This is a genomic window from Streptomyces venezuelae (assembly GCF_008642275.1).
In the GTDB taxonomy this organism is placed as follows: domain Bacteria; phylum Actinomycetota; class Actinomycetes; order Streptomycetales; family Streptomycetaceae; genus Streptomyces; species Streptomyces venezuelae_E.
Window position 1 is genome coordinate 7275937 of sequence record NZ_CP029189.1, and the last position, 57671, is coordinate 7333607.

At 72.8% G+C, this 57671-nt stretch carries 45 protein-coding genes, 1 pseudogene and 1 riboswitch (2 of these 47 only partly in view); of the genes and pseudogenes, 19 read left to right on the plus strand and 27 right to left on the minus strand.

Annotation, left to right across the window (positions count from 1 at the left end):
* From DEJ51_RS32230 to DEJ51_RS32245, 4 genes are all read left to right on the plus strand, one after another.
* On the plus strand, positions 1 to 270 hold the final stretch of the coding sequence (locus DEJ51_RS32230) for a GNAT family N-acetyltransferase (RefSeq protein WP_150261147.1). It extends 384 nt beyond the left edge of the window; 270 of the gene's 654 nt are visible here — the last part of the coding sequence; its start codon lies beyond the left edge, outside the window; the stop codon is at positions 268 to 270.
* A gap of 252 nt (positions 271 to 522) precedes the next feature.
* On the plus strand, positions 523 to 1935 hold the full coding sequence (locus tag DEJ51_RS32235) for a family 2B encapsulin nanocompartment shell protein (RefSeq protein ID WP_150261148.1): 1413 nt from the start codon (positions 523 to 525) through the stop codon (positions 1933 to 1935).
* A 318-nt stretch (positions 1936 to 2253) separates the two neighbouring features.
* A complete protein-coding gene (locus DEJ51_RS32240; RefSeq protein ID WP_150261149.1) occupies positions 2254 to 3615 on the plus strand; it encodes a family 2 encapsulin nanocompartment cargo protein terpene cyclase in 1362 nt (453 codons plus the stop codon).
* Between the two features lie 15 nt (positions 3616 to 3630).
* Positions 3631 to 4521: a geranyl diphosphate 2-C-methyltransferase gene (locus tag DEJ51_RS32245; protein ID WP_150261150.1), complete on the plus strand. Its 891-nt coding sequence runs from the start codon at positions 3631 to 3633 to the stop codon at positions 4519 to 4521.
* 111 nt (positions 4522 to 4632) lie between these two features.
* On the opposite strand, the gene DEJ51_RS32250 is transcribed toward DEJ51_RS32245, so the two are convergent.
* Positions 4633 to 6255 carry an FAD-binding oxidoreductase gene (locus tag DEJ51_RS32250; RefSeq protein WP_150261151.1) on the minus strand — a complete coding sequence of 541 codons (1623 nt, stop codon included), beginning with the start codon at positions 6253 to 6255 and terminating at the stop codon, positions 4633 to 4635.
* Between the two features lie 64 nt (positions 6256 to 6319).
* Here DEJ51_RS32250 and DEJ51_RS32255 point away from each other — a divergent pair, with 64 nt between their 5' ends.
* A complete protein-coding gene (locus DEJ51_RS32255) occupies positions 6320 to 6964 on the plus strand; it encodes a TetR/AcrR family transcriptional regulator (RefSeq protein ID WP_150261152.1) in 645 nt (214 codons plus the stop codon).
* An 18-nt stretch (positions 6965 to 6982) separates the two neighbouring features.
* Here DEJ51_RS32255 and DEJ51_RS32260 read toward each other — a convergent pair whose 3' ends face one another.
* Complete coding sequence (locus DEJ51_RS32260) at positions 6983 to 7468, minus strand: MarR family winged helix-turn-helix transcriptional regulator (RefSeq protein WP_150261153.1); 486 nt, start codon at positions 7466 to 7468, stop codon at positions 6983 to 6985.
* Between the two features lie 87 nt (positions 7469 to 7555).
* Here DEJ51_RS32260 and DEJ51_RS32265 point away from each other — a divergent pair, with 87 nt between their 5' ends.
* Both DEJ51_RS32265 and DEJ51_RS32275 read left to right on the plus strand, forming a co-directional pair.
* Positions 7556 to 8413: an SDR family NAD(P)-dependent oxidoreductase gene (locus DEJ51_RS32265; protein WP_150261154.1), complete on the plus strand. Its 858-nt coding sequence runs from the start codon at positions 7556 to 7558 to the stop codon at positions 8411 to 8413.
* A 736-nt stretch (positions 8414 to 9149) separates the two neighbouring features.
* Positions 9150 to 9887 (plus strand): NPP1 family protein, encoded by a 738-nt coding sequence (locus DEJ51_RS32275; protein ID WP_150262282.1) that lies wholly within the window; start codon positions 9150 to 9152, stop codon positions 9885 to 9887.
* Between the two features lie 73 nt (positions 9888 to 9960).
* Here the strand turns inward: DEJ51_RS32275 and DEJ51_RS32280 are convergent, their stop codons facing one another.
* The 5 genes from DEJ51_RS32280 to DEJ51_RS32300 form a co-directional block, all read right to left on the minus strand.
* Positions 9961 to 11118, minus strand: coding sequence for a substrate-binding domain-containing protein (locus DEJ51_RS32280; protein ID WP_150261155.1), 1158 nt, complete (start codon positions 11116 to 11118; stop codon positions 9961 to 9963).
* Positions 11119 to 11151: 33 nt separating this feature from the next.
* On the minus strand, positions 11152 to 12192 hold the full coding sequence (locus tag DEJ51_RS32285) for an ABC transporter permease (RefSeq protein WP_150261156.1): 1041 nt from the start codon (positions 12190 to 12192) through the stop codon (positions 11152 to 11154).
* Positions 12189 to 13742, minus strand: a complete 1554-nt coding sequence (locus DEJ51_RS32290; RefSeq protein ID WP_150261157.1) for a sugar ABC transporter ATP-binding protein — start codon at positions 13740 to 13742, stop codon at positions 12189 to 12191. Before DEJ51_RS32290 ends, DEJ51_RS32285 begins: the two co-directional genes overlap by 4 nt.
* Before the next feature lie 132 nt (positions 13743 to 13874).
* A complete protein-coding gene (locus DEJ51_RS32295; RefSeq protein WP_150261158.1) occupies positions 13875 to 16694 on the minus strand; it encodes a SpoIIE family protein phosphatase in 2820 nt (939 codons plus the stop codon).
* Positions 16695 to 16798: 104 nt separating this feature from the next.
* Positions 16799 to 17803: a cyclase family protein gene (locus DEJ51_RS32300; RefSeq protein WP_150261159.1), complete on the minus strand. Its 1005-nt coding sequence runs from the start codon at positions 17801 to 17803 to the stop codon at positions 16799 to 16801.
* Positions 17804 to 17894: 91 nt separating this feature from the next.
* Here DEJ51_RS32300 and DEJ51_RS32305 point away from each other — a divergent pair, with 91 nt between their 5' ends.
* Together DEJ51_RS32305 and DEJ51_RS32310 are read left to right on the plus strand one after the other, a co-directional pair.
* A complete protein-coding gene (locus DEJ51_RS32305) occupies positions 17895 to 18845 on the plus strand; it encodes an NAD-dependent epimerase/dehydratase family protein (protein WP_150261160.1) in 951 nt (316 codons plus the stop codon).
* A 1-nt stretch (position 18846) separates the two neighbouring features.
* Positions 18847 to 22323, plus strand: coding sequence for an aminotransferase class I/II-fold pyridoxal phosphate-dependent enzyme (locus DEJ51_RS32310; protein ID WP_150261161.1), 3477 nt, complete (start codon positions 18847 to 18849; stop codon positions 22321 to 22323).
* A 10-nt stretch (positions 22324 to 22333) separates the two neighbouring features.
* On the opposite strand, the gene DEJ51_RS32315 is transcribed toward DEJ51_RS32310, so the two are convergent.
* The 8 genes from DEJ51_RS32315 to DEJ51_RS32350 form a co-directional block, all read right to left on the minus strand.
* Positions 22334 to 22912: a toxin gene (locus DEJ51_RS32315; protein WP_150261162.1), complete on the minus strand. Its 579-nt coding sequence runs from the start codon at positions 22910 to 22912 to the stop codon at positions 22334 to 22336.
* Positions 22909 to 23373, minus strand: a complete 465-nt coding sequence (locus DEJ51_RS32320) for a helix-turn-helix domain-containing protein (protein WP_150261163.1) — start codon at positions 23371 to 23373, stop codon at positions 22909 to 22911. The genes DEJ51_RS32315 and DEJ51_RS32320 overlap by 4 nt, the downstream gene beginning before the upstream one ends.
* Positions 23374 to 23671: 298 nt before the next feature.
* Entirely contained in the window at positions 23672 to 24823 is a 1152-nt protein-coding gene (locus tag DEJ51_RS32325; RefSeq protein ID WP_150261164.1) for an MAB_1171c family putative transporter, read from the minus strand.
* A 40-nt stretch (positions 24824 to 24863) separates the two neighbouring features.
* Entirely contained in the window at positions 24864 to 25595 is a 732-nt protein-coding gene (locus DEJ51_RS32330; protein ID WP_150261165.1) for a TetR-like C-terminal domain-containing protein, read from the minus strand.
* A gap of 142 nt (positions 25596 to 25737) precedes the next feature.
* Positions 25738 to 26457 (minus strand): LmeA family phospholipid-binding protein, encoded by a 720-nt coding sequence (locus DEJ51_RS32335; RefSeq protein WP_150261166.1) that lies wholly within the window; start codon positions 26455 to 26457, stop codon positions 25738 to 25740.
* Complete coding sequence (locus tag DEJ51_RS32340; RefSeq protein ID WP_150261167.1) at positions 26454 to 28715, minus strand: MMPL family transporter; 2262 nt, start codon at positions 28713 to 28715, stop codon at positions 26454 to 26456. The genes DEJ51_RS32335 and DEJ51_RS32340 overlap by 4 nt, the downstream gene beginning before the upstream one ends.
* Positions 28716 to 28793: 78 nt before the next feature.
* Positions 28794 to 30182, minus strand: a complete 1389-nt coding sequence (locus DEJ51_RS32345; protein WP_150261168.1) for a sensor histidine kinase — start codon at positions 30180 to 30182, stop codon at positions 28794 to 28796.
* The gene (locus DEJ51_RS32350; protein ID WP_150261169.1) at positions 30179 to 30865 is read right to left on the minus strand and encodes a response regulator transcription factor; all 687 of its coding nucleotides are present in this window, start codon (positions 30863 to 30865) and stop codon (positions 30179 to 30181) included. Before DEJ51_RS32350 ends, DEJ51_RS32345 begins: the two co-directional genes overlap by 4 nt.
* Before the next feature lie 113 nt (positions 30866 to 30978).
* Between DEJ51_RS32350 and DEJ51_RS32355 the strand changes: the two are divergent.
* Positions 30979 to 31278, plus strand: a pseudogene (locus DEJ51_RS32355) (iron chelate uptake ABC transporter family permease subunit); the annotation flags it as partial.
* A 74-nt stretch (positions 31279 to 31352) separates the two neighbouring features.
* Here the strand turns inward: DEJ51_RS32355 and DEJ51_RS32360 are convergent.
* The 6 genes from DEJ51_RS32360 to DEJ51_RS32385 all read right to left on the minus strand — a co-directional run bounded on the left by DEJ51_RS32360 (position 31353) and on the right by DEJ51_RS32385 (position 38633).
* A complete protein-coding gene (locus tag DEJ51_RS32360; RefSeq protein ID WP_150261170.1) occupies positions 31353 to 32126 on the minus strand; it encodes an enoyl-CoA hydratase in 774 nt (257 codons plus the stop codon).
* Positions 32123 to 33025 carry a 3-hydroxyisobutyrate dehydrogenase gene (mmsB, locus tag DEJ51_RS32365; protein WP_150261171.1) on the minus strand — a complete coding sequence of 301 codons (903 nt, stop codon included), beginning with the start codon at positions 33023 to 33025 and terminating at the stop codon, positions 32123 to 32125. Before mmsB ends, DEJ51_RS32360 begins: the two co-directional genes overlap by 4 nt.
* The gene (locus tag DEJ51_RS32370; RefSeq protein ID WP_150261172.1) at positions 33022 to 34113 is read right to left on the minus strand and encodes an enoyl-CoA hydratase/isomerase family protein; all 1092 of its coding nucleotides are present in this window, start codon (positions 34111 to 34113) and stop codon (positions 33022 to 33024) included. The genes mmsB and DEJ51_RS32370 overlap by 4 nt, the downstream gene beginning before the upstream one ends.
* Positions 34110 to 35264 (minus strand): acyl-CoA dehydrogenase family protein, encoded by a 1155-nt coding sequence (locus DEJ51_RS32375; RefSeq protein WP_150261173.1) that lies wholly within the window; start codon positions 35262 to 35264, stop codon positions 34110 to 34112. Before DEJ51_RS32375 ends, DEJ51_RS32370 begins: the two co-directional genes overlap by 4 nt.
* The gene (locus DEJ51_RS32380; protein ID WP_150261174.1) at positions 35261 to 36760 is read right to left on the minus strand and encodes a CoA-acylating methylmalonate-semialdehyde dehydrogenase; all 1500 of its coding nucleotides are present in this window, start codon (positions 36758 to 36760) and stop codon (positions 35261 to 35263) included. Before DEJ51_RS32380 ends, DEJ51_RS32375 begins: the two co-directional genes overlap by 4 nt.
* 204 nt (positions 36761 to 36964) lie before the next feature.
* Positions 36965 to 37150: riboswitch (cobalamin riboswitch) on the minus strand.
* Between the two features lie 64 nt (positions 37151 to 37214).
* Positions 37215 to 38633, minus strand: coding sequence for a short-chain fatty acyl-CoA regulator family protein (locus tag DEJ51_RS32385; protein ID WP_150261175.1), 1419 nt, complete (start codon positions 38631 to 38633; stop codon positions 37215 to 37217).
* A 388-nt stretch (positions 38634 to 39021) separates the two neighbouring features.
* Here DEJ51_RS32385 and aceA point away from each other — a divergent pair, with 388 nt between their 5' ends.
* From aceA to DEJ51_RS32400, 3 genes are all read left to right on the plus strand, one after another.
* On the plus strand, positions 39022 to 40308 hold the full coding sequence (gene aceA / locus DEJ51_RS32390; RefSeq protein WP_150261176.1) for an isocitrate lyase: 1287 nt from the start codon (positions 39022 to 39024) through the stop codon (positions 40306 to 40308).
* 117 nt (positions 40309 to 40425) lie between these two features.
* The gene (gene aceB / locus DEJ51_RS32395) at positions 40426 to 42018 is read left to right on the plus strand and encodes a malate synthase A (RefSeq protein WP_150261177.1); all 1593 of its coding nucleotides are present in this window, start codon (positions 40426 to 40428) and stop codon (positions 42016 to 42018) included.
* Positions 42015 to 42893 (plus strand): 3-hydroxybutyryl-CoA dehydrogenase, encoded by an 879-nt coding sequence (locus DEJ51_RS32400; protein ID WP_150261178.1) that lies wholly within the window; start codon positions 42015 to 42017, stop codon positions 42891 to 42893. The genes aceB and DEJ51_RS32400 overlap by 4 nt, the downstream gene beginning before the upstream one ends.
* Before the next feature lie 137 nt (positions 42894 to 43030).
* Here DEJ51_RS32400 and DEJ51_RS32405 read toward each other — a convergent pair whose 3' ends face one another.
* Both DEJ51_RS32405 and DEJ51_RS32410 read right to left on the minus strand, forming a co-directional pair.
* Entirely contained in the window at positions 43031 to 43963 is a 933-nt protein-coding gene (locus DEJ51_RS32405; RefSeq protein ID WP_150261179.1) for an aminoglycoside phosphotransferase family protein, read from the minus strand.
* 141 nt (positions 43964 to 44104) lie between these two features.
* A complete protein-coding gene (locus DEJ51_RS32410) occupies positions 44105 to 44824 on the minus strand; it encodes a ZIP family metal transporter (RefSeq protein ID WP_150261180.1) in 720 nt (239 codons plus the stop codon).
* A 181-nt stretch (positions 44825 to 45005) separates the two neighbouring features.
* On the opposite strand from DEJ51_RS32410, the gene DEJ51_RS32415 reads away from it, so the two are divergent.
* From DEJ51_RS32415 to DEJ51_RS32425, 3 genes are all read left to right on the plus strand, one after another.
* Positions 45006 to 47777: a LuxR C-terminal-related transcriptional regulator gene (locus DEJ51_RS32415; RefSeq protein WP_150262283.1), complete on the plus strand. Its 2772-nt coding sequence runs from the start codon at positions 45006 to 45008 to the stop codon at positions 47775 to 47777.
* Between the two features lie 157 nt (positions 47778 to 47934).
* Positions 47935 to 48132, plus strand: a complete 198-nt coding sequence (locus tag DEJ51_RS32420; RefSeq protein WP_150261181.1) for a hypothetical protein — start codon at positions 47935 to 47937, stop codon at positions 48130 to 48132.
* A 284-nt stretch (positions 48133 to 48416) separates the two neighbouring features.
* Positions 48417 to 48779, plus strand: a complete 363-nt coding sequence (locus tag DEJ51_RS32425; RefSeq protein WP_317852437.1) for a hypothetical protein — start codon at positions 48417 to 48419, stop codon at positions 48777 to 48779.
* Positions 48780 to 48917: 138 nt separating this feature from the next.
* On the opposite strand, the gene DEJ51_RS32430 is transcribed toward DEJ51_RS32425, so the two are convergent.
* The 3 genes from DEJ51_RS32430 to DEJ51_RS32440 all read right to left on the minus strand — a co-directional run bounded on the left by DEJ51_RS32430 (position 48918) and on the right by DEJ51_RS32440 (position 51792).
* Positions 48918 to 49628, minus strand: a complete 711-nt coding sequence (locus DEJ51_RS32430; protein ID WP_150261182.1) for a class F sortase — start codon at positions 49626 to 49628, stop codon at positions 48918 to 48920.
* A complete protein-coding gene (locus tag DEJ51_RS32435) occupies positions 49625 to 50449 on the minus strand; it encodes a hypothetical protein (RefSeq protein WP_150261183.1) in 825 nt (274 codons plus the stop codon). The genes DEJ51_RS32430 and DEJ51_RS32435 overlap by 4 nt, the downstream gene beginning before the upstream one ends.
* A 740-nt stretch (positions 50450 to 51189) precedes the next feature.
* Complete coding sequence (locus DEJ51_RS32440; RefSeq protein ID WP_150261184.1) at positions 51190 to 51792, minus strand: HD domain-containing protein; 603 nt, start codon at positions 51790 to 51792, stop codon at positions 51190 to 51192.
* A 219-nt stretch (positions 51793 to 52011) separates the two neighbouring features.
* Here DEJ51_RS32440 and DEJ51_RS32445 point away from each other — a divergent pair, with 219 nt between their 5' ends.
* Together DEJ51_RS32445 and DEJ51_RS32450 are read left to right on the plus strand one after the other, a co-directional pair.
* Positions 52012 to 52251: a chaplin gene (locus DEJ51_RS32445; protein WP_150261185.1), complete on the plus strand. Its 240-nt coding sequence runs from the start codon at positions 52012 to 52014 to the stop codon at positions 52249 to 52251.
* A gap of 183 nt (positions 52252 to 52434) precedes the next feature.
* The gene (locus tag DEJ51_RS32450; RefSeq protein WP_150261186.1) at positions 52435 to 53085 is read left to right on the plus strand and encodes a hypothetical protein; all 651 of its coding nucleotides are present in this window, start codon (positions 52435 to 52437) and stop codon (positions 53083 to 53085) included.
* A gap of 74 nt (positions 53086 to 53159) precedes the next feature.
* Here DEJ51_RS32450 and DEJ51_RS32455 read toward each other — a convergent pair whose 3' ends face one another.
* The gene (locus tag DEJ51_RS32455; RefSeq protein WP_150261187.1) at positions 53160 to 54662 is read right to left on the minus strand and encodes a cellulose binding domain-containing protein; all 1503 of its coding nucleotides are present in this window, start codon (positions 54660 to 54662) and stop codon (positions 53160 to 53162) included.
* Positions 54663 to 55760: 1098 nt separating this feature from the next.
* On the opposite strand from DEJ51_RS32455, the gene lanL reads away from it, so the two are divergent.
* On the plus strand, positions 55761 to 57671 hold the 5' portion of the coding sequence (gene lanL, locus DEJ51_RS32460) for a class IV lanthionine synthetase LanL (RefSeq protein ID WP_150261188.1). Its footprint extends 795 nt past the window's final position; 1911 of the gene's 2706 nt are visible here — the first part of the coding sequence; its start codon is at positions 55761 to 55763; its stop codon lies off the right edge, out of view.

Genomic DNA, 57671 nt, shown 5'->3' on the forward strand with positions numbered 1-57671 from the left:
GCCTGGACCCTGGAGTTCATCGGCGTGGAGCCCGGCGCGGCGGGGCGCGGTACCGGAGGGCGGCTCCTCGGCCACCTGCTCGCCACGACCCCCGCGCCCGGCGGCATCTTCCTCACCACCGCCGACGGGGCGAACGTCCGGCTCTACCGCCGCTTCGGCTTCACCACCGTGCGGCGCCTGACGGTGGGCCCGCTGGAGGTGACGGCGATGTGGCGGCCCGATGCCCCGCCCGGACACGCGCCGGCAGACGGGAGGCGCCGCGGGAGCTGACCGCCCTGCCGCTTTTCGGCCGTGTTCGTGAACAAGGCCGAATATCGTCCACAACCCCGGCAAACCACCTGCGGTGCGAGATCACTGCATCGAGGTAACGCCAACGGTTTTCAGGCTCAAGACGGGTGCACCGGCCGTTACTGTTCCCCCGGATCTGGACGGATTCCCGGATATTTCACCCCTCTTTTTTCCTCGTTCCCTGGTGACGCGCGCATTCGCCGGTCACCGCCCTTGCGAAGGAGAGCTCGCCCGATGACCGTTGACACCAGCCCGGAAGCCCAGCTGGAGCCGCCGCGGCAGTCCAGCCTGAGCACGGCGGCTGCCCGCAACCTCGCCAGCACGACCAAGTCCGCCCCGCAGATGCAGGAGATCACCTCCCGCTGGCTGCTGCGGATGCTCCCCTGGGTGGAGACCAAGGGCGGCACCTACCGGGTCAACCGCCGGCTGACGTACACCGTGGGCGACGGCACCATCGAGTTCGTCCAGGACGGCGCGAACGTCCGGGTGATCCCGCGCGAGCTCGGCGAACTGGCCCTGCTGCGCGGCTTCGAGGACGACGAGGTGCTGACCGCGATCGCCGGCCGGTGCGTGCAGCGCGACTTCCGCGCCGGTGAGGTGATCGTCGAACGCGGTACTCCCGCGGACCAGATCCACCTGATCGCCCACGGCCGCATCAGCCAGACCTCCGTCGGCAAGTACGGCGACGACGTCGCCGTCGCCGTACTCGCCGACGGCGACCGGTTCGGCGAGAACGCCCTGCTGGACGCGGACGCCACCTGGGACTACACGGCCACCGCCGAGACCCCCGGCATCCTGCTCACCCTCTCCCGCGGCGACTTCGCCTCCGTGCTCTCCGCGGCGCCGCAACTCCAGGACCACATCAACCGGTTCAGCTCGCTCCCGCACCAGCGCCAGAACAAGCACGGCGAGGCCGAGATCGCGATGTCCGCCGGCCACACCGGTGAGGCGGACCTGCCCGGCGCCTTCGTCGACTACGAGCTCAAGCCCCGCGAGTACGAACTCTCCATCGCGCAGACCGTGCTGCGGATCCACACCCGGGTCGCCGACCTCTACAACGGGCCGCACAACCAGACCGAGGAACAGCTCAGGCTCACCATCGAGGCGCTGCGCGAGCGCCAGGAGCACGAGCTGATCAACAACCGGGACTTCGGCCTGCTCCACAACGCCGCCTTCAAGCAGCGGATCCAGACCCACTCGGGCCCGCCGACCCCGGACGACCTCGACGAGCTGCTGTGCCGCCGCCGCGGCTCGAAGTTCTTCCTCGCCCACCCCCGGACGATCGCCGCGATCGGGCGCGAGTTCAACGCCCGCGGGCTCTACCCGGACCACGTCGACGTCGGCGGGCAGTCGGTTCCGGCCTGGCGCGGGGTCCCGATCCTGCCCTGCAACAAGATCCCGATCAGCAAGGAGAACACCAGCTCGGTGCTCGTCATGCGAACGGGCGAGGACAACCAGGGTGTCATCGGTCTGCGCCAGACCGGCCTGCCGGAGGAGTACGAGCCCGGCCTCTCGGTCCGCTTCATGGGGATCAGCGAGCAGGCCATCATCTCCTACCTGGTCACCACCTACTTCTCCGCCGCCATCCTGGTGCCCGACGCGCTCGGAGTGCTGGAGAACGTGCAGATCGCCCGCAGGCGGGACTAGTCCGTCCCTTCCGGACCCCGCCGGGCCCGCCCGGCACCGCACCCGGCCGCGTTGTCGGGGCCGCCCGGGTGCGTCCAGTACGCGGGCGCCCCTCCGCCTTGCCGGGCACGGCACCGGACGCCGCGGGCCCGGCCGGCAAGGTCCGGAAGAGGCGGCCTCGGCCCTCTCTTCCGGATCTCGCCGGCCGAGCAGGATCCGGAAGAAACGGCGCAGGAGGACCTGCCCGACGGCCGTGACAGCCAGGACCCCTGCCTGTCCTGGCCCGCCGCGCACGCCCGGGATCCGGGACAACCCACTCATCTCCCCGAGGAGTTACGGATGCCCGATCCTGGGCCTTCCCCTCTGCAGTCGAGCCTGCCCGCCGCCGTGGCGTCCTTCGGGGCCCACGTTCTCGCCAACGCCCTTGCCGCCGGCGTCGAACCCGCCGCCGGCGCCGGGCCCGTCGAGCCTTCTCCACCGCCCTCGCAGGCCCTGCCGGCCCTGCCCGCCCTCCCGACGGGGCCCCCGGCCCTGACACCCGTATCCGTTTCCGTATCCGCGCCCGTACCCGACGCGGGTGCGGCCGAGGCCGCCGCGCCGCAGCCGAGTGCCGCCCTCGAACGGATCCTGCGCGGGCCCAGCGGCCTGGGCACGGCGAGCCTGCACTGGGCCCGGAGCGACACGCCCCCGCCCGGGGCGCCGGACGCGCCCGTCCCGGCGGTGGGCCGTCCGATCCCGGGCCTCTACTACCACCCGGTGCCGGAGCCCGATCCGGTGCGGGTGGAGGAGCTCAGCCGCCGGATCAAGGCCTGGGCGCTGGACGAGGTGTCGCTCTACCCGGAGGACTGGGAGGACCAGTTCGACGGCTTCTCCGTCGGGCGCTACATGGTCGCCTGCCATCCGGACGCCCCGAGCATCGAACACCTGATGCTCGCCACCCGGCTGATGGTCGCCGAGAACGCGGTCGACGACTGCTACTGCGAGGACCACGGCGGCTCGCCCGTGGGCCTCGGCGGACGCCTGCTGCTCGCGCACACCGCTCTCGACCCCCTGCACACGACGAAGGAGTACGCACCGGACTGGGAGGCGTCGCTCCTCTCGGACGCGCCCCGGCGCGCCTACCGCTCCGCCATGGAGTACTTCCTCCAGGCGAGCACCGCCTCGCAGGCCGACCGGTTCCGGCACGACATGGCCCGGCTGCACATGGGCTATCTCGCCGAGGGTGCCTGGGCGCAGACGGAGTACGTCCCCGAGGTGTGGGAGTACCTGGCGATGCGCCAGTTCAACAACTTCCGCCCCTGCCCCACCATCACCGACTCCGTCGGCGGCTACGAACTGCCGGCGGACCTCCACGCGCAGCCCGCCATGCAACGGGTGATCGCGCTTGCCGGGAACGCCACCACGATCGTCAACGACCTGTACTCCTACACCAAGGAACTGGCCAGCCCCGGACGGCACCTGAACCTGCCGGTGGTGATCGCCGAACGCGAGAGCTGCTCCGACCAGGAGGCCTACCTGAAGGCCGTCGAGGTCCACAACGACCTGATGCGCGACTTCGAGGCCGCGGCCGCGGACCTGGCCGCCGCCTGCCCGGTCCCGACCGTTCAGCGCTTCCTGCGCGGGGTGGCCGTATGGGTCGACGGCAACCACTACTGGCACCAGACCAACACCTATCGCTACAGCCTGCCCGATTTCTGGTAAAGATGGGAACTGTTCATGACTAGCACCGATATCACCACCGTCGCCGCGGGTACCTCCTCGGTGTTCATCCCCGGTCCGGCGACCCCCTACCAGGGGGACATCGCGCGGTACTGGGACCACGAGGCCCGGCCCGTGAACCTGCGTCTCGGCGATGTCGACGGCCTTTACCACCACCACTACGGCATCGGCGACATCGACCACGCCGCCCTCGGCGCCACCGAGGACAGCGCATACGAGAAGAAGCTGATCGCCGAGCTCCACCGCCTGGAGTCGGCCCAGGCCGAACTCCTCCTCGAACACCTCGGCCCCATCGGCCGCGACGACACCCTCGTCGACGCGGGCTGCGGCCGCGGCGGTTCGATGGTCATGGCCCACCAGCGCTTCGGATGCAAGGTCGAGGGCGTCACCCTGTCGGCCAAGCAGGCCGACTTCGCCAACCAGCGAGCCCGGGAACTCGGCATCGAGGACCACGTCCGGGCCCGTGTCTGCAACATGCTCAGCACGCCGTTCGAGACCGGGCAGGCCGCGGGCTCCTGGAACAACGAGTCGAGCATGTACGTCGACCTGCACGACCTCTTCGCGGAGCACTCGCGCGTCCTCGAGGTCGGCGGCCGGTACGTGACCATCACCGGCTGCTGGAACCCGCGTTACGGCCAGCCCTCGAAGTGGGTCTCGCAGATCAACGCGCACTTCGAGTGCAACATCCACTCCCGCCGCGAGTACCTGCGCGCGATGGCCGACAACCGCCTCGTGCCCCAGGCCGTCGTCGACCTGACCCCCGACACCCTGCCCTACTGGGAGCTGCGGGCCACGTCCTCCCTGGTCACCGGCATCGAAGAGGCGTTCATCGAGTCCTACAAGGACGGCTCCTTCCAGTACGTCCTGATCGCGGCCGACCGCGTCTGACCGGACGCGGGCCGAAGGGGCCGGGGCCGTCAGCCGACGGGCCGGGCCCCCTCGCCGCGTTCCGGGACGGCACACCCGGCGGGCCGCCGGGACCCGCGGGCCCCGCCCCGGTCAGTCCACGAGCACTCCGGGGTTGAGGATGCCGCGCGGATCGAGCGCCCCCTTCGCGGCCCGCAGGGCGAGGGCGAAGGGCTCCGGGCGCTGGCGGTCGTAGCCGGGCCGGTGGTCCCGGCCGACGGCGTGGTGGTGGGTGATGGTGGCCCGGTGGCGGTGCAGGACCTCGCTCGCGACGGCCTTGAGGTCGTCCCAGACGGCGACCTCGTCACCGGGCCGGCCGGCGGCGAGCACGGTGAAGTAGGGCGCCGCGCCGTCCGGATACACGTGCGTCAGACGGCAGTTGACGGTCGCGGGGAATCCGGTGGCCTTCACCGCAGCCTCGCCGACCTCCCGGCGCACCTCGTCGACCAGGCCCGGGATCCGGTCCCAGGTGGCCGCCGTCTCGAAGGTCTCCGCGACCGCGCCCATCCGGGCCAGCCCGTCGCGGAGGTAGGGCATCCGCAGGAACGCCGAGCGCCAGGCGCTCACGGCCGCGTCGCCCTCCGGTCCCTCCTGCGGGCCGCCGGCCCCGCCCGTCCCCCCGTACCGTCCGCCGTGCGAGCGGGCCAGCGCGACGGCCCGTTCGAGCCGGGCGCCGACCGGTTCGTCCGCGGACTCGAACCCCAGGACCAGTACGGAGCTGCCGTCGTGGGCCGCGCCCGACAGCGCGGCCTCACCGGAGTCCAGCAGACGGCAGTTGGCGGGGGAGAGGTCGGACTGCGCGAGGGCGCGCACCGCTCCGAGGGCGCTGTGGAAGTCGGAGAACGCGACCGCGGCGGACGCCTTGTGGCGGGGGCGTTCCTGCAGGCGCACCCACGCCTCGGTGATGACGCCGAGGGCACCTTCGGAGCCCAGGAACAGCCGGTCGGGGGAGGGGCCCGCGCCGGACGCGGGCAGCCGCCACGAGTCGGCGGTGCCGGCCGGGGTCACCACGCGCAGCGACTGCACGAAGTCGTCGATGTGGGTACGGCCGGTGGCGTAGTGGCCGCCGGCCCGGGTGGCGAGCCAGCCGCCCAGCGTGGAGAACTCGAAGCTCTGCGGGAAGTGCCGCAGGGTGAGGCCGTGGGGCCGCAGCTGGTCCTCCAGGCTCGGACCGAGCGTGCCGGCCTGGATGCGCGCCGCCCGGCCCTCGGGGTCCACCTCCAGTACGCGGCCCATGGCGGTCAGGTCCAGGGACATCACGGCCCGGTGGGCGTCGCCGCGGTACTCGACGCCGCCGGAGACCGAGGAGCCCCCGCCGTAGGGGACGACGGCGATCCGCCGCTCACCGGCCCAGTCCAGCAGATCGGCCACCCCCTGGTCGTCCGTGGGGCGGGCGACGAGATCGGGGATGCGGCCGGGGCGGCCGCGCAGGGCGCGCACCACGTCGCGGTACGCCTTGCCCATGGCGTGCGCGGCGCGGTCCGACGGGTCGGCGCCGACCAGGTGGGCGAGGCTCGGCGGGGGTTCGACGGCGGGGGCCGCGATGGCCAGGTCACGGACGCGGGGGACCGGGAGCGGGCGGCCGAGGGTGCCCGGGAGCAGGGCGCCGATCGCGGTGCATTCCGCGTCGTCGGGATGTGCGTCCGTCCAGCCCCAGCCCCACCAGGAGCGGGTGCGGGACGAGGGCTGCGGGGGGTGCGGGGTGGTGCCGGCCATGGCGGCGCTCCAGGGGTCGAGGTAATTTACCTAGCGGTAAATTACCTACTGATAATATCGGCTCATGGCAACCCCCTCCTCGCATGCGTCGAAAGCCGGAACCAAGGGAGTCCCGCGGGAGCACCGCCGTCGGCAGATGCTGGAAGCCGCCACGGAGGAGTTCGGGGCGCACGGATTCGCGGCCGCGTCGCTTCCCGCGATCGCCGCCCGCGTGGGTGTCACCAAGACGCTGCTGCACCAGTACTTCGGCACCAAGGAGGACCTGTACGTGGCCTGTCTGGTCCCGGTCGGGGACCAGCTGCTGAACACCATCCGCGCCGCGATGGGGGAGGGCGGCGGGGCCGCCCCGCACACGCCGCTGCGCGTGCTCCACGGCATCTTCGCCGCCCTGGAAGGGCGGCGGGGGGCATGGTTCGTGCTCTATGACACCACCCTGCCGCCCGGCGGGGAGGCCGCGCGCCGGGCCTCGGAGTACTGGGCGGCCATCGACGGGCTCGCCGTCGGCGGCACCGCGGAACTGCTGCGCGCGGCCGGGTCCGCCGACCCGCTGGACGCCGACGCGCTCAAGTACGTCTGGCGGGACCTGGTCGCCACCCTCGTCCGCTGGTGGGTCAAGCACCCGGAGCAGACCCCGGAGGCCATGACGCGGCGCTGCGCCCGGCTCTTCGCGGCGGCCGCCACCCTCACCCCCGACGGGTACCCCGGCTGACCGGAGCCCCGCCCGGGACTACCGGGCGCGCTCCCCCTGCTCGGCCTGTGCGGCTTTCGCGGCCTTGAGCTTGCGCCACACCGTGCCCAGCGCCGCCAGGTCCCGCTCGTCGAGGAGCTCGGTGAAGACCGGGGCCAGGGCTTCGCGCCGGGTGGCGTCCGCCTCGGCGAACACCGTACGGCCCGCCTCGGTGAGGGAGACCTCCACGGACCGGGCGTCGCGTGCCGAGGGCGTACGGGTCACCAGGCCCCGGGTCTGCAGGGCGTCGACGACGCGGGAGACCTGGCTGCGGCTGAGCAGGGTGCTGTTGCCGAGTACGGAGGCGGGCACCGGCTCGGGGCTGGAGGCCAGCCACAGCATGACCTCGAACCAGGACACGGGGAGGTCGTGGGCCTTGACCAGGGCCCGGTCCACGCGGTCGGTCATGACCGTTCCGGCCCACACCAGCCCGTAGAAGGCGTAGTCGGCCGCCGGCATCTCGGCTTCGGTGAGCTTCTTCGGCATGTCGGCAGTCTAGAGCTTGCGTGTGCGCACACATAATTTTATAGTGTGTGTGCACGCACATAAATCCCCCCTCGAAAGGCCCCCGTCATGTCGACGTCCCCCGCCACCCCCGCCCGCACCGTCCTGATCACCGGCACCTCCTCCGGCATCGGCCTGGCCGCCGCGATCGCCGCCGCCCGGGCCGGCTGGCGGGTCGTCGCCACCCTGCGTGACACCGGCCGCGCCGACGCCCTGCGCAAGGCCGCGGTCGAGGCCGGCGTCGAGCTCGACATCCGGCAGCTCGACGTCGTCGACGAGGCCTCCGTCATCGCCGCCGTGGAGGGCGTCATCGCCGACCACGGCCGGCTGGACGCCGTCGTCAACAACGCCGGCGCCGGTCACGTGGGCACCCTCGAACTCGAATCCGTCGCCGACGTCCGCGAGGTCATGGAGGTCAACTTCTTCGGCGTGCTGAACGTCTCCAAGGCCGCGATGCCGCACCTGCGGGCCACCGGCGGGCGCCTGATCACCGTCACCAGCGTCGGCGGTGTCGTCGGACAGCCCTTCAACGAGGCCTACTGCGCAGCCAAGTTCGCCGTGGAGGGCTACATGGAGAGCCTGGCTCCCGTCGCGGGCGCCGTCGGCGTGAGCGTGTCCGTCGTCGAGCCGGGCGCCGTGGCGACGGAGTTCGTGAACAACATCGGCCTCGACCTGGAGGCGAGGATCGCCGCGGCCGGCCCGTACTCCGGCGCGCTGCGCCACTACGTCGAGCGCACGGTCGGCCAGTTCCTGAACGGCGCGCAGACCCCGGCCGGCGCGGCCGAGTCCGTCATGGAGGCGCTCACCGCCGACCGGCCCGCGTTCCGCATCCAGACCTCGCAGTGGGCCCGTGACTTCACGGGGACCAAGCTGGCCGACCAGGACGGCTCGGCGGTGGTCGGCATGACCGGCGCCTGGGTCGCCTGACCTGCCGCGAGCGGCCCGCCCGGAATCGGGTCATGATGGCCGGAGGCGGACGAGTCCCCCGCGCGGCCCCCGGGCCGCGCGGCGCCCGCCCCGGCCGGGAGGTGACCCGTGGGCATGGACGAATCGCGCAGGGCCTGGTTCATGATCGGCGGCGTCGTCGCCGTCATCCTGCTGGACCTTCTGGCCATCATCCTGATGAACACCCTCGGATGACCCCCGCCTGAAGACCGGCGGGGCGCGGCCGACGGGCTGCGGCAGGTTCGGGTCGTGGTCTCGGTGCGCCCCGGGCGGGCGCACGATGAAGACGTCGATCGGATCGTGTGCTTCCGCCACGCATCCGTGGCGCTCGTGGAGTCGACGGGCCGCACCCTGGCGGTGCGGCCCGAGGTGTGCTCCAGTCACTGCCCGCCGCCGGAGGGCCGGACCCTGACGCGCCCCGCCCGTGGCCCCGGCTCCGCGATCGCCCCGATGGCCGCAGCCGCAGGGCCCGCACCGGTCGAGGACGACGCCCTGCTCATCACTGACAATCCGTCAATTTTTATTGTCTATAAGGCCTTTGGGGTTCTTCCGTACGCAAGGAACGGAGTCCGCCCGGCCTCTTGCCGTGTCGCCCCGGGTCGCGAATGATGCTCGCGGCGTGTCGGTCGGCGGTGTTCCGCCGTGACACGTCCGCCACCCTCGCACCCGGTCGGCCAGGAGGCCTGTTTTGCGGACGAACCGTCACATCCGGCGATCGATGGTGGTCGTCGGCGCCGCCCTCGCGGTGGTCGTCGCCGTTCCCCAGGTGGCCTTCGCGGCGCCACCCCCGGCGCTCCCCGGCAAGGCCGAAGCGATCGAGTCGACCTACCAGCCCGCCTACGACTACGACACCGACGGCTGCTACCCGACGCCCGCCATCAGTTCGAGCGGGGTCCTGAACGGCGGACTCAAACCCACCGGCGCCCTCAACGGCAGCTGCCGGGACGCCTCGGACCTCGCCAACACCAACGGCTACTCCCGCTGGAAGTGCAACAACGGCTGGTGCGCCGTCATCTACGCGCTCTACTTCGAGAAGGACCAGGCCCTGCCCGGCATCGAGCTCGGAGGACACCGGCACGACTGGGAACACGTGGTCGTGTGGATCCAGGGCGGCGAGGCCAAGTACGTCGCGACCTCCGCCCACGGCGACTTCAACATCCACGCGCGCGACCAGATCCGCTGGGACGGCAGTCACCCCAAGATCGTCTATCACAAGGACGGCATCGGCACGCACTGCTTCCGCGCGGCGAACACCAATGACGAGCCGCCCGAGAACCACCGGGGCACCTGGCAGTTCCCGACGCTCGTGGGATGGTCGGGCTACCCGGCGAACGTGCGCGACAAACTCACCCAGGCCGATTTCGGCAGCGCGCACTTCGGCCTGAAGGACGGCTCGTTCGCCTCCCACCTGGCGGAGGCCAAGCCGGCCGGCATCCCCTTCGACCCGTACCAGTAACCCCCGGCACCCGGCACCCTGGACGCCACGGGCACCGGTCCCGCATCGGGACCGCTGCCCTTGGCGCCGTGTCTCAGCCCGCCCAGATCCTGCGGTACCCCTCGCGGTAGCCGGACGGGTCCCAGGACGTGGCCCCGTCGCTGTTGCCGGCCGTGGCGATGTGCACGGGGGCCACATATCCGCTGGCCGGCCGGCCGGCGAAGGCGCGGTTGAACTCGTCGACGATCTGCCAGCCCTGCTGGTTCAGCGGCTCGGGCACGGTGGCGGCCTGGAACTGCCCGCTGTTGATCCGCTGGAAGGCGGAGGGGTCTCCGTCGCCCGCGCCGATGTTGAAGGGCGGCCCGGAGCCCGGCCTGCCCGCCGCGCGCAGGGCCGGGGCCGCGTCCGCGAAGTAGAGGTCGTTGATGGCGGCCGAGTACGTCCAGTCGTCCTGGAAACGGGAGAGCAGCGAGGAGACCGCCTGCGCGGTGCGGCTCGCGGCGTCGGGGATGGGGATGTTCTCGTAGCTCAGCAGCCGTACGCCGGAGCAGGTGGCGAGCTCCTTGCGGATCAGCTCGGCCTTGTTCCTGGCGAACGGGATCGAGTCGTCGGTGAACAGGACGACGCCGGCATTCCCCGCGGACCGCGCGACGATCCAGTCCGCGCTGATCTTCGCCACGTCCTCCACCTTGGTGGTGACGTTGGTGAACAGCCTGGGTCTTGCGCTCGGACCGGGGGAGCCCACCGCGTGCCAGCCGACCACCGGGATGCGGGCCGCTTCGGCCCGCGCCATCTGCTGCGAGGTCAGCTGGGGATCGAAGCCGCCGATGACGATGCCCGAGGGCCGCAGCGTGATGGCCTGGCTGAGCGCCGCCTGGATGCCGGCCGGGGTACCGTCCCCGTCGATCACCCGGACCTGCCAGCCGATGGCCTTCGCGGCCTCCTCGACGCCCTGCGCCACGCCCGCGACACCGGGGTTGGTCATGGTCTGGGCGACGTAGACGATCGACTTGCCGGGGACCGCCGCAGGGCCGGTGGTGGGGCCGTGCCAGGCGGTGTCGGACTTCTCGGCCCGCGCGACGGCCGCAGTGGCGCTCGCGAGGGCGCCGGGGCAACCGGCCTCGGGCGGCGCGGCGCCGGTGGAAGGGCCGCTCCCGCAGCCGGCGAGGAGGATCGCGGCCGCCGACAGCAGGGCCGCGGCCGTGCGGGTGGTCGTGCGGCGCGAGTACGAGTGCGGGTCCTTCGGGTGCACGGTGCTCCTGACGAGGTGCGCGTACGAGATCTTCTAGGAGGTGCGCAGCCGGCGCCGGGCGGAGTAGCCGGCCAGGCCGACGGCGATGAGCAGGGTGGCCCCGTTGAACAGCGGCGTGGCCCAGAAGTCGGCGCCGAGCTGCCCGATCCCGGCGAGGCCGATGGCGAGCACCGCGACCGCCACGACGGTTCCGAGGGAGTTGACGCGGCCGGGTTTGATCGTCGTGGACCCGAGCAGGGCACCGACGAAGGCGGGCAGCAGGTAGTCCAGCCCGACGCTCGGGTTGCCGGTCTGCTGCTGGGCGGCGAGGAGCACTCCGGCGAGCCCGGTGACCAGGCCCGATCCGGCGAACGCGTAAATGGAGTAGCGGTGGCTGGGGATGCCGATGATGTCGGCGGTTCGCCGGCTGGAGCCGATGACGTACATGTACCGGCCGAGCGGCAGCCGTTCCAGGACCACCCAGAGCGCGGCCGCGAGGGCCAGGACGTAGTAGGCGGGCAGCGGCAGGCCGAGGAACCGGGAGTCGTAGAGGCCGGTGAAGGCGGTCGGCAGGCCGTCCGGGCCGGGGACGATCCGGGAGCCGTCGGTGATCCATCCGGTCACGGCGTACATCATGCTGCCGGTGCCGAGCGTGGCGATGAAGGAGTCGATCCGCACGTACTCGACGATGACGCCGTTGAGGACGCCGACCAGCGCCCCGCCGAGGACCACGGTGAGGCAGGCGAGCGGCCAGGGCCAGCCCGTGCCGACGATGAGCTGCAGCACCATCACATGGGCCAGGCCGAGGCCGTAGCCCATGGACAGGTCGAACTTGCCGGTGGCGATGGGGATGGTCGCGCCGAGGGCCAGGATGGCCGGGATCGACTGGTTGGACAGGATCGAGGAGACGTTGTCGCGGGTGGGGAAGGTGTCCGGCAGGACGAGGGAGAAGACCAGGAAGAGCAGGACCGCGAGGACCAGCAGGCCGTAGGTGCCGATGTGGTGACCCCGCAGGTGGTCCAGCGGGGACCGCGGCGAAGGCGGTGGTGAAGGCGGGGACGAGGGTGCGGGGGGCGGGGAAGGGGGCATGGTCATCGGTCCGCCGTGGGTCCGGTGATCGCGGGCATGGCCGAGGCGGTCCGGGTGAGTTCGGCGACCGTGAGGGCCGTACCGCTCAGCTCGGTGCTCACCCTGCCGCGGACGAACACCAGAGCGCGGTGACACACGTCCGCGACCTCCTCGAAATCGGTGGAGATGAGCAGGACCGCCAGGCCCGAGGCGAGTGCGTCGTCGAGCAGCCGGTGGATGGTCGCCTTGGCCCCGACGTCCACACCGGCGGTCGGCTCCTCCAGGACGAGCAGACGCAGGTGTCCGCGGAGCCACCGGCCGACCATGACCTTCTGCTGGTTGCCGCCGGACAGGCTGGCGATCGGCACCTCGCTGTCACGGGGGTGCACCGAGAACCGGTCGGCGAGGGCGGTCGCCTCGGCGCGCTCGCGGCGGGGGCTGATCCAGTGCACCGCCGGGGCGCCGGCCGCGCGCGGGTTCGCCAGGAAGTTCTCCCGTACGGTCAGGTCGGCGGCGCAGCCCTCCTCCTGACGGTTGGCGGCGACGAAGCCGACGCCGGAGGCGAGTGCGGAGTGGACCGAACGCGGGTGGTACGGCGCGCCGTCGAGCAGCAGGCGCCCCCCGAGGAGCGGCCGGGTGCCGGCGAGGGCGCGGCCCAGCTCCATGTGGCCGGCGCCGGTCAGGCCCACCATGCCGAGGATCTCTCCGGCGCGCAGCTCCAGGCTGACCTCTCCGGTGGACACGGTGCGCACCCGGGCGAGGCTCAGCCGGGGCGCGCCGGCGGCGGGGGGAGTGCCCGGAGCCCGGCGACCGGCCGGTGCGTGGCCCACGATCGCGCGCACCAGCCGGTCCGGGCTGTGACCGGCGAGCGGGCCCCGGTCGACGAGGCGGCCGTCGCGCAGGACGGCGAAGGTGTCCGCGACCCGGTACACCTCGTCGAGCCGGTGGCTGACGTAGAGGATGCCGTGGCCCCGGTCGCGCAGGGTGTGGAGCACGTCGAAGAGGCGCGCGCAGTCGGCGGCGGGGAGGGTGGCGGTCGGCTCGTCGAGCACGAGGAGCTCGGCGCGCGTGGCCAGGGCGCGGGCGATGGCGACCAGCGAGCGCTCGGCGGGGCCCAGGCGGGCGATCCGGGCGTCGGCGTCCAGATGCCCGGCGACGATGCGCAGGGCCTCGTCGCAGCGTTCCCGGGCCCGCCGCCAGGAGATCAGTCCGCGGCGGCGGGGGTAACCGGAGCCCAGGGCGATGTTCTCGGCCACCGTCATCCACGGGACGAGGCCGAGGTCCTGGTGGATGAACGACATGTTCCGGGTGGCGGCGTGGCTGCCGAGGGGATGGCCGGCCACCGTGACCTCGCCCGTGTCGGCCCGGTTCACCCCCGCGAGCACCTTGATGAGAGTGGACTTTCCCGCCCCGTTGGGGCCGAGCAGGGCGAGGACGCTGCCGCGCCGGATGTCGAGGTCGACCGAGTCCAGCGCGAGCGTACCGCCGAACCGCTTGCTCAGGCCGCGTACGCGGACGAGTGGTGCGGCACCGGACGGCGAGGGTGGGCTCGCCCCGGTGTCGGGAGCGTCATGCACGGACTTCTCCGGGGGTCGGCCTCCGAGTTCTTCCCGACGGTACGGGGCACTCTACGGGGACATCAGGGCTCATTCCCGGAATGTCGCCGCACGGGCTGACTCCAATGGCCGAACGCCCGCCGGGTCCGGGGGTCATGCGGCGGCCAGGGTGCACTCGGCCCAGATGACCTTGCCGCCGGTGGTGTAGCGGGTGCCCCAGGACTGGGCGAGCTGCGCGACGAGGAACAGGCCGCGGCCGCCCTCGTCGGTGGTGGCCGACAGACGCATGCGCGGGGCGCTGCTGCTGGCGTCGTGCACCTCGCAGATCAGGTTGCGGTCGTGGATGAGGCGCACCCGGATGGGCGCGGTCCCGTAGCGGACGGCGTTCGTGACGAGCTCGCTGAGCAGGAGTTCGGTGGCGAACGCGGACTCCTCCAGCCCCCACCGGTTCAGCTGGCTCACGGAAGCGGCGCGGACCTCGGAGACGAGGGCGGGATCGGCGGCCAGCTCCCAGGTGGCGATCCGGTCCGCGGGCACGGCGTTGGTGCGGGCGACGAGGAGCGCGATGTCGTCGTCGGGGTGCTCGGGTGCCACGGCGTCGAGCACGGCCTGGCAGGTTTCCTCCGGGGCCCGGTCCGGGTGGGACAGCGCCCGGTTCAGTGCGTCGAGGGCGACGTCCACGTCGCGGTGGCGGTCCTCGATGAGGCCGTCGGTGTAGAGGACGAGCTGGCTGTGCTCGGGGAGCCGGATCTCGGCCGACTCGAAGGGCAGGCCGCCCAGGCCGAGCGGGGGGCCGGCGGGCAGGTCGAGCAGCGACACGGTGCCGTCGGGCCGGACCAGCGCGGGCGGAGGATGGCCGGCGCGGGCCATCGTGCACTGCTGGGAGGTGGGGTCGTAGATGGCGTAGAGGCAGGTGGCGCCCACGATGCCGGTGCTGCCGGAGCCGGGACCGTCCCCGCCCTCCTCCCGGTCGAGGCGCACCATCAGGTTGTCCAGGTGGGTGAGGAGCTCGTCGGGGGCAAGCTCCAGCTCGGCGAAGTTGCGGGCGGCGGTGCGCAGCCGGCCCATGGTGGCGGCGGCGTGCAGCCCGTGGCCGACGACATCGCCGACCAGGAGGGCGACCCGGGCGCCGGACAGCGGGATGACGTCGAACCAGTCGCCGCCCACGCCCGACTCGGCGGGCAGATAGCGGTGGGCGACCTCGACGGCGCTCTGCTCGGGGAGGTCGCGCGGGAGCAGGCTGCGCTGCAGGGACAGGGCGAGGGTGTGTTCGCGGGTGTAGCGGCGGGCGTTGTCGATGCAGAGGGAGGCGCGGGCGACGAGCTCCTGGGCCAGTGAACGGTCGTCGTCCCCGTAGGGGGCCGGGTCCTGGGAGCGGTAGAAGCTCGCCACACCGAGGACGGCGCCCCGGGCGAGCAGGGGGACCGTGATGAGGGAGTGGATGTTGTGGGCGAGGAGCCGCTCGGCGTGCCCGGGGTCCTGGGCGATCCAGCCGAAGGCGGCCCTCAGGTCCTGTTCGAGCACCGGCTGCCGGGTGGCGATGCAGCGCATGTGGGGTGTGGTGGGGCGCAGGCTGATCTGCGCTCCGACCGGGTAGAAGGGGCAGTCCTCGCGGATCCCGTGGACCACGGTGCGCTGCATCTCGGTGGTGGGATGGGGGGACTCCTCCCCGAGCAGCACGCCCCCGGGCAGGTCGATGGTGACAAAATCGGCCAACCTCGGGACGGCCGTCTCGGCGAGCTCCCAGGCGGTGCGGCTCACGTCCAGGGTGGTGCCGATGCGGTTGCTGGCCTCGGCCAGCAGCTCCAGGCGACGGCGTGCCGCGACGGCGTACTTGCCCACCTCGGGCTCGCCCACCAGCACCAGCCCTCTGACCCGGCTTTGCGCGAGGCCCGCGGTGGGCGCCGAGACGGCCTTCCCGGCCGGGCCTGCGGTGCCGGGTGCGCCGGCTGCGCGGACCGTCGCCGGTCCCGGACCGGGGGTGACGAGGGGGTGGGGCGCGGGCGGAGCCGAGGCGGGGGCGTGGGGCTGCTGGTGGGTGGGGGCGGGGGCGTGCCGCTCCGAGTCCTCGGGGAGCAGTGCCTCGACGACGACCCCCTCCACCCCGGCGGCGCTCGTCACGGGGCGGCTGACCAGTGTGACCCACCGGCCGCGGGACAGGGGCACCTCGGCGGCGGCCCGACGGTCGCCGGACATCAGCTCCGTGGCCTTTTCCTTGAGGGTCGCCTGGTCGCTCTGCTCCAGTTCGCTCTGGAGGAAGTCGGCCATCGCGACCGCGTGCCCGTCGAGTCCGTGCTCGCCGCTCAGGGCCAGGACCGCGGTGTCGAGATAGGCCTCCAGCAGACCGTGCTCGCGCGCCGAACTCTGGTCCATCAGCCGTCGTTCGATCGCTTCGGCCGCCTTGCGCACCACGGGGACCAGCGCGGGGTCGGCGTCGGTGTAGGGATAGCCGAGGCACAGGACGCCCTGGATGTGCCCGCTGAGCTGGTCGCGCAGGGGGATCGCGGTGCAGGCGCTCGCCTGGGACCGCTCGGCGAAGTGCTCGGCGCCGTAGACCTGGCACAGTCGCCGCTCGGCGAGGCTGAGCCCGATGCCGTTCGTACCGGCCACCTGCTCGGCGAACACGAACCCGGGCAGGATCTGGATCGGCGCGAGCTGCCGCAGCATCGATTTTTCGCCGAAGCGGCGCGCGAGCACCATGCCGTGGCCGTCGGCGAGGCAGATGTTCGTACGGCTGCCCGCGAAGATGCTCTGGAGCCGGTCGAGTACGGGTTCGGCGGCGCGCAGCAGCGGACCGTCCGGGTCGAAGCCCTCCGCGAACGGGAGCTCGGACTGCTCCGGCGACAGCCCCAGCAGCCGGCTGCGCTGCCACGAGCTCAGGATCGGACTTCTCACGCTCCCCTCGACCGACTCGCCCTGCAGGAATCGGTCACGGAATCGCACGGGGCCGATGCGGTCTCCGACGACCCCCATGTGCATCACTTCCCCTCACCGGAGCACCCACGATCGCCAGATTTGAGTATATTCCTCACATTTCGGCAATGAGGTGCGGGAGTGAGGTGATCAGGGGGCCGACGTCACAGGACCGCGACCGGATTGACGGGCGAGCCGGTGCCGCCGGGGACGTTCAGCGGTGCCACGACGAGCAGGAACGCGTAGCGGCCCGCCGCGGCGCACGCCGCCGAGAGCGGTTCGAGGTCGAGGTTGTCCAGCAGCGGCACCCCCATCGCCGTGACGGCGAGCGCATGGACGGGGGAGTGCAGGCCCTCGACCGGCGAAGGCCGTACGTCGCTGTCCCCGTCGGCGCCCAGCAGCGCGACGGCGCGCTCGGCCAGCAGCGGTACGGCGTCCACGTGCCACCCCGCGCTCGCCGCGTCGGGGTTCCAGGGGCCCAGCTCCCGGCGCCGGCGCAGGGCTCCGGAACGCAGCAGCACCGCGTCGCCTTCCCCGATGGCCACTCCGAGCGCCTCCTCCGCGGCGACGACGTCCCGCGCGTGCACCGCACGGCCGGGTTCGAGCCAATCGACGCCGAGGACGCTGGGCAGATCGACCAGGACACCCCGCGTGACCAGGGCGCCGAGCGCCGACACGGCGCCGAAGCGGGCCCCCGCCGCACCGACGTGCTCGCGCGCCGCCCGCCCGCCGAACAGTTGCCCTCGGTAGGCGACGTGGGACAGTGCGTCGAGGTGGGTCACGCTCTTGCCGTGGTAGTCCGCCGCCAGGAAATCCTTGTGGACGGACGGCTCCGGGGCCTGTACGTCGCCGAGGTCGGTCATGTGGTGCAGCGCGGGCCGCGCGTTGTCCGGGCCGGGGCGGGTGTCCCAGGGCCGTGCCATCGGGACCACCGTCCCGTCCCGGACCGTGGCGGTGGCCCTGCGCACGTGCTCCGCCGTCACCCGGTTCCAGGACCCGCGATCGGCCGCCGTCCAGCGGCCCCACGTACGGACCGACGCGAACAGCGCGTCGAACTCCTGGCGGGTGACGGCGGGCCCGTTCGCCGGCCGGCCGGCGCGGGCGGCGGACGCTCCGGTGGGGGCGGCAGCGGGCGTTCCGTCGGGGTTTCCGGTGGGGTTGCCGCTCATGTCCCCAGTGTCCGGCGGTTCACGTTTCCGCGCTGGCCGGGACACGTTCTCCGCGGACGGGGGCGCCGTTCGTTCGCGCTAGTGTGCGCGCGTGAGCTTCCATGTCGTCATAGGTTTTGGACCCGCCGGTGCCGCCACCGCCCGGCTCCTCGTCGAACAGGGCCGTACCGTAAGGGTCGTCACCAGGTCGGGCCGAAGCCCGGAACCCGGGATCGAGCACGTCGCGCTGGACGCGACGGACACCCGGCGGCTGACCGACGTCGCGCGCGGCGCGGCGGCGATCCACAGCTGCGCCGCACCGCCCTACCACCACTGGGCCCGTGACTGGCCGCCGCTGGCCTCGTCGCTCTGCGCTGCGGCGGAGGAGACCGGGGCCGTCCTCGTCATGCTGGGGAACCTCTACGGCTACGGCCCGGTGGACGGACCCATGACCGAGGAACTGCCGCTCGCCGCCACCGGCACCAAGGGGCGGGTCCGGACCGCGGTCTGGGAGCAGGCGCGCAGGCTGCACGAGGAGGGCCGGATCAGGGCGGTCGAGGTCCGCGCCTCGGACTTCTTCGGACCCGGCGTCACCGACGGCGGCCACCTGGCCGCACGGGTCGTGCCGCCGCTGCTGCGCGGCAAGCCGGTCACCACGCTGGGGGACCCGGACGCCCCGCACAGCTGGACCTATGTCCCCGATGTCGCCCGGACGCTGGTCGAGGTCGCGGGCGAGGAGCGCGCCTGGGGACGTGCCTGGCACGTTCCGACCCAGCCGCCGCTGTCCGTACGGGACATGGTCGGCAGGCTCTGCGCCCACGCGGGAACGGGCCCGGTCGCCGTGCGCGGGCTCCCGTCCGCCGTGGTCGGCGCGGCCGCGCTGTTCTCCCCGCTGATCAGGGAACTGAAGGAGATCCGCTACCAGTTCGACCGCCCGTTCGTCCTGGACTCCAGCGCCTACGAGGCGGCGTTCACGGTACGGTCCACCCCCGTCGACGAGCAGATCAAGGCGACTTCGCAGTGGTGGCGTGACCGGCTCGGAACCAGCGACCGGCACGGGTGACATGACCGGGACGGACCAGACGCAGGCCCCCGGGGGGCCGCGGCGGGAGGACGTCGCCGTCGTGGGGATGGCGTGCCGCTTCCCGGGGGCACGTAATGTGAACCAGTACTGGCGGCTGCTGACCGCCCCGCAGGCACAGTTCGGGACGATCCCGGACTCGCGGTGGCATGCCGCCGCCTTCAGGAGCGACAACTTCCGTGACGCCTCGTCGGCGTACACGGACACCATGGCGCTGCTGCCGGACGTGGGTCACTTCGACGCGGCCCACTACGGCATCCCGCCGCGACGGGCCCGGGCGATGGACCCTCAGGCCCGGCTGCTGATCGACCTCGCCCGCGAGGCCATCCAGGACGCCGGATGGGAGGCCGACGGCTTCGACCGCGAGGAGACCTCGGTGATCACGGCGCTCACCGAGGGCGGCTACCGCGAACTCAGCACGATGCAGATCCGGATGCGCCAGCTGGCAGGCGGCGAGTTCGGGGCGCGGCTCGGCCACCCCCGCCTGGCGGAGACGGTCCGGGCCGTCGACGGGCTCAACGGGACCTCCGTGGCCGGGCTCCTGCTCAACATGGGCCCCAACACCATCAGTTCGGTCTTCGACCTGCACGGCGAGAGCTACGCCCTGGACTCGGCCTGCTCGGGCGGACTCATGGCCGTGGCCAACGCCGTGCACGCACTGCGCGCGGGACGCTCCCGCATCGCCCTCGCGGGCGGCGCCCAGCTGGTCCTCACCCCCGACCTGCTGGTCGGTCTGTGCCGCATCGGCGCCATCTCGCGCAGCGGCCGCTGCCTGCCCTTCGGCAGGCAGGCGGACGGCTTCGTCCTGGGCGAGGGAGCCGGCGTCCTGGTGCTGCGGCCCCTCACCGACGCGCTCGCCGCGGGCGACCGGGTCTACGCCGTGATCCGCGGGGTGGGAACGGCCAACGACGGGACGGTGCAGGGCGGCATGCACCCCCAGGCCGCCGGTCAGCTCCGCACGCTGCGCCGTGCCTACCGGGACGCGGGACTCGCCCCGGACGCGGTGGGATACCTGGAGGCGCACGGCACCGGGACCACGGTCGGCGACCCCGTCGAGCTCGGCGTCCTGCGTGAACTGCGCGGTGAGCACGCCCGGCCCGCGTACCTCGGCGCGGTGAAGGCGGTGGTCGGCCACTCGCTGAACTCCGCGGGGATCGCCGGGCTCATCAAGTCGGTCCTGGCCGTGCAGCGGGGCGTGATACCCCCGCAGCCGGAGTGCGACCTGGCCGATCGCTCCGGGCTCGACGCCGCCCGGCTGACCGTGGCGACCACCCCGGCACCGTGGCCGGACCGCGCCGGTCCGCGCAGAGCCGGGGTCAGCGCCTTCGGCTTCGGAGGTACAGGTGTCCACCTGGTGGTGGAGGAGTGCACCACCGCGCCGGCCGGCCCGGCAGCGCTCGCGGAACCGGACGGGGGACCGTACGTCCTGGCCCTCAGTGCACGGGACCGGGACGGACTGGCCCGCTATGCCGGCGAACTCGCGGACACCCTCAGCCACGACCGGCCCCCGCTGGCGGCAGTGGCGGACACCCTGGCCCGCCGCACACCCCTCACGCACCACCTCAGTCTGGTGGCCCGGGACGCCGCCGACGCCACCGCGAAGCTGACGGCGGCGGCCGCCGCCGTCGCGGCGGGCCGTACGCACGAGCTCGCGGAGCTCACCGAGCACGCGGCCACGGCCGTCGTGCCCCGGCCGCCCGCGACGGTGCGGACACCTCCGTGCACCCTGCCGCCGAGCCAGCTGGCCCCCCGCCGCCACTGGGTCGTGGACGACTCGGCACGCGAGGTCTCCCCGGCACCCGCCGAGACGGCTCCCGCCGAGACGGCTCCCGCCGAGACGGCTCCCGCCGAGACGGCTCCCGCCGAGACGGCTCCCGCCGAGACGGCTCCCGCCGAGACGGCATCCGTCGTACCGTGCCCCGCCGGGGCGTCCGCCACGGGTGCCGTGCCGGCCGCCTCCGTCGTGCTCGAAGAGGTCGCGCGGACCGGTGTCTTCCCGCTCTCCGAGCTGAGCGGGCACCGGACCCTGGTGGCCGATCTCGGATTCGACTCCCTGATGCTGCAGGAGCTCGCCGTCAACATCGCCAAGCGGATACCGGGCTTCAGGTCCGAGCAGCTGTTCTCGCCCGAGCTCACCGTCGGCCGGCTGGTCGCACTCGTGGATCCGGACCCGGGTCCGCACAGCGCCGCGGACCGCACCCGTGCGGCGGCCCCCGCCGTACCGGGCCCGCGCCAGGAGGCCGCGGCATGGGAGGCCACGGCCGCCGTCATCGACGCCTTCCCGGAAGTGGGCGAGTTCGAGCAGCGGCTCGGCCTCATCACCGCCGGCGGCAGGGACAACCCGTACTTCAGGATCCACGAGGGCAACATCCGCGACACCACCGTCATCGGGGGCCGCACCCTGCTGTCCTTCGGCAGCTACAACTACCTGGGGCTCTCCGGCCATCCGGCGGTCACGGAAGCCGTGCACCGGGCGGTGGACCGGTACGGCACCTCGGTCTCCGCCAGCCGCCCGCTCTCCGGGGAACGGGACCTGACCGTACGGCTGGAGCGGGCGCTCGCGGACTTCCTCGGCGTCGGCGACTGCCTGGCCCTGGTCAGCGGCCACGCCACGAACGTCACCGCGATAGGGCACCTCGTCGGCCCCGAGGACCTCGTGCTGCACGACGCGCTCGCCCACGACAGCATCCTCCAGGGCTGTGCCCTGTCCGGGGCGGCGCGACGGCCCTTCGCCCACAACGACATGGGGCAGCTGGAGGAGATGCTGCGGCTCAACAGGTCCCGGTTCCGCCGGGTGCTGATCGCCGTCGAGGGCGCCTACAGCATGGACGGCGACCTCGTCGACCTGCCCGCCGTGATCGAGCTGAAGAAGCGCTACGGCGCCCTGGTCATCGTCGACGAGGCCCACAGCATCGGCACCGTCGGCGAACGCGGCAGGGGAGTGGGGGAGTTTTACGGCGTCGACCGGTCCGACGTGGACCTGTGGATGGGCACCCTTTCCAAGTCCTTCGCCAGCTGCGGCGGTTACCTCGGGGGCTCGGCCCGGACCGTGCGCTGGCTGCGGCACACGCTCCCCGGCTTCGTCTACAGCGTCGGCCTCAGTCCGGCCAACGCGGCCGCGGCGCTGGCCGCCACCGAGCTGCTCACCGCGCAGCCGCAGCGGGTCGGTGCCCTCAGGCGGAACTCCGAGCTGTTCCTGCGGCTCGCGGTCGAGGCCGGCCTGGCGACGGGCTCCAGCTCCGGCACACCCATCGTGCCGTGCATCCTCGGCGACTCCGCGAGAACCCTGCGCGTCGCGGACGGGCTGTTCGCCCGGGGCGTCGTCGCGGACCCGATCTTCCACCCCGTCGTGGAGGAGGGGCTGTCGAGACTGCGCTTCTTCGTCACCAGCGAGCACCGCGCGGAGGACATCCGCCGAGCCGTCTCGATCCTGGCCGAAGAGGTGGCCGCCGGGGGATAAGTGGTCCATGTCAGATCAGGGTGCGTTCGATGCGGCTGAGCGTGGCGTTCCGGGCGGGGTCCCCGTCCTCGGCCGCCGGCGTCGCCGGCTCCGCGGTGTGCGGTGGCCCGGCGTCGCCGATCCGCTGGGACAGGAGGTAGGCGATGATCTCCGCCTCCTGCTCCTGGACGTCGTCGTAGGTCGCCCGCAGGAGCATGTCGCGTACGAGTTCGGGGTCGAGGTTGGGGAAGAGGAGGCGCGCGGCCGCCTCGTCCAGCCCGCCCGCACCGCGATGGCAGCAGATGATGTGGCCCAGCTCGTGCAAGATGATGTGCTCCTGATGCGCGCCGGTGGTGTTGGCGTCGTAGAAGATGAGGTCCTCGTCGCGAGCGGCCACCCACATGCCGCAGGGATGCGACGAGGGCATCTGCATCGGGACCAGCGTGATCGGACGGTCGCGCACCTCGCCGAGATGGCGGCACAGTTCGGCCACGTCGGCGGCCTCCGGCAGGTCGAGTTCCGCGATCCGCCGCGCGCCGGCCTTCCGGAGCTGCTTGAGCTGGCTGCGGCGCTCGTGGTCGGCCGCCCGCTCCTTGCGGGCGCCCCTCATGGCGAATCGGAGGGGTCGGCGACGGGCGGCAGGCCCTGCATCTGCCGGTACTGGTCCATGATGGCCGTGATGGCCTGGAGGTTCTCCTTCTTCATGCCGGCCGCCCGCATCGCCACGGCGCGCACCCCGGACTGCCGCAGTGCCTCGATGGCCGCGAGTTCGCCGAGCACGGACTCGGCGACCTTGTCGTCGAAGAAGTAGGCGACCGAAACCCCGAAGAACCGGGCCAGGGCGGACAGCAGGTCGGGCGAAGGGTTGGAGCGCTTCCCCGTGCGCAGCTGCGACAAGTACACGCCGCCGACCTTGAGTTCGGGGTTGACCCGCTTCAGCTCGTCCGCGACCTCGGCGTTGGTCCAGTGCTTGCCCTTGGGCCGGACCGTCCGGAACAGGTCGTCGAGGCGCGTCGCGAGCAGGGGGCGTTCCTCACTCCCGCCATCGGTGTCGTTCTCGGTACCGGTCATGGTGAACCATCCTCCCGCCGTCTCCTCGGTATAGCTCTCAGCTATACGTCAGTTTCACAGATTAGCGGTCAGTTGACAATTGACCAGGACTCGGCGAACGTGGGGACCGGCCGATAGCTGGCAGCTAACTTGCGCTCACGGGGGACGCGATGTTGGTCGCCGGAGGCGTCGGACTGGCCCGGCCCTCGGGGGATGGGCCGGGCCAGTCCGGGCGGGAGCCACCCGTCCGGCCGCCGGACAGCGGGGGAAACGGGATACCCGCCCGGTTTGACGGGGGATGCAAACCGGGCGGGAGTTCTCAACTCGCCTTGCCGAGCTTACTGTAGGCGGCTGCCACTTGGGTGAGCCATGCCAGCTCTGCCGCGAAGTTGCTCGTATCGCGGTCGTCGAAATCGCCGGCGTCCTTGTTGTTCCGCGGCACCGTGTGGGTCAGTTTTGCCTGCAAGGCGCGCTTGATCTGTGCGGCTTCCGTGAAGGCCTGCTGCGTTTCCGCGCTCCCCTCCTTGGCCGGATCGCGACCCTCTCCGGCCGCGCGGTCGATGTAGGGACGCAAGTCCCGCCACCCGTCCCGTATTTCGACGACCCGTCGGTGGAGGCGGTAGTCGAGGTCGGACACCGAGGCGCCGGGCGGCTCCAGGGCGATGTCCGGGGAGGACTCGTACAGGTCCCGCCAGAGCGGGTACAGCGCCCGGTACGACCGGTACGTGCGGGCCCACCCCAGGAGCCGGGCCGCGGCCGGGCCCCAGGACGAGTTGGTCAGGCTGAGCGAGAGCATGACGATGCCCGCGGCGCTGAAGACCGAGGCGGCCACCTTCCAGGCGCCGATGTCGACCCCGACCGCCGCCGTGAGGATGTTGACCGTCCTGGCCACGCAGTAGAGGAAGAGGACCACGGCGGTCACCGAGAGCAGCCGCAGGGCCTGGCGCAGCGAGGCGTTGTCGGTCATCCGGGCGTACGGCCCGCACTGGAGGTAGATCGTGACGCACGGAATCGCCTGCGACACGATGAACGCCAGGAGATAGGTGAGCAGCAGCGGTTCGCTGGTGCCGTCGAAGTCCGAAGCCGGCCGCCCGGTGCCGTCGGCCAGGAAGAAGAGAGCCGCCAGCAGGACGTCGAGCGCGACACCGGTGATCAGCCAGTAGCGGGTCTTGCGTGCGGCCTCCTCGTCCGCCGCGGCCCACCGCAGCAGGATGATCTGCGCGCTGACGCAGAAGGCGACCGCCGACAGGTGCATCAGGAGGACGGCGAGGTTGCCGACGCCCAGGAGGGGCCCGCCCCCCATGGCCAGGGCCCCCATGGTGAAGGTGAGGCACTGGAGGAGCAGCGTGGCGATCAGTGTCCGGTACGCGCCGTCCTGCCAACTGCGCCGGACCTGGCACAGCCGGTAGACGAGCGCGGCGTACGACGAGAGCGCCGCTATGACGAAGCAGAGGGTTCTGGTGGTGTTCACGTCCTGGTTTTCTGCCGGTGCCGCGCGGGCGGCGGACGGATCAGTCGGTGCTCTCGGACAGGGGGACCACGAGGCCGATGCTCTCGGCGGCCACGGCGACGGCGTAGTCGAAGAACGCGGCCTCGTCCCGGACGCTGTCGTGGGTACGGCTGAAGGCCTGGAACACCAGGAGGCCGATCAGACTGCTCCACAGCACGATGCCGCGCTCGATGATGTCCGAGAACGGGGCCTCGGGCGTGCCGCCGAAGAGCTGTACGGCCTCCGGCAGGAGCAGCGGCGGGCCGGGCACCGGCCGCCGCGGCGCGCTGAGTTCACCGGCCTCCAGCGCGGAGCGCACGATGCCGGCGAGGACCGCGGGGGTGCGCGAGGTCGACGGGACGGTGTCCTGCGGGGCGTGGTAACCGGGCACGGGCGAGCCGTAGATCAGGGTGAACTCGGCGGAGTTGGCGAAGGACCACTGCCGCAGCGCGCGGGTGACCGCGAGAAGCCGTGCGCCCCCGGACGCGCCGGCCGCGGTGGCGGCGCGATCGGCCTGTTCCATCGCCTCGCCGGACGCGTCGTAGGCATCGACGATCAGTGCGGTCAGCAGGTCGTCGCGGTGCGGGAAGACCGCTTCGACATCGGCGACGGGCAGGCCGCCGTCGCGCGCCACGGTGTCCGGGGAAAGCCCGGCCGCGCCCAGCTTCACCAGCTGCTGACGCGCGATGTCCTTGATCACCACCGCCAGGGTGACGTCGTCGTCCTCGGTCGAACTGATTGCGGAAACATCCATGCCGGAACCGTACCCGCCGGCAACTGCGGCCGTGTGTAAGGCCTCTGGAACCCTCCGGTCATGCACAGGGATCCGGCCACCGGGCAGGTACGGAACGTTCCGGGCGAATGCGGTCGAGCGTCGGGCAGGCGTCGGGCGCGCGTCAGCTGTCGGACAGGGTACTGGGGCCGCCCGTCAGCGCGACGTGCAGGCCGTCCGGCCGGACCTCGGCCGAGGTGGCCGCGAGCCCGAGCGGGTACTCCTTCGGCGCGCCCGCCTGCGGGCCGAAGCCGCCGGCACCGATTCCGAGCCGGTCGGCGGGGACGGAGCGGCCGAACAGGGTCAGTCCGTCGACGGCGAGGGTGACCTTGCCGTCCGCCAGGACCGGACGCAGTGTCAGCCGCCCGAGCCCGCCCGGGCCGACGTCCGCGAGGACGGTCCCCTGCGCGGGGTCGGCGGTGACCGCGGCCACCGCCACGGACGGCACGGCGTCACGGATCGCGGCGGCGAGTGACTGCGTGGAGACCGTCACGTCCGCGTGGGTGCCGCCCACGGTGGTCGTCGTACCCATGCGGACGTCGTCCAGCCGGGCCCGTACGCGCACGTGCGAGAGCCGCCCGACCCGGGCGTCGTCGCTGCTGATGTCGAGCCGGGGAATGCTCTCGTTGGCCAGGTCCCACAGGGCCCAGCCGCCGGGGAGACCGACCGCCACGTCGTCGCCGAGGCCCGGAGCGGCCTTCGCGACACGGCCGTGGATGTGGTGACGGACCGCGTACTCGGCCACGCCGGCGGCGACGACGGCCGCCAGCGTCACGGCGGCCGTGACCGTGAGGAGGGTACGGCGGCGCAGGGCGGCCCAGGTCCTCGTCAGGGGGTGCTTCATCGCCGTTCTCCTCGGGCGGGTGCGAGACGGGGTGCGGTACCGGGATCCGCCGCGCGATCCGGTCCGGGCCGGGGCTCCGGCCCCGCGGCGGGCCCCTCCGGGTCGAGGTGCGGAAGGAGCCGGTCCAGCCAGCCGGGGAGCCACCAGTTGGCCCGCCCGAAGAGGTACATGGTCGCGGGCACCAGCAGCAGGCGGACCACGGTGGCATCGATGATCACGCTGACACCGAGACCCAGTGCGAGCATCTTGACGGCCACGTTCGTCGAGAGCAGGAAGGCGAGGAACACGCTGGTCATGATCAGCGCCGCGCAGGTGATGACGCGTGCGGTGGCGGCGAGGCCGCCGGCGACGGCCAGGTGGTTGTCCTCGTACTGCAGCCAGGTCTCGCGGATCCGGGAGAGCAGGAAGACCTCGTAGTCCATGGAGAGACCGAAGACGATCGCGAACATCATCATCGGTACGTACGACTCCACCGGCACCTTCTCGGTGACGCCGAACAGCGCCCCGCCCCAGCCCCACTGGAAGACCGCGACGACCACACCGTAGGCGGCGGCGATGGAGAAGAGGTTGAGCACGGCGGCCTTGAGCGCCACCAGCGGGCTGCGGAAGACGGTGAGCAGGAGCAGGAACGCGGCGGCGACGACCACGCTGATGATCAGGGGCAGTTTGGCGGTGAGGGTGTCGGTGAAGGTCTGGGCGGCGGTGGTGGTGCCCGTGAGGTAACCGGTGGCTCCGGTGCCCGACAGCGTCCGCGGCACCGTCTCGTCCTGCAGGGTGTGGATCAGGTCCGCGGTGGCCGCGTCCTGCGGGCCGGTGGTGGGCACGACCGTGGTGATCAGCAGTGCGTGGTCGGGGCTGGGCACCGGGGGACTCACGGAGGCGACGCCCGGTACGGCGGCCAGCTCGCGCCGGAGCGAGGCCGCGAGGTCCTGGCGCATGCTCTCGCTCTCGACGTGACGGCTGTCGAGGTGGGTGACGACGGTGAGCGGGCCGTTGGCGCCGGGCCCGAAGCCCTCGGTGATCAGGTCGTACGCGCGGCGGTCGGTCCGGCTGGTGGACTGGGCTCCGGCGTCGACGTGGCCGAGCTGTATCGAGGCGACGGGCACCGCGAGGACCCCGAGTACGAGCAGGCCGCCGACCAGGAAGTGCCACGGGCGGCGGCTCACCCTGACGGCCCAGCGGTGCCAGACGTCGGCCTCGCCGGTGGGTTCCGCGACCGGCTCGCGGACGTGGAGGCGGTCGATGCGGCGGCCGAGCAGACCCAGCAGGGCGGGCGTCAGGGTCACGGACGCGGCGGCGGCCACGAGGACGCTGAGTCCGGCGGCGACACCGAGGGCGCCGATGAAGCCCACCCCAGAGGCGCACAGCCCGCCCAGGGCCATGGCCACCGTGGCGGCGGCGACCAGGACGGCCCGGCCGCTGGTGGCCACCGTACGGCCGACCGCCTCGGCGGGTTCGGCCCCGGAGTGCAGCAGGGCCCGGTAGCGGGTGGCGAGGAAGAGCGCGTAGTCGATGCCGACGCCGAGGCCCATCATCGCGGCCAGGGTCGGCGCCGCCTGGGCGAACCCGAACTGCCCGGCGAGCAGTCCGAGCCCGGCCAGGCTCACGGACAGGCCGATCACGGCCGTCACCAGGGGCAGGCCGGTGGCGGCGACGCTGCCGAAGCCGATCAGCAGGACCAGTACGGCGACGGCCAGACCGATCGCCTCCGAGGCCCGGTCGGCGGACTTGGGCGTGGCCAGCTGGCCGAGCGGGGCCCCGTACTCGACGGTGACGCCGTCGGCGCGCAGCGGCTCGACGGCGGCGTCCACCCCGGCGAGGTAGGCGGGGTCGAAGCTCGCCGGGTTGCCGTCGAAGCGGACGGTCACCTGGGCGGTTCCGCCGTCCGCCGAGACCGCCCCGGGGGTGGTGAGCGGATCGGCCACGGACAGGACGTCCGGGAGTCGGCGCAGGTCGGCGACGGCCGCCTCGATCGCCGCCCGGTGCTCGGTGACCGCGCCCCCGGCGGAGGTGATCACGAGGGCGGAGGCCGTGCCGCCGGACCCGGTGGTGTGGGCCGTCAGCAGGTCGGCACCGGTCTGGGTGCTGGTGCCGGGGAGGGAGAAGCTGTCCGCGTAGGTGCCGCCCCAGCTGTGGTTGGCGAGCCCGAGGCCCACCAGTGCCAGTACCCACAGCGCGACGACCCGCCAGGCGTGCCGGGCGCACCAGCGTCCGCTCCGGTGGAGGAGCCCCGGGCCCCCGGCCGATTCAGTGTTCATGGGGGCCACTGTGCGCGGTGTGTGTAAGGGGGGAGTGGGCACATTGTTCGGGGAACGTAAGGGGGCCGAGCCGGATGGTCAGGCGGCGGGCTCCGGCGGGAGGGTGACGGTGAAGCAGGCGCCGCCTTCCGGACCGTGGCCCTCGACGCGGATGCCGGCGCCGAGACGGCCCGTCAGCCGGTGGGCGATGGCCAGCCCCAGTCCGCTGCCGGCCGGGCGGGTGCCCCGGTAGCGCTCGTGCAGGGCGCCGTGCTCGAAGGCGACGCGTACGTCGTCCTCGGTCAGGCCGGGCCCGCCGTCGCGGACCTGCAGTTCGGCCCCGCCGCCCGCCGCGGCCGGGCGTACGGCGAGGACCAGGGGCGCACCTTCGGGGGTGACGCGCAGCGCGTTCTGCACCAGGCCGTCGATCAGCTGCCGGACCCGGAAGGCGTCGGTCGCGACGACGACGGGCAGGTCCGGCCGTTCGAGCCGGAGGTCGACGCCGTGGCGTGCGCACAGACCCGTCCAGAACGCGGCGGCCTCGGAGACCAGCGCGCCGAGGTCGGCCGGGGCGACGTCCAGGCGGAAGTCGTCGGCCTCCAGCCGGGCCAGGTCCAGCAGGTCCCCGAGGAACCGGTCCAGGCGCCGGGTCTCGTCGGCCAGGATGCCGCCGACCTCGGGCACCCGCTCCGGCTCGATCAGGCCGTCGGCGAGGGCCTCGGCGTAGCCCTGCAGCGCGGTCAGCGGGGTGCGCAGGTCGTGGGAGACGGAGAGCAGGAACTCCCGCTGCCGGTTCTCGCTGTGGGCCAGCGCCTCGTCCAGGAGGTTGAGGGCACGCCCGATGTCCGCGGTCTCCCGGGGGCCGTCGACCGGGGCCGGTACGCCGCGTTCGCCGTCGGCGAGCCGGTGGGCGATCTGTGCGGCGGTCACGAGCGGACGGGCGATCCGGCGGGCGAGGAGCGCTCCGGCCAGGGCCGCGCCGAGCATGCCGAACACCAGCGGGGCGATCACGTTGCGGCGGATCCGGTTCGTGTCCTCGGTGACGACGGAGTACGGCTCGGTCAGCACGACGGCGCCGCCGCGTACGCCGGGCTGCCCCACCAGCAGCACTTCCCGGCCGCCGAGGATGCCGGTGGTGGAGACGGGATTCCCGGCCAGCAGGGCCGCCTTGGAGGTCCGGTCGACGGCCGGGCCGGCGGTTCCGCCCACGGTGCCGTCCCGGGCGATGACCGCCAGCTGCACCTCGTTCGGTCCGGCCAGTACCTGGGCGCCGGTGAAGAGCGCCTCGGACACGGCCGGAAGCCGGCTGAGCACCGTCGCCTGGCGCGTCAGCTGGTCGCGTTCGCGCTGTTCGGCGCCGTGCGCGGCGGTCTGCCAGGCGATCAGCCCGGTCAGGGCCACGGCGAGCGCCGCCACGACGGTGGTCAGCACCACGATCTTGCGGGCGAGGGAGCCGTGGTGCGGACCGGTGCGGGGGCGGCGGTTCACGGGCCGGGAGCCGTGGCGCTGTACCCGACGCCGCGGACCGTGCGGATCGGGCTGGCGTCGCCGAGCTTGGCGCGCACCTGCGAGACGAAGACGTCGACCATGCGGGTGTCGCGGTAGCCGGGGTACCCCCACACCTGGGCGAGCAGCTGCTCGCGGGTGAAGACCTGGCCCGCGTGCCGGAGCAGGTGGGACAGCAGGTTGAACTCGGTGGCGGTGAGTTCCACCGGCTCCCCGTCGCGGCGCACGGTACGGCTGACCGGGTCCACGCTGAGCCGGCCGGTGCTCCCGGGCGGCGGTCCGGGCGGGCCCGCCGCCCGGCGCAGTACCGTCTTGACCCGGGCGACCAGTTCGCGGGGCGAGAACGGCTTGGTCAGATAGTCGTCCGCGCCGAGTTCCAGGCCCAGGATCCGGTCGGCCTCCTCGCCGCGGGCGGTGACCAGCAGCACCGGTGTCCAGTCGCCGGCGTCCCGCAGGGCGCGGCAGAAGGCGATGCCGTCCATGCCGGGCAGGCCGATGTCCAGGACGATCGCCACCGGGCGCATGTGCCGCGCGGCGGCGAGACCGGTGGCCCCGTCGGCCTCGACGTGGACCCCGAAGCCCTCACGGGTCAGGTAGAGGCGCTGCACGTCGGAGATGTGGCGCTCGTCCTCGACGATCAGTACGAGGCCCCTGGACTCCGTCATCTCTGCCTCTCAGCCGCGGTTGGCAGCAACGATGCTAACCGCGCCGCCCCGCCCTTCCGGTGGGCGCGCCGCCGTCCGTACATTCCCCGAACATTGCGCCGGCCGCGCTCCGTGACGAGCGCCGCGGCCGGTTCGGCTTCCTGCTGCTCGGCGTCCTGCTCAGTGCCACCGCCGTGGCCGCCGCCGGCACCATCGGCATCGTCGGGCTCGTCGCACCGCACGCCGCCCGCGCGCTCGTCGGCCGGCAGCACACCCGGGTGATCCCGGTCGCGGTGCTCCTCGGAGCCGTCCTCGTCCGCACCGCGGACCTGGTGGGACGCACGGTGATCGCACCGGCCCAGCTCGGCGCCGGCCTGATGACCGCGGTGATCGGTACGCCGTACTTCCTCCACCTGCTCGTCCGCAGCCGCCGACAGCTTCTCCCGGAGCCGGCCGAGGGCCGGGTACGGCGCGCGCAACCGCGCCGTACCCGGCCCTCGCGCATGCCTCAGCCGTGACTGAAGCGGGCCGGGCGCTTGTCCACGAAGGCGGACATGCCCTCCTTCTGGTCGGCCGTGGCGAAGACCGCGTGGAACAGGCGGCGTTCGAAGCGGACGCCCTCGGTGAGGGTGGTCTCGAAGGCCCGGTTCACGGCCTCCTTGGCCATCATCGCGACCGGCTTCGACATTCCGGCGACGGTCTCGGCGACCGCCAGGGCCTCCGACAGCAACGCGTCGGCCGGGACGATCCGGGAGACCAGGCCGGCCCGTTCGGCCTCGGCCGCGTCCATGGTGCGGCCCGTCAGGCACAGTTCCATGGCCTTGGCCTTGCCGACCGCCCGGGTGAGCCGCTGGGATCCGCCGATCCCCGGGATCACCCCGAGCCTGATCTCGGGCTGCCCGAACTTCGCGGTGTCCGCGGCGAGCAGGATGTCGCACATCATGGCGAGCTCGCAGCCGCCGCCCAGGGCGTATCCGGAGACCGCCGCGAGCGTGGGCGTGCGGACCTGGCCGAGCCGGTCCCACGCCGTGAACCAGTCGGAGAGGTACATGTCCATGTAGCTCCGCGGCCGCATCTCCTTGATGTCGGCGCCGGCCGCGAAGGCCTTCGCGGAGCCGGTCAGGACGATGCAGCCGACTTCCGGGTCGCGGTCCAGTTCCTCCGCCGCGGCCACCACCTCCGACATGACCTGGAGGTTGAGGGCATTGAGCGCCTCCGGCCGGTGCAGGGTGAGGACGGCCACCCGGCCCTTGCGCTCCAGCAGGACGGTTTCGTAGGTCATGCGGATGTTCCGTTCCGGGGTCGCAGGGTCTGGACGATCGCCGAGAAGTCGAGGCCGGCTCCCTCGCCCGCGGCGAACAGGGCGTACAGCTCGGCGGCCTTGAGGCCCAGCGGCGCCTCCACCCCGCCGGCCCGCAGGGCGTTCGCCGCCAGGGCGAGGTCCTTGGCCATCAGGGGCGCGGCGAAGCCGGGCAGGTAGTCGCGGTTGGCGGGACTGCCCGGAACCGGTCCGGGCACCGGGCAGTTGACGGTCAGGGCCCAGCACTGGCCGGAGGCGGTGGAGGCCACGTCGTAGAGCGCCTGGTGGTCCAGGCCGAGGCTCTCGGCGAGGACGAAGGCCTCGCTCACCCCGATCATCGAGACGGCGAGGATCATGTTGTTGCAGATCTTCGCGGCCTGCCCGGCGCCCGCCGTCCCGCAGTGCACGGCCTTCTTGCCCATCGCGCCGAGCAGCGGCCCGGCCGCCGCGAACTCCTCGGCGCCGCCGCCCGCCATGAAGGTGAGGCTCGCCGCCCGCGCCCCGACCACCCCGCCCGAGACGGGCGCGTCCAGGGACCGGTGACCGGCCGCGCCCGCTGCCTCGTGCGCCGCCCGCGCGTCGGCCACGTCGATGGTCGAGCAGTCGACGAACAGCGTGCCGGGCCGCGCGGCGGCCAGCAGCCCGCCCTCCCCGTACAGGGCGAGGACGTGCCCTCCCGCCGGCAGCATGGTGATCACCACGTCGGCGCCGGCGGCCGCGTCGGCGGCCGAGACCGCAGGCTCCACCCCCGTGGCCGCGGCGGCGGCCAGCAGTTCCGGCACCAGGTCGAAGCCGAGGACGCGATGTCCGGCCTTGACGAGGTTGGCCGCCATCGGGCCACCCATGTGGCCCAGTCCGACGAACGCCACGGTCGTGCTCACCAGGGCACCTCCTGAGTCGAATCCGCAAGGGCGAGCCCCGGTTCGCGCGCGGCGAGCGGGGCGAAGAACCGTTCCACGTCAGCAGGAGCCACCTCCGCCAGGGAAGGCGGTGACCAGCGGGGGCTCCGGTCCTTGTCGATGACCTGCGCGCGGATCCCCTCCACCAGATCGGGGGAGGACAGCGCCGCGCGGGAGATCCGGTACTCCTGCTCCAGAACCCTTTCCAGCGGGCCGAGTCCGCGCACCCGGCGCAGGGCGGCCAGGGTCACCTTGAGCGCCGTGGGCGACTTGGCCGCGAGGGTGGCCGCGGCCTCCTTCGCCGAGGGGACACCACTGCGGTGCAGGCGCTCCACGACGTCCTCCACCGTGTCCGCCGCGTAGCAGTGGTCGATCCACTCGCGGTCTCCGCCGAGCGTGCCACCGGGCGCCGGCGCGACGTACCGTTCCAGCACCTCGTGTACGGGGGCACGCGCCAGGTCCGCGGCCAGCCGCGGCAGCAGCTCCGAGGGCACGAAATGGTCGGCGAGCCCGCAGAGCAGCGCATCCGCCGCCCCGGCCGGCGCACCCGTCAGCGCCAGGTGGGTGCCCAGCTGACCGGGCGCCAGCGCCAGCAGGTAGGTGCCGCCGACGTCGGGGACGAAGCCGATGCCGGTCTCGGGCATGGCGACGCGGGAGCGTTCGGTGACGATCCGGACCGAGCCGTGCGCGGAGATCCCGACGCCGCCGCCCATGGTGATGCCGTCCATGAGGGCGACGTACGGCTTGGGGTAGCGGGCGATGCGGGCGTTGAGCCGGTACTCGTCCCGCCAGAAGTCCGCCGAGGCCGTGCCGCCCGTGCGGGCGTCCTCGTAGATCGCGCGGATGTCACCGCCCGCGCACAGGCCGCGATCGCCCGCGCCCTCGACGACGACGGCCGTGACGGCCGGGTCGTGCTCCCAGCCGGCGAGGGCCTCGTCGATGCGCAGCACCATGGCGTGGGTGAGGGCGTTGAGCGCCTTCGGGCGGTTGAGGGTGACGTAGGCGGTGCGGCCCTCGGTCCGCAGCAGGACGTGGTCCCGGTCCTGGTTCCCGGGGGAGCCGTGGTTCATCGCAGGGCCTCCGTGAGCCCGCGGGCGACGATGATGCGCATGACCTCGTTGGTGCCTTCCAGGATCTGGTGGACCCGGAGGTCGCGGACGATCTTTTCGATGCCGTACTCGCTCAGATAGCCGTAACCCCCGTGGAGCTGGAGGGCCCGGTCGGCGACCGCGTAGCCGGTGTCCGTGGCGAACCGCTTGGCCATCGCGCACAGTTGCGGGGCCAGCGGGTCGCCCCGGTCCAGCGCGTCCGCGGCCTGGCGGACCAGGGCGCGGGCCGCGGCCAGCTCGGTGGCCATGTCCGCGAGCCGGAACTGCAGGGCCTGGGCGTCCAGCAGCCGGTTCCCGAACGCCTCCCGGTCGGCCAGGTACGCGAGGCTGCGGTCCAGCGCGCTCTGCGCACCGCCCAGCGAGCAGGCGGCGATGCCGAGGCGGCCGCCGTTGAGGCCGTTCATGGCGATGCGGAAGCCGTCGCCCTCGGCGCCGAGCCGCCGGTCGGCGGGCACGCGGACCCCGTCGAGGACCACCTGGCGGGTGGGCTGTGCGTTCCAGCCCATCTTGCGCTCGTTCGGGCCGAAGGAGAGCCCGGCGTCGCCGCGTTCGACGACGAACGCCGAGATGCCGCCCGGTCCCTCCCCGCCGGTGCGCGCCATGACGACGTAGACCTCGGAGGCACCGGCGCCGGAGATGAACTGCTTGACCCCGGTGAGCACATAGCCGTCGTCCGTGCGCTCCGCCCGGGTGCGCAGCCCGGCCGCGTCGGATCCGGCGCCGGGTTCGGTCAGGCAGTAGCTGCCCAGCGACCGGGCGGAGCACAGGCCGGGCAGCCAGCGCGCCCGCTGGTCCGCGTCCCCGTACCGGTCGATCATCCAGGCGACCATGTTGTGGATGGAGAGGTATCCGGCGATGGACGGGCAGCCGGTGGCGAGGGTCTCGAAGACCAGGACGCCGTCGGCCCGGCCGAGGCCGCAGCCGCCGTGCTCCTCGCGGACGTAGACGCCGCCGAGCCCGAGGTCCGCCGCCTTGCGGATCACGTCCAGCGGGAAGTGCTTGTCCTGGTCCCAGGCGACGGCGTACGGGCCCAGCTGCTCCTGGGCGAAGTCGAGGGTGACCTCGGCGAGCGCGAGCTGGTCCTCGGTGAGGGTGGTGGTCACGGCGCTCACCCCATCGTCGGGATGGTGAAGCTCGCGCTCTCCCTGGCCCCGGAGGGCCAGCGCGAGGTGACGGTCTTGGTACGGGTGTAGAAGCGGATCGAGTCGGGGCCGTGCTGGTTCAGGTCGCCGAAGCCGGACCGCTTCCAGCCGCCGAAGGTGTGGTACGCGACCGGGACCGGGATCGGCACGTTGACACCGACCATGCCGGCGCCCACCCGCCGGGTGAAGTCGCGCGCCGTGTCGCCGTCGCGGGTGAAGATCGCGACGCCGTTGCCGTACGGGTGCTCGGTGGGCAGGCGCAGGGCCTCCTCGTAGTCGGCGGCCCGTACGACGGACAGCACCGGGCCGAAGATCTCCTCGCGGTAGATCCGCATCTGCGGGGTGACGTGGTCGAAGAGGGTCGCTCCGGCGAAGAAGCCGTCCTCGTGTCCGGGCAGGGTGAACCCGCGTCCGTCCACGACGAGTTCGGCGCCCTCGGTGGCTCCGATGCCGACGTAGCGGTTCACCCGGTCGAGGGCGTCGCGGCTGACCAGCGGTCCGAAGTCGGCCCCGGGGTCGTCGGAGCGGCCCACGCGCAGGGTGGCGATCCGCTCGGCCAGCTTGGCGACCAGGGCGTTCGCGGTCTCCTCGCCGACGGGCACGGCCACGGCGATCGCCATGCAGCGCTCGCCCGCGGAGCCGTAGCCGGCACCGATCAGGGCCTCCACCGCCTGGTCGAGGTCGGCGTCGGGCATCACGACCATGTGGTTCTTGGCGCCGCCGAAACACTGGGCGCGCTTGCCGTGGGCCGCGGCGGTCGCGTAGATGTGCGCGGCGATCGGGGTGGAGCCGACGAAGCCGAGGGCCTGGACGCGCGGGTCCTCCAGCAGGGTGTCGACGGCCTCCTTGCCGCCGTTGACCACATTGAGCACACCGGGTGGCAGGCCCGCCTCCAGGAACAGCTCGGCGAGGCGCAGCGGTACGGAAGGGTCGCGCTCGGAGGGCTTCAGGATGAAGGAGTTGCCGCAGGCCAGGGCGGGGGCGGCCTGCCACAGGGGGATCATCGCGGGGAAGTTGAAGGGGGTGATGCCGGCGACCACGCCCAGCGGCGAACGCAGGGAATGCACGTCGATCCCGGTGCCCGCGTTGTCGGTGAACTCGCCCTTCAGCAGGTGCGGGACACCGGCGGCGAACTCGACCACCTCCAGGCCGCGTTGCAGGTCTCCATGGGCGTCGGCGACGGTCTTGCCGTGCTCGGAGGACAACAGCCTTGCGAGGGAGTCGCGTTCGCCCTCGACCAGCTGGAGGAAGCGCAGCAGGACGCGCGAGCGGCGCTGCGGGTTCCACTGCCCCCAGTCGGCCTGCGCCTCCTCGGCGTTCGCGATGGCGGCCTCGGTGTCGGCCCGTCCCGCGATCGGGACTCGGGCCTGGACGGTACCGGTGTTGGGGTCGTACACGTCGGAGAAGAGACCGGAGGTTCCGGTGGTGTGCTTGCCACCGATGAAATGGGTGAGTTCACGGACCATGGATGCCTGCTCTCGTCAGGTGGGATCCGGGGATGGCACGGCCGACCGGCGGACGGCACCCGATCGGGTGCGCCGCTGGGGAAGGCAGTGGGACTGGGTCGAAAGGGACGACCTACGAGCGTGCGAACGTGTGCGCGCGCTCCGCCGGATCACCAGGGTCGTGGGTACAAACCGGTGCCATGCGTGTCTGCTCCATCCTCGTGGACAACACGGAACATCCGCGGCCGGTATCCTGACTCCCGGATCCCCGCGTGCCGCCCGCCTTCCCGACAGACCTCGTCAGTGGCGTGTGGATGGCAGCACACTCCCCGGTCACAGTGGCGGGACCGTGCCGGTTTCTCACCGGCTTCCCTGCACCGCGGACCTTGTGCCACGAACATATAGTTGGACGTCCTAGTAAGTCCAGAGCCGCCGCCGCGCGCCTTCGGCGGTCCTGCCGTGGCCTGACGTCACCTCAGCCCTGTTTCGAGGGGCCCGGGTTCCCGGTCACCGGGTACGGGACGAAGGTGCTGCTGTTCTCGTCCACGGCCAGCGTCCGCCCGAGCGGCGGCACGGCCCGCTGCGGGCAGTCGAGCCGTTCGCACAGGCGGCAGCCCATGCCGATGCGGGTGGCCGCCGCCGCGTTGTCGAGGTCGAGCCCGTCGGCGTACACGAGCCGTGAGGCGTGCCGGATCTCGCATCCGAGCCCGATCGCGAAGGTCTTGCCGGGTTCGCCCCAGCCGCCGCGGTGGCGGGTCACGGCCCGGGCGGTCCACAGGTACCGCTGCCCGTCGGGCATGGCGGCGACCTGGACGTGGATGCGGCCGGGCGCGGCGAAGGCCTCGTACACGTTCCACAGCGGGCAGGTACCGCCCGCACGGGAGAAGTGGAATCCGGTGGCCGACTGCCGCTTGGACATGTTCCCGGCCCGGTCCACGCGCACGAAGGAGAACGGCACCCCCCGCAGCCTGGGCCGTTGCAGAGTGCTCAGCCGGTGGCAGACCGTCTCGTAGCCGATCCCGAAGTGGTCGGTGAGCCGCTCGATGTCGTAGCGGAACTCCTCGGCGGCCGTGTGGAAGGCGCGGTACGGGAGGATGAGCGCGCCCGCGAAGTGGTTGGCGATGCCGATCCGCGCGAGGGCGTGGACGGGGGAGCCGGGCGGGAAGTCCTCGGCGGCCAGCCGGTCCAGCTCGTCCGCGTACTCGATCAGCGCCAGCTGGGTGGCCATCCGGAACGCCTGCTGCCCCGGCCGGAGCCGGTTCGACAGGTGCAGGACCCGGGCGGCGGGGTCGTAGTGGTGCAGCCGGTCGGAGTCCGTGGCCGTCCGGATCCCGTGCCGGTCGGAGAGCCGGCGGGTCAGCGCGCGGACGACGTCCCCGGGGCGGATGCCGATCTCGGCGGCGAGGCCTTCGGCGGCGAGATCGGTGTCGTGGAGGTAGTTCTGCCGCCGGTAGAAGAACTCGCGGATCTCCTCGTGGGGCGAGCGCGGGCTGTCGGCGGCCACGTCCCGGCCGTCGGCGGCGTCGGCGAGCCGCTCGGCCAGCAGCTGGCCGCGCCGGCCCAGGTCCAGCAGGACCGAGGCGACCGCGGGCATCCGGGTGGCCAGTTCGGCCAGGTCGGACGGGGAGACGCGGGCCTGTGCCACCTCGTTGGCGAGCGCCTCGCGCAGGTCGGCCACCAGCCGGCTGGTGTCGCGCTCGGAGAAGAACCCCGGATCCACGCCGAAGGCCTCGGTGAGCCGCAGCAGCACCGGAACGGTGAGCGGACGCGAGTCGTGCTCCATCTGGTTGAGGTAGCTGGGGGAGATGGCGAGCACCCGCGCCAGGTCGGCCTGGGTCATCCGCCGCTCCTCGCGCAGCCGCCGCAGCCGCGCTCCCGCGTACGTCTTGCTCACCGCACTCCCTCACCGTCTGCCGGACCGGACACGCGCCGCCAGGATACGGCGATCTTCGCGGACGACGAGCTTCGCAACCTTGGCAGTTCCGGGGCCGAAGATTCGCAGAGCTTGGCAGACGTACCTCCTTGATGGCACTCAGTGTCAGTGTCAGAGTCGGTGCTGCGGCCCGCCGGACACGGCAGCCGGAACGAACCGACTGGCCCGATTCACGCCCTGATTTCGGCCATCCAGGCAGTTCGATCCGGCGGTTCGGCAGCATTGCTCAGCTTCGGCCCATGGTCGGGTTCGGCGGCCGCAACTCCACATCAGGCACAGAGTGCCAAGACATCGGGTCCACGACCCGGCTCATTGGCAAGACCAGCGACGGATGGAAACGGTGACGGTCATGGCAGAGGCGAACACGACGGCGGCGGCCGAGCAGCTGAGGCAGCGCTGGGCCGAAGACCCGCGCTGGGCGGGCATCGAGCGCACCTACACGGCCGAGGACGTGGTGCGGCTCTCCGGCAGCGTCCGCGAGGAGCACACCCTGGCCCGGCGCGGCGCCGAACGGCTGTGGCGACAGCTCCACGAACAGGACTACATCCACGCCCTCGGCGCGCTCACCGGCGGCCAGGCGGTCCAGCAGGTGCGCGCCGGACTCCAGGCGATCTACCTCTCCGGCTGGCAGGTCGCCGCCGACGCCAACCAGGCCGGGCACACCTACCCGGACCAGAGCCTGTACCCGGTCAACTCGGTCCCGCAGGTGGTGCGCCGCATCAACAACGCGCTGCTGCGCGCCGACCAGATCGCCACCGCCGAGGGCGGCACCGACACGACGGACTGGCTCGCGCCGATCGTCGCGGACGCCGAGGCCGGCTTCGGCGGCCCCCTGAACGCCTTCGAGCTCACCAAGGCGATGATCGCGGCGGGCGCGGCCGGCATCCACTACGAGGACCAGCTCGCCTCCGAGAAGAAGTGCGGCCACCTCGGCGGCAAGGTCCTCGTCCCGACCTCGCAGCACGTGCGCACCCTCAACGCGGCCCGCCTGGCGGCCGACATCGCCGACACCCCGACCCTGATCATCGCCCGTACGGACGCCCTCGCCGCCACCCTCCTGACCAGCGACGTCGACGAACGCGACGCCGAGTTCTGCACCGGGGAGCGCACCGCCGAGGGCTTCTACCACGTCCGGAACGGCATGGCCCCGGTCATCGCCCGCGGTCTCGCCTACGCCCCGTACGCCGACCTGATCTGGGTGGAGACCGGCACCCCGGACCTGGCGCAGGCCCGCGAGTTCGCCGAGGCGATCCACGCCCAGTACCCGGACCAGATGCTGGCCTACAACTGCTCGCCGTCCTTCAACTGGAAGGCCGCGCTGGACGACGACCAGATCGCCAAGTTCCAGCGCGAGCTCGGCGCGATGGGCTACCGCTTCCAGTTCATCACCCTGGCCGGCTTCCACTCCCTCAACCACGGCATGTTCGACCTCGCCCGCGGCTACGCCGAGCACGGCATGACCGCCTACGTCGACCTCCAGGAGCGCGAGTTCGCCGCCCAGGCCCAGGGGTTCACCGCCGTCAAGCACCAGCGCGAGGTCGGCACCGGCTACTTCGACCTGGTCTCCACCGCCGTCAACCCGGCCTCCTCCACCACCGCGCTCGCCGGCTCCACCGAGGAGGAGCAGTTCCACTGAGCCGCCCACGGGTGTGAGCCGCGCCGCCGGCCCCGCTCGCCCGCCGGCTGCTTCCCGCCGGGTGCCCGGGGGACATCCCCCGGGCACCCGCCCACCGCCCCCGCTGAGGAGAACCGCATGCCACTCCCGCCTCTGACCAGCAGCGTCCAGGTCCTCGGTGCGCCGGGTGAGCGCCACGAGGAGATCCTGACCCCCGAAGCCCTGGAGTTCGTCGGCCGGCTCGACGCCGCCTTCGAGGACCGCCGCCTGGAGGTACTGAAGGAGCGCCGGCGCCGCTGGGGCCACCTGGCCGGCGGCACCCCGCTCGACTTCCCGCTCGCCACCCGAGCCGTCCGCGAGGACCCGCACTGGCGCGTCGCCCCGCCTGCGCCCGGCCTCACCGACCGCCGCGTCGAGATCACCGGCCCGCCCGAGCGGCGGATGGCCGTCAAGGCCCTGAACTCCGGCGCCCACGTCTGGATGGCCGACTTCGAGGACGCCACCGCCCCGACCTGGGACAACGTCATCGGCGGCCAGCTGACCCTGCTCGACGCCACGGAACGGCGCATCGACTTCACCACCCCCGAGGGCAAGGAGTACCGCCTCGGCGAGCAGCTCGCGACGATCATGGTCCGGCCGCGCGGCTGGCACCTCCTCGAAGAGCACCTGGAGATCGACGGCCGGCCCCCGTCCGCGTCCCTCGTCGACTTCGGCCTCTACTTCTTCCACTGCGCCCAGCGTCAGATCGACGCGGGCCACGGCCCGTACTTCTACCTGCCCAAGCTGGAGAACCGGTACGAGGCGCGCCTGTGGAACGACGTCTTCCTCCTCGCCCAGGAACTCCTCGGCATCCCCCGCGGCACCGTCCGCGCCACCGTCCTCATCGAGACGATCACCGCCGCCTTCGAGATGGAGGAGATCCTCCACGAGCTGCGCGAGCACAGCGCGGGACTGAACGCGGGCCGCTGGGACTACCTCTTCAGCCTGATCAAGACCTTCGGCCACCGCACCGACTTCCAGCTGCCCGACCGGGCCAAGGTCACCATGACCGCCCCCTTCATGCGGGCCTACACCGAGCTGCTCGTCCGCACCTGCCACCGGCGCGGCGCCCAGGCCATCGGCGGGATGGCCGCCCACGTCCCCAGCCGGGACGCGGAGGCGAACGCCGCGGCCCTCGCCAAGGTCCGCCTCGACAAGGAGCGGGAGGCCGAGGACGGCTTCGACGGCTCCTGGGTGGCCCACCCCGGCCTGGTCCCCGTCTGCCGCGAGGTCTTCGACGGCGTCCTGGGGGAGCGGCCGAACCAGCTGGACCGGCTCCGGGAGGACGTCGACATCACGGCGGCCGACCTGCTGTCCGTCCGCCGGATCGCCGCACCCCCCACCCGGGAGGGCATCCGCTCGAACGTCGCCGTGGCCCTGCGCTACTTCGACGCCTGGCTGCGCGGCAGTGGCGCCGTCGCCCTGTACGGCCTGATGGAGGACGCCGCGACCGCAGAGATCGCCCGCGTCCAGATCTGGCAGTGGCTGCGCCACGACCAGGCCGACCGGGCGACCGTCCTCGACCTCCTCGACGCCGAGTGCGCGGCCCTGGACGAGGAGGACCCGGGGGCCCGCGTCGCCGAGGCCCGGGAGGTCTTCGTGAACACCGCGCTCACCCCCCGCCTGCCCGCCTTCTTCACCCCCGAGGCGTACACCCGCCACCTCGTCCGCCGGGCGGAGGAGCGCGCATGACCACGCCGATCGCGTCCATCCACCGGGTCGGCGTCGTCGGCGGCGGCCAGATGGGCGCCGGCATCGCCGAGGTGTGCGCCCGCGCCGGCCTCGACACCGTCGTCGCCGAGTCGGACGCCATCGCGGCCCGGGCCGCCCGGGAACGCGTCGCCGTCTCCCTCGAACGGGCCGTGCAGCGCGGCAGACTGGACCGGATCTCCGCCGAGGACGCCCTGGCCCGGCTCGTCTTCACCGGCGGCCTGGAGGACCTCGCCGACCGGCAGCTCGTCATCGAGGCCGTCACCGAGAACCCCGAGGTCAAGACCGAGGTCTTCGCCGCCCTCGACAAGATCGTGGCGGACCCGGAGGCGATCCTCGCCACGAACACCTCGGCCATCCCGGTCATGCGGCTGGGCATGGCCACGGGCCGCGCCGACCGGGTCGTGGGCCTGCACTTCTTCAACCCGGTCCCCGTCCTGCCGCTCGTGGAGGTCGTCTCCTCCCTCCACACCTCCCGGGACACCCTCGCGGCCGTGGAGGCCTTCGCCCGCGACGCGCTGGGCAAGACCACCGTGCGCTCCCAGGACCGGGCCGGCTTCGTGGTCAACGCACTGCTGATCCCCTACCTGCTCTCGGCCATCCGCATGGCCGAATCCGGGTTCGCCGCTCCCGAGGACGTGGACGCCGGAATGGAACTGGGCTGCGCCCACCCGATGGGCCCGCTCAAACTCGCCGACCTGATCGGCCTGGACACCGTCGCGGCCATCGCGGAATCCCTCTACGAGGAGTTCAAGGAACCCCTGTACGCGCCGCCCCCGCTGCTCCAGCGGATGGTGCAGGCGGGTCTGCTCGGCCGCAAGAGCGGCCGCGGGTTCCACACGTACGGCCGGGGCTGAGGGGCCCCGGCGCGTCTCCTGGGCAGAGGGTGCGCCGGAGACGTACGGGAACGGCGCGGGCGCGGCGAGTGGTGTCGCCGCACCCGCGCCGCACCGCGTACGGCGTGCGGGACGCGGTACGAGATCGCGGGCGCGGATCAGGCGGGCCGTGTCAGCAACTGCGCGAGGTGGTCCGCGAACTCCGTGATCCGGTCGAGCAGCGGGCCGCCGCGGGCGACCCGGAATCCGTGCCGACGCGCCCAGAACGCGGCTTGCACCGCATGGAGTTGGGCCCAGCGGCGGACGCGCTCGCGCTCGACTTCCGCCGCCTCCACGAAGACGTCCACGGTGCGGTGGACCGCCTTGCCGAGGTCCTCGGCTCCGATGAGGGACAGCGCGCGCGTCTTGAGCAGCGTGCCGCCGTCGTAGGCGGGATCCCCCACATGGCCCTTGGGGTCGACCGCGAGCCACGGCTCCCGGTCCGCCCGCAGGATGTTCCGGGCGTGGAGGTCGCCGTGGATCAGGAGGTCCGGCTGGGTCCGCCCCAGCTCGCGCACGGTCGCCACCGCCGCGTCCACCGCGTACCGCGGCAGTGCATGCGTCAACTCACTTTCATCCCTCCGGAGTTGTTCCTCCCAGGAGTCGGCTTGCTCCCGCAGCCGGGGGAGGTGCGCCGGCGCCGGGACGGCCAGCCGGCGGCTGAGCCGCCCCGCCACCGCCACCACCTCGTCGCCGTCCTCGACCTGCTCCAGGGTCGACGTCCGGACCCGCTCCAGCAACATCGCGAAACGCTCGTCGTCACGCTCGTGCAGCAGGACGGCCCCACGCCCGCCCCACGCCTCGAACGCATCCGGCTCGTGGACGTTGCCGGGGTGCGGGAAGGAGACCTTCAGCACGGCCCGCTCCTGCGTCCGCCGCAGCACCGGAACGATGATCCCGACACCCCCGTGCATGACCTCGCCGTCGGGTGCGCATTCCCACTGCTCCAGCAACTCGGCGACGATACCTGGCAGTTCGGCAAGCCATGCCGCTCCGGCCGCTCCCTCACGCTCGACGGTACAACGCGTGAACAACTCCGGTGTCTCGATCATCCCGGTACCTTACGCCGGGCCGAATGATCCGGTTTCCTGTCCGTCCGCGACCGTGATCCAGGCCGCCGCCGAAGCCCTCCGGGTCGGCGGCACCCTCCCCGGCACCGTCGCCAAGGTCGTTCCGTTCGGCCGTCGGCGGGCTCACTCCAGGAGGGCGAGCGCACCGGCGGCGGCGAAGCCGAGCACGGTCGACGGCCCCGTGAGCCTGCCGCCCAGCTCGAAGGCCTCAGGCATCATCGAGTTCGCGAGCATCGTCAGGACCGCCCCCGCCGCGAACGCCTCCACCAGCCGGCCGTCGGTGCCGGGGACCACCCCCACCAGCCCGTACCCCAGCGCGGCGCACGCGCCCGAGATCGCGGTGATGCCCCACCAGATCCGGTACACCACACCCGGTTGCCGGCCCTCCTCCCGCATGCCGGCGGTGGCCCCGAGGCTTTCGGGGAGGTTCGACAGGAACACCGCCGCCAGGAACGGGACGCTGACCGAGCCGCCGGACGCCAGCCCCATCCCGAGCACCAGGGACTCGGGTATCCCGTCGAGCAGGGCACCGAGCACGATGGAACGGTTCGCGTTGTGCGCGCTGCCCGTCGACCGCTGCGCCGTGGCCTTCTGCGCGAGGGCTCCGTCGAGGAGGAAGAAGGTCAGGGCGCCGACGCCGACGGCCAGGAAGTCCCACGCGCTCTCCACACGCTCCCTGGGCACCAGCTCGTACGCCACGGCCGCGATCAGCGCCCCCGCACCGAAACCCAGGACCAGCCCGGTCACCTTCGGCGACGGACGGTGGCGCAGCGCCAGCCAGGCGCCGATGACCAGGGAGAACGCCGCCATCGCGCCCCATCCGGCCGCCGCGAGAGCGTTCATCGGACCTCCTGGACGGCCGTCCCGCACGGGGCGGGCAACCGGTGCCCATGCTCCGGGCCGCCGCGCGCCCGGGCATCCCCCGGACCAGGTGACACAACTGGTGATCACCACAGATCGCCGGTTCAGTGGTGAGCGTGGTCCGATCACAGTCCGTACCCCTGCGGGAAGCCCGGTGACCTCCATGGACCACCGCGCCCCGACCGGCGACCCCATGCTCGCGGCCAGGTTCGCGCCTCCGGCCGCGCCGAAGCTGCTGGTCCACCGGCCCGAGCTGCTGAAACGGCTGACGACCGGTGCGCGGGGGCCGCTCACCCTCATCAACGGTCCGGCCGGATCCGGCAAGACGGTGCTCACCGCCCACTGGGCGGCCAGCGCCGGCGCGCCGCGTCCCCCCGTATGGCTCACCGTCGAACCCGACGACGCCCCCGGCGCCTTCTGGGCTTACGTCCTGGAGGCCCTCCACCGGAGCGGGGCGGCACTGCCGGCCGCGGTGGGACGGCCGACCCGTGCCGAAGGGGTGACCCGGTCCTTCCTGGTCCGCCTGGCGGACGGACTGGCCGCGTCGCCGCAGCCCGCGGTCCTGGTCCTCGACCAGTTCGACACCGCCCAGCCCCCCGCGACGACCGAGGGACTCGACTTCGTCCTGCGGCACGCGGCGGGCGGGCTGCGCATCGTCCTCACCAGCCGGTCGGACTCCCTGCTGCCCCTGCACCGCTACCGGGCGGCCGGCGAGATCACGGAGATCCGGCAGGCCGACCTCAGGTTCACCGACGCGGACGCCGAGGCGCTGCTGGGCGAGCACGGGCTGGACGTCTCACCCGCCGGGATCCGCCTGCTGATGGAGCGGACCGAGGGATGGGCGGCCGGCGTACGCCTGTGCGCGCTGGCGATGCAGCGCAGCGCCGATCCGGAGGCGTTCCTGCGCCAGTTCGCGGCCGACCGCACCACGATCGCCGACTACCTCCTCACCGAGGTGCTCGACGCACAGCCGCCTCCCACCCAGGACCTGCTGCTGCGCGTCTGCGTCACCGACCGCGTCCACCCGGACCTCGCGGACGCGCTGACCGGCCGCGACGACGGCGCGCGGACCCTGGCGGGGCTGGCCCGCGACAACGCCTTCCTGGAACAGATCGACGCCTCGGCCTGGTACAGGCTGCACCCGCTGTTCGCCGAGGTCCTGCGCGCGCACCTGCGGCAACGCTGCCCCGGCCTGGAACCCCGGCTGCACGGGCGGGCGGCGCGCTGGCTCGCCCGGACCGGGCGGCTGACGGAGGCGGTGCTCCAGGGCGCCGCCGCCGGGGACTGGCAGTTCGCGGCGGCGCAGGTGGTCGACGACCTGGCGATCGGCCGCATCCTCACCGGCCTGCAGGCGGATCAGCTGGGCCGGGCCTTCGCCGGGATGCCGGCCGGGACGCCCGCAGTGGCGCCCGCACTCGTCGACGCGGCCTGCAGGCTGGCCGAACGGGACCTGCCCGGATGCGAGGCCGCACTGCTGCGGGCGGACGCCGCCCTGGCCGACGGAGCCCCTGCGGACGGCTCGCTCACCGATGCCAACGGTCCGGCGGTGCGGTTCGGCCGCGCCTTCCTCGGCGTACTCGCAGGACGGCCGGGCGACGACGTGACGGCCACCGAACGGGCCGCCGCCGACGCGGACCGGCTGCTGCGGGAGCTGCCGCCGCACCTGCTCGCCGAGCGCCCCGAGCTCCGCGCCCTGATGCTGGCGCACCTCGGCGCCGTCGAGCTGGGCGCCGGACGCCTGGACCGGGCCGAAACCGCCCTCACGGCCGCCGTCGCCGCCTGCGGTCCGCCGGGTACGGAGTCCCCGCACTGCGCCGCGCTCGGCTCGCTGGCCCTCACCGAACTGCTGCGCGGCCGGTTGCGGCAGGCGGCCGGGCACGCCCGCGCCGCGCTCGCCGCCGCCGAGCGGTCGGCCCTGCCACCCGAGCGGCGGGCCGGGACCGACCACCTGGCCCTGGCGGGCGTGGCCGTGGAGCAGGACGACCTGCCGGCCGCGCGCGCCCACTGGGACCTGGCCACCTCGGCGATGGGGCCGCGTCCGGATCCGGCGACCGCCGTCCGGGCCGCCGTCATCGGAGCCCGGATCGCGGCGGCCGGGGGCGACGGGGACGCCGCGCTCGCCGCCCTGCGCGCGGTGGACCCGGAGCGACTGCCCGCGTGGGCGGCGGACGAGCTGGCCGTGGCCGGGTCGGCCGTACACCTGGCGCGCGGCGACGCCGCCGCGGCCCTGGCGGTCCTGGACACGGTACGGGCCCCCGACGGCGACCAGCCGGAGCATGCGGTGGCCCGGGCCCGGGCCCTGCTGGCCGCCGGGCGGGGCGCGGACGCGGCACGGGCGCTGGAGGCCGTACCGGGAGACGATACGGCCGCCACCCCGGTACGGGCCCAGGCGTGCCTGCTCCACGCGCAGATCGCCGCGGCCGCCGGCGACTCCCGGGCGGCGCACCGGAGCCTCGGCGAGGCGCTGGCCCTCGCCCGCCCCGAGGAACTGCGCCGGATGTTCGCCGAGAGCGGCACGTGGGTGCGACGGACCCTCCGCCAGGACCCCCGGCTGGCGCGGACCCACAGCTGGCTGACCCCGCGCGCCCCGGCCCGTACGGCGCGCGATCCGCAGGGCGTCGGCGATCCGCAGGGCGTCGGCGGGCCACAGGGCGTCGGCGGGCCACAGGGCGTCGGCGGGCCACAGGGCGTCGGCGGACCGCACGCCGACGGGCCGCACGCCGACGGGCAGCCGATGCTGGTGGAGCCGCTCAGCGCCCGGGAGACCGAGGTCCTGCGCAAGGCCGCGGAGCTGTTGTCCACGGAGGAGATCGCGGCCGAGCTGTACGTGTCGGCCAACACGGTCAAGACCCACCTGAAGAGCATCTACCGCAAGCTCTGCGTCACCCGGCGCAGCGCGGCCGTCCACCGCGCCCAGGACCTCGGGATGCTCTGAGCGGCGAGAGGGCCGCCGGGGACGCGTTTCTCGCCCGCACCGGGCGATGCCGAGCCCAGGGCGGGGACCGACGATGGCGGGTGAAGGCCGGAAGCGGCCCGGGCCCTCGCACCGGCCCGGGCGCGAAGCCTTCGTACCGAGAGGAGTGAGTGCTCCCATGCGCTACGAATTCCGCGTCTCGGGGGTAGTGCCGGACACGCTCGCCGCGACTTTTCCCGAGCTCGACCGGCTCCGCGTACCGGAGCAGACGCTCCTGTTCGGCAGCGTGGCGGACGAGGCCCACCTGTACGGGCTCCTCACCCGCTTCCAGTCCCTGGGCCTGCGGGTGCTCGAAATGCGCCGGCTGCCCGCCTGAGGGGCGGCGGCAGCGGTCGTCGCGGGCGGCTGCCGCACCGAGTCCACCGGGTGAAGACCACCCGCTTCGGGTGATCACGGGATCCGGACCGCCGGACGACACTGCGATGTGGGCACCGAAGCCTGTGACCGACGAGCCGGAGCAGGACGGTCCTGCGCAGTACCACCAACTGTGAGGTGAATTCCATGGGCCAGCCGACACCGACCGGGGGAAACTGGAACACCGGCCCTGCGCCGGGCACCACTGGGATGTACCCAAGCGGCGACAGCCAGGGCGCGGGGAACGTGGGCACGCTGTTCGCCGCGGTCCTGCTCCTGGTGACCGGCTGCCTCGCGATATTCCAGGGCATCGCGGCCATCGCCAACGACGACGTGTACGCGCGCGTCGGAAGCTACGTCTTCGAGTTCGACCTCACGGCGTGGGGCTGGATCCATCTCATCGTCGGCATCATCGTCGTCCTCACCGGCGTGGGCCTGTTCGCCGGATCCAACCTGGCCAGAGGCGCCGGTATCGCACTCGCCGGCATCAGTGTGATCCTCAACTTCATGTGGCTGCCGTACCAGCCCTGGTGGTCGATCATCATCATCGCGATCGACGTGTTCATCATCTGGGCGCTGTGCACGAGCTGGACGCACGCCACCGACTGACGCGAAGCACCCGCGGCACCCGAACCGGCATCGGTTCGGGTGCCGTCGTACGGCGGCCGGGGCCCAGCCGTCCCGGTCGCGGAAGAAGGGGGCTTCCGCAGGCGGGGGACGGACGTGTTCCCGGTTCCGCCGCCCCGGCTACGCGGCGCCCGTCATCCGGGCGAACACCACCACGTTGCTGTCGTAATAGTGCTTCTTGGGGTCGAAGTTCCCGCCGCAGGTGACCAGACGCAGGCCCGCGTGGTCGATGTTCTTGTAGACCTCCAGCGTGGGGAACTCGGCCTTCGGGTACTCGGCCACCCGGTCCACCGTGAACGTCACCGTCTTGCCGTCCTGCCGGGTCACCTTGATGGTGTCACCGCCCTTCATCGTCTTCAGCTTCTCGAACACGGCGGACGCCCCGTTCCACGTGACGTGCCCGGCGATCACGGCCGGCCCCTGGGAGCCGGGGGTCGGCCCCGGCTCGTACCAGCCCGCGAGCCCGGGGTCCTTCGGGGTCTGCATGGTGCCGTCCGGGTTCTGCCCCAGCGTCTCCAGCGAGCTGGACAGGTTGAGGGAGGGGATCGTGATCTTCTGCGGTGCCGACCGGGCCAGGGCCTGCTTCGCCTGGCCCGCACCGGCATCCGCACCCGCACCGGCATCCGCACCGCCCTTCGATCCCGCGGCCGGCGCCTTCCCGGTGGGTGTGGCGCCGGCGGCGGGCGCCCCGCCCGGGAGGCCCTGTCCTGCCGGCGCCGGGGGCTGCGCCGCGTTCTGGCCGCCGCACCCCGCGAGGAGGAGCCCGGCGAGGACGGCCGCGGCCAGCGGGCCCGCGGTCCGGCGGCGCAGCCGCTTCGGGGCCGGGTTCACGCGCCGCCCCCGGTGGTCTCACTGCGGACGGAGCCGACACCGGCCCGCCTCCGGCCGATGATCACCGCACCCGCCACCACCGCGAGAACGGTGATCGCCACACCGTCGCGCACCGTCACCGGCACCGCCGTGTGCTCCTCGGCCCCTCCGCCGGTCTCGATGCCGCCCACGGGGATCGACCCCACGGCCGCGCCCTTGACCTCTCCGCAGTTGGTCGGAGCCGTGGCCTCCTGGGGCAGCTTCGGGTCGAGTTCGCTCTTGCCGGCCCCCTCGAAGTCGTACTTCTTGTTCTTGTTGCGGTCGATGCCGTGCTGCACGACGTGCAGGTCCTTGATGTGGTCGACCACGTCCTGGCCGACGGTGATCGTCCGCTTGTAGCGGATCGTTCCCTGCGCGTCGGCGACGGGCATGCGCAGCACGTCGAGGCCGCTGGTGGGCTTGGTGTCCCCACCCGTGGTGAGCGAGATGTTGATGTCGCCGTAGTCGTGGGTGGCCTCGGTGTTGCTGAGGACCCCGTCGCCGTCCTTGTCGTCCGACGCGTCCGGGCAGTGGAAGTCGTGCCCCTTCGTCGAGCCGTGCAGGTGCTGGGCCGACGGCTGTCCCGGCACCATGCCCTTGGACTCGATCTGCACGGTGAGCTCTTTGCCCTTCAGGGTGAGCATGACCGTACCGCTGGAGCCCGAATCGTTCAGCTGCGCCAGGTCGATCTGGTACGCCTTGCCGCCCTGTGCGAGCGCTGGTCCGGAAAGGCCGAGGGTCAGGGCTACGGCGGCGGGTATGGCGGCGAGAGCCACATGGCGACCGGCGCGCTTGACTATCACATTCGCTCCTGTTCCGTGGATCCCCGGGACGGGAATCGCAGATCGTACGGGATTTCAATGAGGCCCTGGGTGAGGCTCTCGTTCATCCTTCGGTGCCCCAACGCCTGTGGATGGGTGCCAATATGAAAAAGTTTCAGACAACTGTGCCCAGCTGGTTCCGGACGTGTTCGGCTACGGCGGCTGCGTGACATCACGTTGTCAGGTCGCGGAATCGAGACAGCCGCGCAGGGGACTTTCCGGAACCGGCGCCGATTTGGCGCGCGGTGCACGTCGGAACGCGGCCACGACGTGGCCGGATCATCGCCTCGGCCAGGACACGGCCCACGGCGGGATCCCCGAACGCCGCACGTCGGCGGCGTGCACCGGGCCGCGGCGGCGCCTGCGCCGAACGGCCGGGAATTCGGCCGACGAATATGCGGCCGCATACGCAGGGAGGAGGTCGGGGAATGCCTCCTCCCTGCGTTCAGGTCGGCCCTGCGTCCGCCCGTCGGCACGGGTAGCGGCGGGGCGGACCGCGTCAGGTGAAGGAGTCGGAACTCGGTCTCTCCGGAAGTAATCTGACCGCTGTGAATTCGATTCTGCCGTATCTACGCACGCGTATCCACCGCCTTAGACGTCATTCCGGGCCGGTGACGGGTGTCGTCAACCTGTCGCCGGTCCGGACCGGTTCGGTCCCGACCTTTGTAGTCGTCCTGGCGGCGACCGGACGAATAGTTGACCTCTGATGCTAAGAAATGCCGTCAGGGCCGGGAGGGCGCCGGGAAGGACGCCTGGAAGGCGAGCCGGCCGTCGGCCCCGTCGCCGATGCGCGTGAGCAGATCGTCGAACGCGAGGTACTCCTCCCAGTGCTGACCACCCGTCGCCTGGACCAGGTGCGCGATCACGAGGTCTTCAAGGTCCGGGAGGCGCTTGTTCTTCCAGACCTTGTCGGCCGTGCTCACCAGCAGGTCCTCCAGCGTCGTCCCGGGAGCCGTCCACGAGGCGTGGGTTCCGGCGAAGCGGGCCAGGTCCGGGCCGAACCCGAGGTCCGACAGCAGTGCGCTGCCCGCCTCCTCGTGCGCGGATCCGGGCCCGGACAGCTCGGCCGTGTGCACGGTCTTGCCGATGTCGTGGGTCGCCGCCCCGAAGAGCACGGCCGCGCGGTCGACGACGATCCGCGGATGGCGATGCTCCAGCCAGTCGACCAGTTGGACCGCCACGTCGTGGACGGCACGCAGATGCGCGGCCAGCCGCGGGGGTGCGTCGAGCGACCGGAGCAGGTCCACCACCGGGGACGGGAGCGCCCGCAGTGGCGGATCGGCGGGAGCGTGCAGGGCCCGGGACAACGCATCGGAAAGGGGCATCGGTTCAGGCTACAGAAGGGCTTCGGGGCGTCCGGCGGTCGGTCGCGCCCGGCCACCGTGCTTCGGTACCCCCGAACGGAGGCGCAGGTCCACCTATTCGAGGGAACCGGGCCGCCGGAACCAGGCCGGGAGGCCGTCAGCTGCCGAAGGAAAGGGCGACGGCCCCGCTCGGGGCCGTGCGGTGCTCCGGCACCGCTGTGCGGTTACAAGGAGATTCACGTGTCGCGTGTTCTGAAGAGTGCGGGTCTGGCCCTGGTGCTGGGCCTGGCGGTCATCGGCGGTGCCTCCTCGGCGTCGGCGGACTCCACCGCGAACGGTGCCGCGATCGGTTCGCCCGGTGTGCTTTCGGGCAACGTGATCCAGGTCCCGATCCACATTCCGATCAACCTGTGCGGCAACAGCATCAACGTGATCGGCGCGCTCAACCCGGCCGCCGGCAACGTCTGCGTCAACGCCTGAGGGTCGTGAATCACGGCCCGTCCCGGTCGGAGGCTCGACCGGGACGGGCCGTCCCTCCCGCGGCCCCGCGATGCGCGCGGGGGCGGGCCCGACGGGGCCGGGATCCTCTCGGGCCGTGGGCAGTGCGTGAGCGGTGGGGGCCCGCGTGCGAGGCTTGTCCGGCACCCGGGAGGAGACACCAACATGCACACGCCGAGCCGGCCCGAAGACCTCGAACACCCCGAACTGCTCTGGGCCAGGGCGGTGACCATGGCCGTGGTCGACACCGCGTGCTCGACGAGCACCGAGTTCGCACTCGACGACGACGGCCTGTGGTGCCATTCCACCGGCGGGGACGGCTGGTGGCGCCTGACCGTACTCGACGGGGGCCACGCCGTGTTCTGCGGCCAGGACCCCGACGGCAGCCACACCCATGTCGACGGTGAACAGATCGACTTCCTCGCGGGCGGTCCCGACTGGCTGCCCTGGGACCTCCTGCGCGACGACGCCGCCGGAAACCTCTTCGGCTTCGTCTACTGGTGGGAGAACGGCGCCTGGCACCGTATCCCGTACCCGGACGAGGTGCGGGAGGACGGACTGGACGGGGCCGCCGCCTGGGTCGGCGCCGACGAGCAGGAGTTCCTCGAACTCGCCGTGTCCTCCTTCGCCGCCCCGCACGCGCTGAGGCGGAGTCTGACCGAGGCCGTCGCCCGGTTCGCGGCGCTGGCGCGCGAGCACAAGGCGGACGCGGACGCCGTGGCGGCGCTGCTGGCGGCGGCCGACACCGAAGGCCGCCCGGCCCCGCGCCTCGAAGCGGCACTCGGCCTCGCCGCCCGCGCGGGCATCCTCGCGTAACACCACGGACGGCGGGCCCGGCGCACCGCAGGTGCGCCGGGCCCGCCGTCCGTCGCCCGTCCGGGCCCGCGCGGCTACTTCAGCGCGGAGAACGCCCGGGTGAAGGCCAGTGGCTGCTGGAGGATCGAACTGCACGTCGCGTCCGCATGGTTGACGGCACCGGCTGCGCACTGCTTGTCCCGCGCGGAGGACCACATGGCCAGCCGGCCGATCCCCTTCGACCCGGCGAACTCCACGAGCTGCGTCGCGTCCGCCACCGTGAAGACCTCGCTCGCGACGTCGTTCACGCCGATCATCGGGGTGACGGCCACGGCCTTCCACGCGGCCGCGTCGGACAGCCCGAGCACCCCCTTTATCTGCGCCTGCGTGGCCGTCGCGGCCTGGATCGCGTACTGCCCCATGTCCCCGCTGTACGCCGGCCCGTAGTCCATCGCCATGATGTTGACGGCGTCGACCCGCACGCCGTTCTTCCTGGCGTCGGCCAGCAGCGCCACACCCGGCTGGGTCAGACCCTCGGGCATCACGGGCAGGGTGAAGGCGACGTTTAGGCCCGGGTGGGACTTCTGCAGCCGGGCGATGGCCTGCGCACGGCGCGCGTTGGCCGCCGTGTCCGGCAGGGCCGCGCCCTCGACGTCGAAGTCGACCTTGGTGAGCCGGTACTGGTCGACGACCTTCCCGTACGCCGCGGCCAGCTCGTCCACGGTGGCGCAGTTCAGCGCCAGTTCGTGACCGGCGGCCCCGCCGAACGACACCCGTACGTCGCCGCCCTTGGCACGCAGCGCCCCGATCTGGGCGGCGACCTTGTCGCTCGCGAGCTCCGTGACACCGCCCCACAGCGGTGCGCAGCCGCCGCCGGAGGTGATGAAGGCGAGGTGGAACTCCTTCACCCCGGTCTTCGCCGCGGTGTCGAGCAGGTCGTAGGCGGGGTACAGGGAGGTGTCCACGTACGGGGCGAAGCGTGCGCCGCCGCCGGGGGCGGGAGGGGAGGTGGGGGCGGTCGCCGTGGGGGAGGGCGCCGTGGGGGAGGGCGAGCTGGTCCCGGTGGGCGCGGCGGAGGCGGTGGGCGCGGTCGGGGCCGGGCTAGCCGTGACGGTGGGCCGGGCGGTGGGGCGCCCGCTGGGCTGGGCCGTGGCGCCCTGGTCCACCGAGCACTTCACGCCGTTGATCAGACACCCCGTGGGGTCGCCGAGCGTGCCGGTGCCGCTCGCCACGAAGCCGACGGTGACGGAGGCCCCGGCCGCCAACTGCCCGTTCCAGCTCGCGGGCTTCACGGTCACGCGGCGACCGGAGACGCTGTGCGTGCCGTTCCAGAGCGAGTCGATCCTCGTGCCCGCCGGCAGGTCGAACTGGAGGGTCCAGTCCGACTGCGCCGCGCCGGTGCCGTTGGTGATCACGTACTGGCCGGTGTAACCGCCGCTCCAGGAGCTCGACTTCGTGTAGACGGCGCCGACGGAGGTCGCCTGCGCGGTACCGGTGAAGGCGAAGGCCGCACCACCGATCACCGCCGCCGCCGCGATCGCGCCCGTGACCTTCGCCCTGCGGCTCGTCCTGCGCCGGTGTCCGACTGTGCTGCCCATCGCGTGCCTGCCTCTGTGTTACTGGGGAGTTGGGGGATCCGGCAGCACGCTAGCCGCACCGAAACGGACATTCGTTCGTTTCGGTGCGGCCGCGATGAGTCTTAGGTTCCGCTTAAGGCGGGGACAAGCGTCACCTCAGGAAGCGGGCTTCCCGCTCCTGGCGCGGGCGGCGGCGTGGAGCGCGAGCGGAAGCCGGAGTGGCCGAGCGGAACCCTTCGGGTCGGCTGCGACGACGCCCGCCGGCGCGCACCGTCGCACCCGGCCGGTGCGCCGTGCGCTCCCCCCGGCCCCGTCCGGACCGGCGTCCCGGCCCTCGGTGAGCACCTCGGCAGTGACGTCCCCGCTGTTCCGGCTCGCGTGAATCGCCTGAATTCCGCCCCGGAGTCCCCGGGTGCACCGTCGGGCCGCCGGGGTCGCCGGCCGGTATGCGGGGCACCGTTCACCTCTGCCGCACCGGTGACCTCACGAGCCGTGAATTCCTTGATCGGCGCCCGCTCGGTCCAGGGCGGGTCCGGCCGTCGTTTTCGGTCAATGCCGGGCGCCCGCCCGAGATTTGTTGAGCGTTCAATTTCCTGGATGGCCGCAGCTCACGCGGGCGGCCGCGGACGTCCCGGAGGTCTGGATCACATTTACGCGCTGGTCGCCGCCGCGGCGCGATAAAGCTCTTTACGGCGGGCCGAACACGGGGAAAGCTGTTGGGCGGAAGCGGCGCGCCGATAACGTTCTCCATGACCGCAGGCCGTGCCACACGTAGAACTCGGAATGAATTACGAGCGCAGTTTCGAAGGCCATCCGGCGAGGTTTCCCTATTCCATTCGGATTCGACGACCACCGGATTGACGAGGCCCGAAACGGATCACCCCGGGTTCCTCGAACTCCCCGACCCGCTGCAGGCACGCACACCGAGCAGGCGTACAAAGCCATTTACACCCCGCGCACTCCTGTGTGCCTCCTTTCTGCGCCGGTTGACACCATCCGACGGCGCAATGACACCGTGCGCTCGTCGCAGCCAGTGACGTGCGTCCGGAACGGCCGATACGTTCTTCGTTACCGAAGGCATATTCCAACCCGCGGTCCTCGCCGTTGAGAGGGACGGGCATGACGAGCCACGCAACCGAAGTCGACCTCGAAGAGCTGCTCCGCCGGGCGCTGGACTCCACCGGTGCGGGCCCGCGTTGGACCACCGACGCGGACGAGATGTGGTGCCGCCTCACCCCCCTGACCGCGACACAGCGCGACCAGGGATGGAAACTGCACGTGTCGGCGACGTCCGCCTCCGCACCCGCGGTGCTCGCCCGAGCCCTGGACGTGCTGCTGCGGGAGGAGTCGGCGTTCAAGTTCGCCCGGTCCCTGGAGCAGGTCGGCGCGCTCAACTCCCGCGCCACGCCCCGGGGGAGCTCCGGCAAGTTCATCACCGTCTACCCGCGCTCCGACACCGACGCGGCCCGCGTCGCGCTCGCCCTGCACCAGGCCACGGCCGGGCTGGCCGGCCCCCGCATCCTCTCGGACCAGCCGTACGCCGCGAACAGCCTCGTGCACTACCGCTACGGAGCCTTCGTCGCCCGCCGGCGGCTCTCGGACGACGGCCTGCTGGTGTGGTACATCGAGGACCCCGACGGCAACCCCGTCGAGGACAAACGCACCGGCCAGTACTCCCCGCCCTCCTGGGCCGTGAGCCCCTTCCCCGCCTCCGTGCCCGTCCCGCCGCGCGACAAGCAGGCGGCCGGCGCCCCGGTGCTGCTCGGCGGCCGGTTCTCGGTCCGCGAGGCGATCCGCCACACCAACAAGGGCGGCGTCTACCGGGGTACGGACGTCACCACCGGCGCACCCGTGGTCATCAAGGAGGCCCGGCCGCACGTGGAGGCCGACGCGTCCGGCCACGACGTACGCGACTGGCTGCGCGCCGAGGCCCGGACGCTGCAGCGCCTCGACGGGACCGGCCTGGCACCGCGACCCCTCGCCCTGTTCGAGCACGCCGGACACCTCTTCCTGGCCCAGGAGGAGATACCGGGCATACCCCTGCGCAACTGGGTCGCCGAGCACTTCCGTGACGCCGGGAGCGAGCGCTACCGCACCGACGCCCTGGTCCAGGCCGCCCGCCTCGTCGACCTCGTCGCCGCCGCCCACGCCCACGGCTGCGTCCTGCGGGACTTCACCCCCGGCAACATCATGGTCCGGCCGGACGGCGAACTGCGCCTCATCGACCTCGAACTCGCCGTCCTGAAGGGCGACACGGCCCTCCCGACGACCGTAGGAACCCCCGGATTCAGCGCACCCGAGCGCCTGCGCGACGCCCCCGTCTCCCCGACGGCCGACTACTACAGCCTCGGCGCAACCGTCTGTTTCGTCCTCGCCGGGAAGGTCCCCAACCTGCTGCCCGAGGACCCCGCCACCCGGCCCGTGGAGCAGCGGCTCGCGCAATGGCTGGCCGCCTGCGACGCCACGCTCGGCCTGCCCGCAGGGCTGCGCGAGATGATCCTCGGACTCATGCGGGACGAGCCCGCCGAGCGCTGGGACCCCGGCCGGGCCGTCGCGGCGCTCCGCCGGACGGAACGCGGGCTCCCGCACGGCCACGCCACCGCCGCGAACCCCGCCTCCGCGAACCCCACCGCCGCAAACCCCGCCTCCCTGAACCCCGCCGACGCCGCTCACGACCTGACGCAGACCGCCGTGGCGGGCATCGTGGAGCACCTCGTCGGTTCGATGACCCCGGACGACGACAAACGGCTGTGGCCCGTCTCCACCATGGCGGGGGAGACCGACCCGTGCACCGTGCAGCAGGGTGCGGCCGGCGTGCTGGCCGTCCTGACCCAGTACTTCGAGCTCACCGGTGACCCGCGCCTGCCGGAGGCGATATCCACCGCCGGGCACTGGATAGCGGCCCGCACCGACCTCGACTCCGTACGGCCCGGCCTGCACTTCGGCGGCCGCGGCACCGCCTGGGCCCTGTACGACGCCGGCCACGCCGTCGGCGACCGCACCCTCACGGACCACGCGCTGGCGCTCGCC

Coding starts and splice junctions, on each gene's coding strand:
- DEJ51_RS32255 (WP_150261152.1), top strand. CDS start 6,320: ATGGCAACCCCCTCCTCGCATGCGTCGAAAGCCGGAACCAAGGGAGTC.
- DEJ51_RS32350 (WP_150261169.1), bottom strand. CDS start 30,865: ATGACGGAGTCCAGGGGCCTCGTACTGATCGTCGAGGACGAGCGCCAC.
- DEJ51_RS32310 (WP_150261161.1), top strand. CDS start 18,847: ATGACCGGGACGGACCAGACGCAGGCCCCCGGGGGGCCGCGGCGGGAG.
- DEJ51_RS32370 (WP_150261172.1), bottom strand. CDS start 34,113: ATGAACCACGGCTCCCCCGGGAACCAGGACCGGGACCACGTCCTGCTG.
- DEJ51_RS32295 (WP_150261158.1), bottom strand. CDS start 16,694: ATGGGGGTCGTCGGAGACCGCATCGGCCCCGTGCGATTCCGTGACCGA.
- DEJ51_RS32320 (WP_150261163.1), bottom strand. CDS start 23,373: ATGACCGGTACCGAGAACGACACCGATGGCGGGAGTGAGGAACGCCCC.
- DEJ51_RS32315 (WP_150261162.1), bottom strand. CDS start 22,912: ATGAGGGGCGCCCGCAAGGAGCGGGCGGCCGACCACGAGCGCCGCAGC.
- DEJ51_RS32400 (WP_150261178.1), top strand. CDS start 42,015: ATGACCACGCCGATCGCGTCCATCCACCGGGTCGGCGTCGTCGGCGGC.
- DEJ51_RS32405 (WP_150261179.1), bottom strand. CDS start 43,963: ATGATCGAGACACCGGAGTTGTTCACGCGTTGTACCGTCGAGCGTGAG.
- DEJ51_RS32340 (WP_150261167.1), bottom strand. CDS start 28,715: ATGAACACTGAATCGGCCGGGGGCCCGGGGCTCCTCCACCGGAGCGGA.
- DEJ51_RS32285 (WP_150261156.1), bottom strand. CDS start 12,192: ATGACCATGCCCCCTTCCCCGCCCCCCGCACCCTCGTCCCCGCCTTCA.
- DEJ51_RS32240 (WP_150261149.1), top strand. CDS start 2,254: ATGCCCGATCCTGGGCCTTCCCCTCTGCAGTCGAGCCTGCCCGCCGCC.
- DEJ51_RS32380 (WP_150261174.1), bottom strand. CDS start 36,760: ATGGTCCGTGAACTCACCCATTTCATCGGTGGCAAGCACACCACCGGA.
- DEJ51_RS32335 (WP_150261166.1), bottom strand. CDS start 26,457: ATGAAGCACCCCCTGACGAGGACCTGGGCCGCCCTGCGCCGCCGTACC.
- DEJ51_RS32420 (WP_150261181.1), top strand. CDS start 47,935: ATGCGCTACGAATTCCGCGTCTCGGGGGTAGTGCCGGACACGCTCGCC.
- DEJ51_RS32300 (WP_150261159.1), bottom strand. CDS start 17,803: ATGAGCGGCAACCCCACCGGAAACCCCGACGGAACGCCCGCTGCCGCC.
- DEJ51_RS32415 (WP_150262283.1), top strand. CDS start 45,006: ATGGACCACCGCGCCCCGACCGGCGACCCCATGCTCGCGGCCAGGTTC.
- DEJ51_RS32250 (WP_150261151.1), bottom strand. CDS start 6,255: ATGGCCGGCACCACCCCGCACCCCCCGCAGCCCTCGTCCCGCACCCGC.
- DEJ51_RS32450 (WP_150261186.1), top strand. CDS start 52,435: ATGCACACGCCGAGCCGGCCCGAAGACCTCGAACACCCCGAACTGCTC.
- DEJ51_RS32265 (WP_150261154.1), top strand. CDS start 7,556: ATGTCGACGTCCCCCGCCACCCCCGCCCGCACCGTCCTGATCACCGGC.
- DEJ51_RS32235 (WP_150261148.1), top strand. CDS start 523: ATGACCGTTGACACCAGCCCGGAAGCCCAGCTGGAGCCGCCGCGGCAG.
- DEJ51_RS32260 (WP_150261153.1), bottom strand. CDS start 7,468: ATGCCGAAGAAGCTCACCGAAGCCGAGATGCCGGCGGCCGACTACGCC.
- DEJ51_RS32410 (WP_150261180.1), bottom strand. CDS start 44,824: ATGAACGCTCTCGCGGCGGCCGGATGGGGCGCGATGGCGGCGTTCTCC.
- DEJ51_RS32455 (WP_150261187.1), bottom strand. CDS start 54,662: ATGGGCAGCACAGTCGGACACCGGCGCAGGACGAGCCGCAGGGCGAAG.
- DEJ51_RS32245 (WP_150261150.1), top strand. CDS start 3,631: ATGACTAGCACCGATATCACCACCGTCGCCGCGGGTACCTCCTCGGTG.
- DEJ51_RS32330 (WP_150261165.1), bottom strand. CDS start 25,595: ATGGATGTTTCCGCAATCAGTTCGACCGAGGACGACGACGTCACCCTG.
- DEJ51_RS32275 (WP_150262282.1), top strand. CDS start 9,150: ATGGTGGTCGTCGGCGCCGCCCTCGCGGTGGTCGTCGCCGTTCCCCAG.
- DEJ51_RS32440 (WP_150261184.1), bottom strand. CDS start 51,792: ATGCCCCTTTCCGATGCGTTGTCCCGGGCCCTGCACGCTCCCGCCGAT.
- aceA (WP_150261176.1), top strand. CDS start 39,022: ATGGCAGAGGCGAACACGACGGCGGCGGCCGAGCAGCTGAGGCAGCGC.
- DEJ51_RS32360 (WP_150261170.1), bottom strand. CDS start 32,126: ATGACCTACGAAACCGTCCTGCTGGAGCGCAAGGGCCGGGTGGCCGTC.
- aceB (WP_150261177.1), top strand. CDS start 40,426: ATGCCACTCCCGCCTCTGACCAGCAGCGTCCAGGTCCTCGGTGCGCCG.